At 61.9% G+C, this 55,253-nt stretch carries 58 protein-coding genes and 3 tRNA genes (2 of these 61 cut by a window edge); 34 read left to right on the top strand and 27 right to left on the bottom strand.

The window, feature by feature from the left end; all coding sequences use genetic code 11:
* The 6 genes from gorA to C4Q26_RS21095 all read right to left on the bottom strand — a co-directional run.
* On the bottom strand, positions 1–225 hold the beginning of the coding sequence (gene gorA / locus C4Q26_RS21120) for a glutathione-disulfide reductase (RefSeq protein ID WP_027908178.1). It extends 1,131 nt beyond the left edge of the window; only the first 225 of its 1,356 coding nucleotides appear in the window; it begins with the start codon at positions 223–225; its stop codon lies beyond the left edge, outside the window.
* Between the two features lie 97 nt (positions 226–322).
* Positions 323–1,162 carry a UTP--glucose-1-phosphate uridylyltransferase GalU gene (gene galU / locus C4Q26_RS21115; RefSeq protein WP_023381269.1) on the bottom strand — a complete coding sequence of 280 codons (840 nt, stop codon included), beginning with the start codon at positions 1,160–1,162 and terminating at the stop codon, positions 323–325.
* 49 nt (positions 1,163–1,211) lie between these two features.
* Positions 1,212–2,573: a UDP-glucose/GDP-mannose dehydrogenase family protein gene (locus C4Q26_RS21110; RefSeq protein ID WP_104883478.1), complete on the bottom strand. Its 1,362-nt coding sequence runs from the start codon at positions 2,571–2,573 to the stop codon at positions 1,212–1,214.
* Positions 2,574–2,662: 89 nt separating this feature from the next.
* Complete coding sequence (locus tag C4Q26_RS21105) at positions 2,663–3,577, bottom strand: c-type cytochrome (protein WP_104881480.1); 915 nt, start codon at positions 3,575–3,577, stop codon at positions 2,663–2,665.
* Positions 3,574–4,224, bottom strand: coding sequence for a cytochrome c (locus C4Q26_RS21100; protein ID WP_104883477.1), 651 nt, complete (start codon positions 4,222–4,224; stop codon positions 3,574–3,576). Before C4Q26_RS21100 ends, C4Q26_RS21105 begins: the two co-directional genes overlap by 4 nt.
* A gap of 145 nt (positions 4,225–4,369) precedes the next feature.
* Positions 4,370–4,729 carry a hypothetical protein gene (locus tag C4Q26_RS21095; protein ID WP_104881478.1) on the bottom strand — a complete coding sequence of 120 codons (360 nt, stop codon included), beginning with the start codon at positions 4,727–4,729 and terminating at the stop codon, positions 4,370–4,372.
* Positions 4,730–4,890: 161 nt separating this feature from the next.
* Between C4Q26_RS21095 and C4Q26_RS21090 the strand changes: the two genes are divergently transcribed.
* The 8 genes from C4Q26_RS21090 (at position 4,891) to csrA (ending at position 10,637) form a co-directional block, all read left to right on the top strand.
* Complete coding sequence (locus C4Q26_RS21090; protein ID WP_023381274.1) at positions 4,891–5,193, top strand: DUF1883 domain-containing protein; 303 nt, start codon at positions 4,891–4,893, stop codon at positions 5,191–5,193.
* 7 nt (positions 5,194–5,200) lie between these two features.
* Positions 5,201–5,371, top strand: a complete 171-nt coding sequence (locus tag C4Q26_RS28140; RefSeq protein WP_023381275.1) for a hypothetical protein — start codon at positions 5,201–5,203, stop codon at positions 5,369–5,371.
* Between the two features lie 43 nt (positions 5,372–5,414).
* Positions 5,415–6,488 carry a nitronate monooxygenase family protein gene (locus C4Q26_RS21085; protein WP_023381276.1) on the top strand — a complete coding sequence of 358 codons (1,074 nt, stop codon included), beginning with the start codon at positions 5,415–5,417 and terminating at the stop codon, positions 6,486–6,488.
* 86 nt (positions 6,489–6,574) lie between these two features.
* Positions 6,575–7,333: a molybdate ABC transporter substrate-binding protein gene (modA, locus tag C4Q26_RS21080; protein ID WP_023381277.1), complete on the top strand. Its 759-nt coding sequence runs from the start codon at positions 6,575–6,577 to the stop codon at positions 7,331–7,333.
* Positions 7,333–8,013, top strand: a complete 681-nt coding sequence (modB, locus tag C4Q26_RS21075) for a molybdate ABC transporter permease subunit (RefSeq protein WP_023381278.1) — start codon at positions 7,333–7,335, stop codon at positions 8,011–8,013. Before modA ends, modB begins: the two co-directional genes overlap by 1 nt.
* Before the next feature lies 1 nt (position 8,014).
* On the top strand, positions 8,015–9,106 hold the full coding sequence (gene modC, locus C4Q26_RS21070; protein WP_104881477.1) for a molybdenum ABC transporter ATP-binding protein: 1,092 nt from the start codon (positions 8,015–8,017) through the stop codon (positions 9,104–9,106).
* Between the two features lie 57 nt (positions 9,107–9,163).
* The gene (locus C4Q26_RS21065) at positions 9,164–10,186 is read left to right on the top strand and encodes a DNA topoisomerase IB (protein ID WP_104883476.1); all 1,023 of its coding nucleotides are present in this window, start codon (positions 9,164–9,166) and stop codon (positions 10,184–10,186) included.
* Positions 10,187–10,439: 253 nt separating this feature from the next.
* The gene (csrA, locus tag C4Q26_RS21060; protein ID WP_023381281.1) at positions 10,440–10,637 is read left to right on the top strand and encodes a carbon storage regulator CsrA; all 198 of its coding nucleotides are present in this window, start codon (positions 10,440–10,442) and stop codon (positions 10,635–10,637) included.
* A gap of 54 nt (positions 10,638–10,691) precedes the next feature.
* Here the strand turns inward: csrA and C4Q26_RS21055 are convergent, their stop codons facing one another.
* From C4Q26_RS21055 to C4Q26_RS21040, 4 genes are all read right to left on the bottom strand, one after another.
* Positions 10,692–11,045, bottom strand: coding sequence for a response regulator (locus tag C4Q26_RS21055; protein WP_023381282.1), 354 nt, complete (start codon positions 11,043–11,045; stop codon positions 10,692–10,694).
* Positions 11,046–11,048: 3 nt separating this feature from the next.
* On the bottom strand, positions 11,049–12,494 hold the full coding sequence (locus tag C4Q26_RS21050; RefSeq protein ID WP_023381283.1) for an ATPase domain-containing protein: 1,446 nt from the start codon (positions 12,492–12,494) through the stop codon (positions 11,049–11,051).
* Between the two features lie 5 nt (positions 12,495–12,499).
* Positions 12,500–13,660, bottom strand: a complete 1,161-nt coding sequence (locus C4Q26_RS21045; protein WP_104881475.1) for a nitrogen regulation protein NR(II) — start codon at positions 13,658–13,660, stop codon at positions 12,500–12,502.
* Between the two features lie 80 nt (positions 13,661–13,740).
* Positions 13,741–14,031 carry a hypothetical protein gene (locus C4Q26_RS21040; RefSeq protein ID WP_023381285.1) on the bottom strand — a complete coding sequence of 97 codons (291 nt, stop codon included), beginning with the start codon at positions 14,029–14,031 and terminating at the stop codon, positions 13,741–13,743.
* A 201-nt stretch (positions 14,032–14,232) separates the two neighbouring features.
* Between C4Q26_RS21040 and C4Q26_RS21035 the strand changes: the two genes are divergently transcribed.
* Both C4Q26_RS21035 and C4Q26_RS21030 read left to right on the top strand, forming a co-directional pair.
* A tRNA-Leu gene (locus tag C4Q26_RS21035) sits at positions 14,233–14,317 on the top strand.
* Positions 14,318–14,419: 102 nt separating this feature from the next.
* A complete protein-coding gene (locus C4Q26_RS21030) occupies positions 14,420–14,833 on the top strand; it encodes a DoxX family protein (protein WP_023381286.1) in 414 nt (137 codons plus the stop codon).
* Position 14,834: 1 nt separating this feature from the next.
* Here C4Q26_RS21030 and C4Q26_RS21025 read toward each other — a convergent pair whose 3' ends face one another.
* The 3 genes from C4Q26_RS21025 to sohB form a co-directional block, all read right to left on the bottom strand.
* Complete coding sequence (locus tag C4Q26_RS21025) at positions 14,835–15,029, bottom strand: hypothetical protein (protein WP_023381287.1); 195 nt, start codon at positions 15,027–15,029, stop codon at positions 14,835–14,837.
* A gap of 279 nt (positions 15,030–15,308) precedes the next feature.
* Positions 15,309–15,382: transfer RNA gene (locus C4Q26_RS21020), tRNA-Cys, on the bottom strand.
* A 154-nt stretch (positions 15,383–15,536) separates the two neighbouring features.
* Positions 15,537–16,556 (bottom strand): protease SohB, encoded by a 1,020-nt coding sequence (gene sohB / locus C4Q26_RS21015; RefSeq protein WP_023381288.1) that lies wholly within the window; start codon positions 16,554–16,556, stop codon positions 15,537–15,539.
* Positions 16,557–16,754: 198 nt separating this feature from the next.
* Between sohB and C4Q26_RS21010 the strand changes: the two genes are divergently transcribed.
* The 4 genes from C4Q26_RS21010 (at position 16,755) to C4Q26_RS20995 (ending at position 19,904) form a co-directional block, all read left to right on the top strand.
* Positions 16,755–17,465 (top strand): histidine phosphatase family protein, encoded by a 711-nt coding sequence (locus C4Q26_RS21010; RefSeq protein WP_023381289.1) that lies wholly within the window; start codon positions 16,755–16,757, stop codon positions 17,463–17,465.
* A 52-nt stretch (positions 17,466–17,517) separates the two neighbouring features.
* Positions 17,518–17,835, top strand: a complete 318-nt coding sequence (locus tag C4Q26_RS21005) for an SCP2 sterol-binding domain-containing protein (protein ID WP_023381290.1) — start codon at positions 17,518–17,520, stop codon at positions 17,833–17,835.
* 210 nt (positions 17,836–18,045) lie between these two features.
* Positions 18,046–19,113, top strand: coding sequence for a phosphotransferase family protein (locus C4Q26_RS21000; protein WP_104881474.1), 1,068 nt, complete (start codon positions 18,046–18,048; stop codon positions 19,111–19,113).
* A gap of 23 nt (positions 19,114–19,136) precedes the next feature.
* Positions 19,137–19,904 carry an SDR family oxidoreductase gene (locus C4Q26_RS20995; protein ID WP_023381292.1) on the top strand — a complete coding sequence of 256 codons (768 nt, stop codon included), beginning with the start codon at positions 19,137–19,139 and terminating at the stop codon, positions 19,902–19,904.
* Here C4Q26_RS20995 and C4Q26_RS20990 read toward each other — a convergent pair whose 3' ends face one another.
* The 3 genes from C4Q26_RS20990 to C4Q26_RS20980 all read right to left on the bottom strand — a co-directional run bounded on the left by C4Q26_RS20990 (position 19,905) and on the right by C4Q26_RS20980 (position 22,341).
* The gene (locus tag C4Q26_RS20990) at positions 19,905–20,726 is read right to left on the bottom strand and encodes a bifunctional 2-polyprenyl-6-hydroxyphenol methylase/3-demethylubiquinol 3-O-methyltransferase UbiG (RefSeq protein ID WP_023381293.1); all 822 of its coding nucleotides are present in this window, start codon (positions 20,724–20,726) and stop codon (positions 19,905–19,907) included.
* Positions 20,727–20,761: 35 nt separating this feature from the next.
* Positions 20,762–21,112: a hypothetical protein gene (locus C4Q26_RS20985; RefSeq protein WP_027908182.1), complete on the bottom strand. Its 351-nt coding sequence runs from the start codon at positions 21,110–21,112 to the stop codon at positions 20,762–20,764.
* A 68-nt stretch (positions 21,113–21,180) separates the two neighbouring features.
* The gene (locus C4Q26_RS20980; RefSeq protein ID WP_027908183.1) at positions 21,181–22,341 is read right to left on the bottom strand and encodes a GGDEF domain-containing protein; all 1,161 of its coding nucleotides are present in this window, start codon (positions 22,339–22,341) and stop codon (positions 21,181–21,183) included.
* Positions 22,342–22,567: 226 nt separating this feature from the next.
* Here C4Q26_RS20980 and C4Q26_RS20975 point away from each other — a divergent pair, with 226 nt between their 5' ends.
* From C4Q26_RS20975 to C4Q26_RS20960, 4 genes are all read left to right on the top strand, one after another.
* The gene (locus C4Q26_RS20975; RefSeq protein ID WP_023381296.1) at positions 22,568–22,747 is read left to right on the top strand and encodes a hypothetical protein; all 180 of its coding nucleotides are present in this window, start codon (positions 22,568–22,570) and stop codon (positions 22,745–22,747) included.
* A 72-nt stretch (positions 22,748–22,819) separates the two neighbouring features.
* Positions 22,820–23,203, top strand: a complete 384-nt coding sequence (locus C4Q26_RS20970) for a glycine zipper domain-containing protein (protein ID WP_023381297.1) — start codon at positions 22,820–22,822, stop codon at positions 23,201–23,203.
* Between the two features lie 138 nt (positions 23,204–23,341).
* A complete protein-coding gene (locus C4Q26_RS20965; RefSeq protein WP_104883475.1) occupies positions 23,342–25,171 on the top strand; it encodes an SLC13 family permease in 1,830 nt (609 codons plus the stop codon).
* A 139-nt stretch (positions 25,172–25,310) separates the two neighbouring features.
* Complete coding sequence (locus C4Q26_RS20960; protein ID WP_027908185.1) at positions 25,311–26,735, top strand: GGDEF domain-containing protein; 1,425 nt, start codon at positions 25,311–25,313, stop codon at positions 26,733–26,735.
* A 1-nt stretch (position 26,736) separates the two neighbouring features.
* Here C4Q26_RS20960 and C4Q26_RS20955 read toward each other — a convergent pair whose 3' ends face one another.
* Complete coding sequence (locus C4Q26_RS20955) at positions 26,737–27,498, bottom strand: TSUP family transporter (protein ID WP_023381300.1); 762 nt, start codon at positions 27,496–27,498, stop codon at positions 26,737–26,739.
* Positions 27,499–27,597: 99 nt separating this feature from the next.
* Here C4Q26_RS20955 and C4Q26_RS20950 point away from each other — a divergent pair, with 99 nt between their 5' ends.
* Together C4Q26_RS20950 and C4Q26_RS20940 are read left to right on the top strand one after the other, a co-directional pair.
* Positions 27,598–28,518, top strand: a complete 921-nt coding sequence (locus tag C4Q26_RS20950) for a LysR family transcriptional regulator (protein ID WP_104883474.1) — start codon at positions 27,598–27,600, stop codon at positions 28,516–28,518.
* Positions 28,519–29,241: 723 nt separating this feature from the next.
* Positions 29,242–29,427, top strand: a complete 186-nt coding sequence (locus C4Q26_RS20940; protein WP_023381302.1) for a hypothetical protein — start codon at positions 29,242–29,244, stop codon at positions 29,425–29,427.
* A 90-nt stretch (positions 29,428–29,517) separates the two neighbouring features.
* Here the strand turns inward: C4Q26_RS20940 and C4Q26_RS28890 are convergent, their stop codons facing one another.
* Complete coding sequence (locus C4Q26_RS28890) at positions 29,518–30,165, bottom strand: methyl-accepting chemotaxis protein (RefSeq protein ID WP_371919606.1); 648 nt, start codon at positions 30,163–30,165, stop codon at positions 29,518–29,520.
* Positions 30,166–31,657: 1,492 nt separating this feature from the next.
* Between C4Q26_RS28890 and C4Q26_RS27920 the strand changes: the two genes are divergently transcribed.
* Both C4Q26_RS27920 and chrA read left to right on the top strand, forming a co-directional pair.
* Positions 31,658–31,852, top strand: a complete 195-nt coding sequence (locus C4Q26_RS27920; RefSeq protein WP_148299920.1) for a hypothetical protein — start codon at positions 31,658–31,660, stop codon at positions 31,850–31,852.
* Between the two features lie 106 nt (positions 31,853–31,958).
* Positions 31,959–33,314: a chromate efflux transporter gene (gene chrA, locus C4Q26_RS20930; protein ID WP_371919552.1), complete on the top strand. Its 1,356-nt coding sequence runs from the start codon at positions 31,959–31,961 to the stop codon at positions 33,312–33,314.
* A 419-nt stretch (positions 33,315–33,733) separates the two neighbouring features.
* Here the strand turns inward: chrA and C4Q26_RS20925 are convergent, their stop codons facing one another.
* Both C4Q26_RS20925 and C4Q26_RS20920 read right to left on the bottom strand, forming a co-directional pair.
* On the bottom strand, positions 33,734–35,188 hold the full coding sequence (locus C4Q26_RS20925; RefSeq protein ID WP_104883471.1) for a TrkH family potassium uptake protein: 1,455 nt from the start codon (positions 35,186–35,188) through the stop codon (positions 33,734–33,736).
* A gap of 183 nt (positions 35,189–35,371) precedes the next feature.
* Positions 35,372–35,788 carry a RidA family protein gene (locus tag C4Q26_RS20920; RefSeq protein WP_023381307.1) on the bottom strand — a complete coding sequence of 139 codons (417 nt, stop codon included), beginning with the start codon at positions 35,786–35,788 and terminating at the stop codon, positions 35,372–35,374.
* A gap of 150 nt (positions 35,789–35,938) precedes the next feature.
* Here C4Q26_RS20920 and C4Q26_RS20915 point away from each other — a divergent pair, with 150 nt between their 5' ends.
* The gene (locus C4Q26_RS20915; protein WP_023381308.1) at positions 35,939–36,484 is read left to right on the top strand and encodes a hypothetical protein; all 546 of its coding nucleotides are present in this window, start codon (positions 35,939–35,941) and stop codon (positions 36,482–36,484) included.
* Between the two features lie 42 nt (positions 36,485–36,526).
* On the opposite strand, the gene C4Q26_RS20910 is transcribed toward C4Q26_RS20915, so the two are convergent.
* Positions 36,527–37,162, bottom strand: a complete 636-nt coding sequence (locus C4Q26_RS20910) for a hypothetical protein (protein WP_023381309.1) — start codon at positions 37,160–37,162, stop codon at positions 36,527–36,529.
* 297 nt (positions 37,163–37,459) lie between these two features.
* Between C4Q26_RS20910 and C4Q26_RS20905 the strand changes: the two genes are divergently transcribed.
* Positions 37,460–37,999 (top strand): TetR/AcrR family transcriptional regulator, encoded by a 540-nt coding sequence (locus C4Q26_RS20905; RefSeq protein ID WP_023381310.1) that lies wholly within the window; start codon positions 37,460–37,462, stop codon positions 37,997–37,999.
* 47 nt (positions 38,000–38,046) lie between these two features.
* Complete coding sequence (locus C4Q26_RS20900; RefSeq protein ID WP_104883470.1) at positions 38,047–39,030, top strand: MDR family oxidoreductase; 984 nt, start codon at positions 38,047–38,049, stop codon at positions 39,028–39,030.
* A gap of 286 nt (positions 39,031–39,316) precedes the next feature.
* Here the strand turns inward: C4Q26_RS20900 and C4Q26_RS20895 are convergent.
* Positions 39,317–39,404, bottom strand: a tRNA-Ser gene (locus tag C4Q26_RS20895).
* Between the two features lie 134 nt (positions 39,405–39,538).
* Between C4Q26_RS20895 and C4Q26_RS20890 the strand changes: the two genes are divergently transcribed.
* The 4 genes from C4Q26_RS20890 to C4Q26_RS20875 all read left to right on the top strand — a co-directional run bounded on the left by C4Q26_RS20890 (position 39,539) and on the right by C4Q26_RS20875 (position 43,958).
* Complete coding sequence (locus C4Q26_RS20890; protein WP_023381312.1) at positions 39,539–40,210, top strand: Bax inhibitor-1/YccA family protein; 672 nt, start codon at positions 39,539–39,541, stop codon at positions 40,208–40,210.
* Positions 40,211–40,325: 115 nt separating this feature from the next.
* A complete protein-coding gene (locus C4Q26_RS20885; protein ID WP_023381313.1) occupies positions 40,326–41,705 on the top strand; it encodes a nucleobase:cation symporter-2 family protein in 1,380 nt (459 codons plus the stop codon).
* A gap of 205 nt (positions 41,706–41,910) precedes the next feature.
* Positions 41,911–43,146 carry an MFS transporter gene (locus C4Q26_RS20880; RefSeq protein ID WP_104883469.1) on the top strand — a complete coding sequence of 412 codons (1,236 nt, stop codon included), beginning with the start codon at positions 41,911–41,913 and terminating at the stop codon, positions 43,144–43,146.
* Between the two features lie 32 nt (positions 43,147–43,178).
* Positions 43,179–43,958, top strand: coding sequence for a helix-turn-helix transcriptional regulator (locus C4Q26_RS20875; RefSeq protein ID WP_023381315.1), 780 nt, complete (start codon positions 43,179–43,181; stop codon positions 43,956–43,958).
* Here the strand turns inward: C4Q26_RS20875 and C4Q26_RS20870 are convergent.
* The 3 genes from C4Q26_RS20870 to C4Q26_RS20860 form a co-directional block, all read right to left on the bottom strand.
* Positions 43,943–44,914 carry an aliphatic sulfonate ABC transporter substrate-binding protein gene (locus C4Q26_RS20870; RefSeq protein ID WP_104883468.1) on the bottom strand — a complete coding sequence of 324 codons (972 nt, stop codon included), beginning with the start codon at positions 44,912–44,914 and terminating at the stop codon, positions 43,943–43,945. The genes C4Q26_RS20875 and C4Q26_RS20870 overlap by 16 nt on opposite strands.
* Before the next feature lie 15 nt (positions 44,915–44,929).
* Positions 44,930–45,895, bottom strand: coding sequence for an ABC transporter substrate-binding protein (locus tag C4Q26_RS20865; protein WP_104883467.1), 966 nt, complete (start codon positions 45,893–45,895; stop codon positions 44,930–44,932).
* Between the two features lie 127 nt (positions 45,896–46,022).
* Positions 46,023–46,673: a TetR/AcrR family transcriptional regulator gene (locus C4Q26_RS20860; RefSeq protein WP_104883466.1), complete on the bottom strand. Its 651-nt coding sequence runs from the start codon at positions 46,671–46,673 to the stop codon at positions 46,023–46,025.
* A 94-nt stretch (positions 46,674–46,767) separates the two neighbouring features.
* Between C4Q26_RS20860 and C4Q26_RS20855 the strand changes: the two genes are divergently transcribed.
* The 5 genes from C4Q26_RS20855 to C4Q26_RS20835 are packed head-to-tail and all read left to right on the top strand — an operon-like array spanning position 46,768 to position 53,306.
* Positions 46,768–47,790 (top strand): efflux RND transporter periplasmic adaptor subunit, encoded by a 1,023-nt coding sequence (locus C4Q26_RS20855; RefSeq protein ID WP_104883465.1) that lies wholly within the window; start codon positions 46,768–46,770, stop codon positions 47,788–47,790.
* Positions 47,790–49,550, top strand: a complete 1,761-nt coding sequence (locus tag C4Q26_RS20850; RefSeq protein WP_104883464.1) for an ATP-binding cassette domain-containing protein — start codon at positions 47,790–47,792, stop codon at positions 49,548–49,550. The genes C4Q26_RS20855 and C4Q26_RS20850 overlap by 1 nt, the downstream gene beginning before the upstream one ends.
* On the top strand, positions 49,547–50,680 hold the full coding sequence (locus C4Q26_RS20845) for an ABC transporter permease (RefSeq protein ID WP_104883463.1): 1,134 nt from the start codon (positions 49,547–49,549) through the stop codon (positions 50,678–50,680). Before C4Q26_RS20850 ends, C4Q26_RS20845 begins: the two co-directional genes overlap by 4 nt.
* Position 50,681: 1 nt before the next feature.
* Entirely contained in the window at positions 50,682–51,797 is a 1,116-nt protein-coding gene (locus tag C4Q26_RS20840) for an ABC transporter permease (protein WP_023381322.1), read from the top strand.
* Between the two features lie 12 nt (positions 51,798–51,809).
* The gene (locus C4Q26_RS20835) at positions 51,810–53,306 is read left to right on the top strand and encodes an efflux transporter outer membrane subunit (RefSeq protein WP_104883462.1); all 1,497 of its coding nucleotides are present in this window, start codon (positions 51,810–51,812) and stop codon (positions 53,304–53,306) included.
* Positions 53,307–53,439: 133 nt separating this feature from the next.
* On the opposite strand, the gene C4Q26_RS20830 is transcribed toward C4Q26_RS20835, so the two are convergent.
* Positions 53,440–54,135, bottom strand: a complete 696-nt coding sequence (locus tag C4Q26_RS20830; RefSeq protein ID WP_023381324.1) for a response regulator — start codon at positions 54,133–54,135, stop codon at positions 53,440–53,442.
* On the bottom strand, positions 54,132–55,253 hold the end of the coding sequence (locus C4Q26_RS20825; RefSeq protein WP_104883461.1) for a sensor histidine kinase KdpD. Its footprint extends 1,533 nt past the window's final position; the window shows 1,122 of its 2,655 coding nt (coding positions 1,534–2,655); its start codon lies off the right edge, out of view — the gene reads right to left on this strand; its stop codon occupies positions 54,132–54,134. Before C4Q26_RS20825 ends, C4Q26_RS20830 begins: the two co-directional genes overlap by 4 nt.

Raw genomic sequence — 55,253 nt, 5'->3', positions numbered from 1 at the left:
TTCTTCCAGCGTCCAGCCGAAGCCGGCAGCCTGTTCCAACTCATCGGCCACGTGGGCGCCATACACCAGCAGTTTTTTCGGCACACAGCCGACGTTGACACACGTACCGCCCAGATAGCGGCTCTCGGCCACCGCCACTTTCGCGCCGAAGCCTGCAGCGAAACGCGCGGCACGCACACCGCCGGAACCGGCGCCAATCACGAACAGATCAAAATCGTAGGCCATGTATTCAGTCTCCTTGGCTGGCGTCCAGCATACCCCCGTTGGCCGCCGCAAACAAAAAAGCCACCCCGGAGGGTGGCTTCTGGACCTGCCAGGCTTATCAGTAAGCCTTGCCAGTCTTGTAGTAGTTCTCGAAGCAGAAGTTGGTCGCGTCGATGTAGCCTTCGGCGCCACCGCAGTCGAAACGCTTGCCCTTGAACTTGTACGCAATCACGCAGCCATTCTGCGCCTGCTGCATCAGGGCGTCGGTGATCTGAATCTCGCCACCTTTGCCAGGCTCGGTGTTGGCGATGATGTCGAAGATGTCCGGCGTCAGGATGTAGCGACCGATGATCGCCAGGTTCGACGGCGCGTCTTCGGGCTTGGGCTTCTCGACCATGTTGGTGACACGGAAGATGTCGTCGCGAATCATGTCACCAGCGATGACACCGTACTTGTTGGTTTCCTGCGGATCGACTTCCTGGATGGCGACGATCGAGCAACGGAACTGGTTGTACAGCTTGACCATCTGGGTCAGAACGCCGTCACCTTCCGGGTTGACGCACAGGTCGTCGGCCAGCACCACGGCGAACGGCTCGTCGCCGATCAGCGGACGGCCGGTGAGAATCGCATGGCCCAGGCCCTTCATCTCGGTCTGACGGGTGTAGGAGAACGAGCACTCATCCAGCAGGCGACGGATACCGACCAGGTACTTTTCCTTGTCGGTGCCCTTGATCTGGTTTTCCAGCTCGTAGCTGATGTCGAAGTGGTCTTCCAGGGCGCGCTTGCCACGGCCAGTGACGATGGAGATCTCGGTCAGGCCGGCGTCCAGGGCCTCCTCGACGCCATACTGGATCAGTGGCTTGTTGACCACCGGCAGCATTTCCTTGGGCATGGCTTTTGTAGCAGGCAGGAAGCGGGTGCCGTAGCCGGCGGCCGGGAACAAGCATTTTTTGATCATATACGTCCTTAAACAAAGGCAAGGCCTGTTGGAATTCGGCGCAGTCTAATCAGGCGGCAGTCACCTTACAATGCCCCGCCTGTGGCCGACCGATGCCATGATAGAGATAACCCAGTGTAGATAGTTCCAGCGGATCGTAAATATTACGCCCATCGAACACTACCGGCATGCGCATCAAGCCCCGTACGCGGGGGAAGTCCGGCTGTCGGAACTGCTTCCATTCGGTCACCAGAACCAGCGCATCCGCCCCTTCGACACAGGCGTACGGGTCATCGTGCAGACGTAACTGGCCGCAGGCTACGGCCCACGGGTAGCGCTCGGCAACCGCCGACAGCGCTACCGGATCGCAGGCCTGGATCCGCGTGCCCGAGGCCAGCAGGGCATCCAGCAACACCAGGCTTGGGGCTTCGCGCAAATCGTCGGTGCCTGGTTTGAATGCCATCCCCCAAAGCGCTACCACCCGCCCTCGCAGGAAGCCACCGAAGTGCTGGTGCAACGCACTGTACAGCAGGGTTTTCTGCTGTTCGTTGCGGGCCTGCACCGCCTGAAGGATTGCGCACGGGTAACCTTGCTGCTCGGCGGTATGAATCAGCGCACGCACATCCTTGGGGAAGCATGAGCCGCCGTAGCCGCAACCCGCGTAGATGAAATGGCTGCCGATGCGCCGGTCGCTGCCGATGCCACGGCGTACCTGTTCGATGTCCACGCCCAGGCAGGCGCACAGGCCGGCCAGTTCGTTAACGAACGAGATCTTGGTCGCCAGGAACGCATTGGCTGCGTACTTGGTGAGCTCGGCGGCGCGCGGCGTCATTATCAATATGCGCTCATGGTTGCGCACGAACGGCGCGTACAGGCGCTGCAACAACTGGCGGGCGGACTCACTGTCACTGCCGATGACGATACGGTCCGGGCGCATGAAGTCGTCCAGGGCGCTGCCCTCCTTGAGAAACTCCGGATTGCTGGCCACCTCGACGGCAAAGCCCGCACGACGCTCACGCAAACCCAGCGCAATCTGCGCGGCCACACGCTCGGCAGTGCCCACCGGCACCGTCGACTTGTTCACCACCAGGCAAGGGCGTCGCAGGTGCCGACCCAGGCTGTCCGCCACTGCCAGGACATGCTGCAGGTCAGCCGAGCCGTCCTCCTGGCTAGGCGTGCCGACCGCGATGAACACCACGTCGGCCCGGGCCAAGGCCTGCTGCCAGTCGTCGCTGAATCTCAACTGGCCGCGGCTCAGGCCGCTCTTGAGCAGCACCTCCAGACCGGGCTCGTGAATGGGGCAATGTCCCTGGCGCAACTGCGCCAAGCGCTGCTGGTCGCGTTCCAGGCACACCACCCGGTTACCCATCTCGGCAAAACAGGCCGCCGTCACCAGGCCCACATACCCCGCTCCGATCACACAAAGCTCCATGGCCGCGCTCCTTCGACATGAACGCAGCCATTGCTACCTGTCGGTGGTTACAGTGCCGTGATACAGGTGTGACAGGACGGGGATGCGCCTCAGCTACCGGTGCCTTGCCCAATCAGCACACCGTCCACCTTCTGCCCATACAGGTTGACCCCATCATTGGCGTGGAACTTGACCCGCGTCTTCTCCACCGAGCCCTCGATCAAACGTGGATCCTGTGGCCGTTCGTGCCGGTTGACCCAGGCCGCTACGTCCCAGGCCTGCTGATCGCTCAGGCTGCCGGGTTTGCCCAAGGGCATGTTGTATTTGATGAAGGAGGCCGCCGTGTTGATCCGATGCATGCCGGCACCCCAGTTGTAGGAATCCTTGCCCCAGAGCGGCGGCATGACATACTCGCCCGCCACTTTCTGGCCCTCTCCGTTATTGCCGTGGCAGATCGCGCACTGTTCGCGGTAGACCTGCTGGCCTCGGGTGAAGTCATAGCCGCCCTTGGGTTGCGGCACCTCGGGGTAACCACGCCCGGCGATCTCGACGCCGGTTGGCGCCTTGCTCGACAGCCAGTAGGAATACACCGAAAGCGCCGTCATCTGTGGGCTGTCGGCCGCTGGCGGTGTACCGTTCATGCTGAACTGGAAACACCCCTGGATGCGTTCGGCATAGGTGTTGACCTTGTCGTTTTTCTTGCGATAAGCCGGATACATCGGGTAGGCGCCCCACATTGGCGCAGAGTGGGCCAGACGGCCCTGATCGAGGTGGCAGTTGCTGCAGTTCATGCCATTGCCCACGGCTTCGGGCATCAGCCTGCGGGTATCGACGAACAGTGCATGTCCCTCGCGTACCATCTTGCCGAAGGCGTTGTCCGGCAGTGTGCTTTCCGAAGGCGGGACGAACTGTGGCGAGGACTGGGCGTCGGGCACCTTCAGTTGCGACTGGTCTTCCATGGCAACAGGGGCGGCGTGGGCGTTGCACATGACCAGCAGCAACGCGATTGGCATCAATGGTCTCATGGCTTGACCTCCTGGCGAGCTGGACGGGCGAAGAACTCAGCGATAGCCGTGACCTCGTCATCGGTCATGGCCTTGGCCACACCGACCATCAGCTGGTTGGGGTCATTGCTGCGACTGCCGTCGCGCCAGGCGTTGAGTTGCGCGGCCAGATAACCGGCCGGTTGCCCAGCCAAGGGCGGGAAATGTTCGCCAACCCCACTGCCCCCTGGGCCATGGCACTGCACGCAACCGGGGATCTGCCGACGCCAGTCACCGTAAAGCGCCAGGCGGGTAACGCTGTCGTTGGCGATCTGCTGGCGACGCAGTTCTGGGGAAGGGTCGCCGGGCAGGCCAGCCAGGTAGGTGCTGACCGCCTCGATCTCGGCCTCGGTCAACGCTTTGGCCAGGGGTTCCATGACTGGCTGCTTGCGGCTGCCGGCGCGCCAGTCATGCAGTTGCTTGCTCAGATAACCGGCGGGCAGCCCGGCCAGACGCGGGAACCCAGCAGCGGCAATGCCCTTGCCGTCTGCACCATGGCAGCCCAGGCAGGCCATGGCGGCGGGATTGGCCCCACCCTGGGTGAAGACTTTCTGGCCATCGGCGGCATGCGCCGCGGGCCAGGCCAGGATCAGCAGGCTGCCGATCACGACGCGACTCAACGGGGTCATCACGAATCTCCATTTCTTTTGTTATAAGCTTAGGCTTAAAAAACATAAGCAAATGGATACTAGCCCTGCAGGGAAAGTCGCAACAACGCCCAGGCCGACCAGAGGATGGCAATTAGCCTGCTAACCGCGTTTTACTTGAGCCAGGTCAACTGCCGGAGATGCATTGCGTCGCTGCCGTGCGCACGTCACCCAGGCGCAACGGGAAGTTGTTGAGGCGCTCGCGCAACTTGATGCTGCTGCCGCTGCCACGCTTGTCGATATCGACCAACGCCGCCGGGCCGACACCGGCCGAGAGCTTCTGCGGCACGATCAGGCGCAGGCCGTCGCCATGCGCTTCCTCGGCCAGGGGGTCTCGGCTGTCTGCCAGCTTGTGCTTGACGCAATCAGCATACTCACGGGGTGTCTTGCCAGAAATGACATCCAACGTCTCGTGCGATTGCTCCAGTTCCGTCACACTGACACAACCACCGAGTGCCAAGGTCAACGCCGCCACCAACCACTTCATCTACTGCACCTCTGCCATCAGGAACCGCGTTGGACAACGGCCAGGCGGTTTTGCTCCCTGCTTTGGCAGATTTATCTGCAGCCCGACCATCGAGCACGGCAGCGCCGCCCGCCATCGTGGTATTGTTCGCGTTTGCAGAATTACACCTTGCGGGGCCCCCCATGAAATTCATTCACCAGCGCGAGCACCTCAACGAAGACGACATCGTGGTCATCGAGTGTTCCCAGCGCTGCAATATTCGCCTGATGAACGACGCCAATTTCCGCAGTTTCAAGAACGGCGGCCGCCACACCTACCATGGTGGCCACTTCGAGCGTTTCCCGGCCAAGATCACCGTACCCAGCACCGGTTTCTGGAATATCACCCTCGATACCGTGACCTCACGCCCGATCTCGGTGACGCGCAAGCCGACCTTCACTCACAAGATCAAGATCATTCGCCGCTCGTCGTCGAAACTCGGATAAGGCTGCCATGACCCAGACCATCAAATACGTCATCAAGTACAAGCTCGACGGCCAGCGCCGCTGGGACTTCGCCCTGATGCCCGACAACTCCCAGGAGCAAGCCCTGGAAGCCCTGCGCAAGATCCATGGTGACGACGCAGACAAGATCAGCGACATTCAAGTCAGCAAGGCACTCTGAGGCCTGAACCCAGCCCCCATCGCACACTCGCAAGGAGAGCCCCATGAGCCACTGGCCCGACCGTCGTATCCTCGATCTGCTGGGCATCCGGTTGCCCATTCTCCAGGCACCGATGGCCGGGGCTTCAGGCTCGGCCATGGCGATCGCGGTGGGCAAGGCCGGTGGTTTGGGTGCCCTGCCCTGTGCCATGCTCACCGAGGAGCAGCTACGGCGTGAGATCGAGACGTTTCGCGCAGCCTGCCAGGGCCCGTTGAACCTCAATTTCTTCTGCCACCAACCACCGGTGCCAGATGCGCAGCAGGCCGCTCGCTGGAAGCAGGCGCTCAAGCCCTATTACGACGAACTGGGCGTCGACTTCGAGGCACCGACCCCCGTGTCAAACCGTGCCCCGTTCGATGAACAGAGCTGCAAGCTGATCGAGCAGTTGCACCCCGAGGTGGTCAGCTTCCACTTCGGCTTGCCAGCGCCCGAGCTGCTGCAACGGGTCAAGGCCAGCGGTGCCAAGGTACTGTCCAGCGCCACCACTGTCGAAGAAGCGGTATGGCTGCAGGCCCATGGTTGCGATGCGATCATTGCCATGGGCTATGAAGCAGGCGGCCATCGCGGCATGTTCCTGACCGACGACATCAACAGTCAGATCGGCACCTTCGCCCTGGTACCGCAGATCGCCGATGCGGTGCAGGTACCCGTGATCGCCGCCGGCGGCATCGGTGATCACCGTGGCCTGGTCGCTGCACTGGCCCTGGGTGCGTCCGCCGTACAGATCGGCACCGCCTACCTGTTCAGCCCTGAAGCCAAGGTGTCCCCGGCCCATCGCCATGCCCTGGACAACGCGCCGGCCAGCGACACCGCGCTGACCAACCTGTTCACCGGGCGCCCTGCCCGAGGCATCAACAACCGCATCATGCGCGAGCTGGGCGCCATGAGCGAACTGGCCCCACGCTTCCCCCTGGCAGGCGGTGCGCTGATGCCGTTGCGGGCAGTCAGCGACCCACGAGGCGCCAGCGACTTCAGCAACCTGTGGTCAGGGCAGGCCTTGCGGCTGGGCAGGCCGATGCCGGCCGAGCAGTTGACCCGCGAGATCGCCGAGAAGGCACTGGCGCTGATTACCCGCTGAATCCCCCAACACGCCGGCCTCTTCCACGCGAACAGTTTATCGCTATATAGTTCAGGCTATAACGATAACCCTCTGGAGCCGTCTTCATGCGTATCCGCCTGTCCCACCTGGCTGTCACCGCCCTGGCCAGCCTGGTCTCACTCAACAGTGCCTGGGCCGATGAGGTCCAGGTGGCGGTGGCAGCCAACTTCACCGCGCCTATCCAGGCCATCGCCAAAGACTTCGAGAAGGACACCGGGCACAAGCTGGTCGCCGCCTACGGGGCGACTGGCCAGTTCTACGCCCAGATCAAGAACGGCGCACCTTTCGACGTGTTTCTGTCGGCCGACGACAGCACACCGGCCAAACTCGAACACGAACAGGAAATCGTCCCAGGCTCGCGTTTCACCTACGCCGTGGGCACCCTGGCACTGTGGTCGGCCAAGGAAGGCTACGTGGACGCCGAGGGTGAAGTGCTGAAGAAGAACGACTTCAAGCACCTGTCCATCGCCAACCCCAAGACCGCGCCTTATGGCCTGGCCGCCACACAGGTGCTGGACAGGCTGGGGCTCAAAGAAGCCACCCAGAGCAAGATCGTCGAGGGCCAGAACATCACCCAGGCCTTCCAGTTCGTCTCCACCGGCAACGCCGAACTGGGTTTCGTCGCGCTGTCGCAAATCTACAAGGACGGCAAGGTGAGCAACGGTTCGGCGTGGATCGTACCGTCCAACCTGCACGCTCCGATCCGTCAGGACGCGGTGATTCTCAAAAAAGGCAAGGACAACGCAGCCGCCAAGGCGCTGGTCGCGTACCTGAAGGGCCCGAAGGCAGCAGCGGTGATCAAGTCCTACGGATATGAAATCTGATGCCACTGGACGCCAGTGACCTGGGTGCCCTCTGGCTGACCGTCAAACTGGCCAGCCTGACCACCTTGATTCTGCTGATCCTAGGCACCCCCATCGCCTGGTGGCTGGCGCGCACGAGCTCGTGGCTGCGCGGGCCGGTAGGCGCCGTGGTGGCACTGCCCCTGGTATTGCCACCCACGGTCATTGGCTTCTACCTGCTGATTGCCCTCGGTCCGCACGGCTGGGTCGGCCAGGCTACTCAGGCGCTTGGCCTGGGCAGCGTGGTGTTCAGCTTCAGCGGGCTGGTCATCGGCTCGGTGGTGTACTCCATGCCGTTCGTGGTGCAGCCGTTGCAGAACGCCTTCAGCGCCATAGGCCAGCGCCCGCTGGAAGTGGCCGCCACTCTGCGTGCCAGCCCTTGGGACACCTTCGTGCACGTTGTGCTGCCGCTGGCACGCCCTGGCTTCGTCACCGCCACTATCCTCGGCTTCGCCCATACCGTCGGCGAGTTTGGCGTGGTGCTGATGATCGGCGGCAATATTCCGGACAAGACCCGCGTGGTCTCCGTTCAGATCTTCGATCACGTCGAAGCCATGGCCTATTCGCAAGCGCACTGGCTGGCCGGGACCATGCTGGTATTCTCTTTCCTCGTGCTGCTCTTGCTGTACGCCGGGCGCCGCAGCAAAGCGGGCTGGAGCTGACATGAGCACGACGATCGTGGCGCGCCTCGAGCTGGCCCGCGGGGACTTCACCCTGGATGTCGACCTGCACCTGCCGGGGCGCGGGATCAGTGCACTGTTTGGCCACTCCGGGTCTGGCAAGACGTCGTGTCTACGCTGCCTGGCGGGCCTGGAGCGCGCCGCCAGCGCCTACATCGAGGTCAATGGCGAGATCTGGGAAGACAGCGCTCGCGGCTTTTTCCAGCCTCCCCACCTGCGCCCGGTGGGCTACGTGTTCCAAGAAGCGAGCCTGTTCCCGCACTTGTCGGTGCGCGGCAACCTGGAATTCGGCTGGCGCCGGGTGCCCGCGGGCGAACGCAAGGTCGGCCTGGAGCAAGCGTGCCAGTTGCTGGGCATCGGCCCTTTGCTTGCGCGCAAGCCAGCCACCTTGTCGGGTGGCGAGGCGCAACGAGTCGGCATTGCACGCGCCTTGCTCAGCAGCCCGCGCCTGTTACTGATGGACGAGCCGCTGGCGGCCTTGGACGGGCCTCGCAAGCGTGAGATCCTGCCGTATCTTGAGCGCCTGCACGATGAACTGGACATTCCCCTTGTGTATGTCAGCCATGCTCAGGACGAAGTGGCACGGCTGGCGGACCACCTGGTACTCCTGGAGCAAGGCAAGGCAGTCGCCAGTGGCCCGATTGGCGAAACCCTCGCCCGCTTGGACTTACCGTTGGCGCAGGGCGAAGAGGCCGGGGTGGTCTTCGAAGGCCGGGTGGTCGGTCACGACGCGCATTACGATCTGCTCGACCTGCGCCTGCCCGGCAGCGATGGCCCTGTGCTGCGCATCGCGCATCCGCCCCACGCACTGGGCAGCACGCTGCGGGTCAAAGTTCAGGCCCGTGATGTGAGCCTCGCGCTTGGCGCAGACAGCACGTCCAGCATCCTTAACCGGCTGGCGGTGCGCGTGCGCGAATGTCGCCCTGCAGACAACCCTGCGCACGTGCTGGTGAGCCTCGATGCTGGCGACAACGCCTTGCTGGCGCGCATCACCCGGTTTTCTGCCGACCAACTCGACCTGCATCCAGGTCAGGCGTTGATTGCCCAGATCAAATCGGTAGCACTGTTGGGCTGAGCATCCGTCGCACGCCTGCTGTCCATTGGTCATAGCACTGATCGAGGCCTGCCAGCGATGCTCGACCACCCCCTGCCCGCGACCTTGCACTACGTCGACGACACCCAACCAGGACTGACCAGGCGCAAATGGCGTGGTCGGTTCATCTACCTGGACCCAGAGGGCCAGCGGGTGCGCGATGGCGAGACGCTCGCGCGGATCGCCGCCCTGGCCATCCCCCCCGCCTATACCGATGTGTGGATATGCCTGGACCCACAGGGCCATCTGCAGGCCACTGGCCGCGACGCCCGTGGCCGCAAGCAGTACCGCTACCACACTCAATGGCGCGAGCTGCGCGACCAGCACAAGTTCGGGCGCATGCTGGCCTTCGCCAGGGCCCTGCCCAAGCTGCGCAAGCATATCGACAGCCACTTGGCGCGCCCGGGGCTGGATCGAGAGAAAATCATCGCCTTGGTGGTGAGCCTGCTCGACAGCACCCTGATTCGCATCGGCAACCCACAGTACCTGCGCGATAACAAGTCGTATGGCCTGACCACCCTGCGCAATCGCCACGTCACCGTCGAAGGGAGCACCATACGCTTCCAGTTCCGCGGCAAGCGCGGCGTCGAGCATGATGTGACCCTGCGCGACCGACGCCTGGCGAACCTGCTCAAGCGCTGTATCGAGCTGCCTGGGCAGACACTGTTCCAGTACCTGGATGAGCAAGGCCAGCGCCGCAGCATCGGCTCAAGCGATATCAACCAGTTCCTCCAGCAATTGACCGGCGCCGACTTCACCGCCAAGGACTATCGCACCTGGGCCGGTAGCAGCCTTGCCCTGAGCCTGCTCAGGCCTCTGGCCTGGGAGCCGGAAAGCGAAGCCAAACGCCAGGTGGCAGCCATCGTCAGGCAGGTTGCCAGCCGGCTGGGTAACACTCCCGCGGTGTGCCGGCGCTGCTACATCCACCCGGCGGTACTGGAGCATTTCCATCTCGGGCAACTGGCTGCATTGCCCCGCAGCCGCAACCGGCAGGGACTGGAGCCTGAGGAGGTAGCCTTGCTGCTGTTCCTGCAGGCGCTGGAAAATTCGCAGGCCCATTGAGCCTTGCTATCTGGCCCATCATGCAAGGAAATTTCCCATCTGCCTCGAAGCCCCCTATTCTTGCCAGCGAGCACCTTCGCCGACGCTGCCAAAGCAGATTTCGTCGGCACCTGCGACTAAAGACACGCTACAGAATTTGTATTCCGGGGAATTACTATCCGCCGAAAGCGTCTTTAATGAGAAGGAAGAGGGACCAGCTCCCACCGCCTCGCCAAATGGCCACGCGGATATCGACACCACCAAGGAGAACTACATGCTGATACTCACCCGTAAGGTTGGCGAAAGCATCGTCATCAACGATGACATCAAAGTCACCATTCTGGGCGTTAAAGGGATGCAGGTGAGGATTGGCATCGATGCACCGAAGGATGTACAGGTTCATCGTGAAGAAATCTTCAAACGCATCCAGGCTGGCAACCCAGCACCGGAAAAACACGACGACTCGCACTGAGTCGCGTTGCCTCAAGTCGCACGGACGCGCTTGATCTGACGGCACGCGCTCGCCTCAGGTGCCCAGGAGTTCGCGCACCTTGGCGATCATTTTGTCCATGTCGAACGGTTTGTCGAACACCGCGGCGAACAGTTCCGGGCGTCCTTGGCTGGCCTGAGCGCCGCTCATGAGGATCACTGGCAGGTCGTGCAGCTGCAGTTCGTCGCGAATCGCCCGCACCAACTCCTCGCCATTGAGCACCGGCATCATGTAGTCGGTGATCACCAATTCCACGCGTTTGTCCTGAAGCGCCTCCAGGGCCTTACGGCCATTGCTTGCCTTTTCCACCAGGAAACCCTCGTCCTCCAGGGCGAAACCGAGGATATCGGCAATCAGGTACTCGTCATCGACGATCAGGATGGTGTTCATGGCCTACCCACTCGCCGGCGGCACCGGCGTGCCCGAGAGCACCCCGCACGCGCCCTCGAAGGCCTTGCGCAGAGAGACCCCCTGCGGCCCCATGCGCATCTCGTGCAGCGCGGGGTCATGATGGCTGTCGCGCACCTTGAGAATCGACAGCATACGCCGCAATTGCGAATCCAGTTCGACGAAGCGCATGAGCATGAGGTTGTCGACGATGCTCGATAGGTCCGGAGCCGGGGCGGTGATTTCCGAGCCGAATATATCGCGCATTTCCCAGGTCAGCAGGACGCTGATGTCGCGAGCACGCAGCTCTCCGGTCAAGGCCCGGAAAAAGGCGTTGAGCCGGGCCGGGTCGATGGCCAGGCGACTGAATGCCCCCAGGCTGTCGATCAGCACCCGCTTGGCCCCCAGCGCCTCCACCTGCGCGAGCAGGCGTGCGCCCACCTGGTCCAGCAACCCTTCGGTGGTGGGCTGCCAGCACAACTGCAGGGCACCGTCGCGCTCCAGCGCTGCAAAATCGTAGCCCAGCGATGCCGCCTTCAGGCGCAGCCGCTCTGGCGTCTCGTAGAAGCCGAAGTGCAGGCCCGGCGCCTGCGCACTGCTGGCGGCGAGAAACGCCAGGCCCAACGATGTCTTGCCGATCCCCGAGGGCCCCATCACCAGGCTGACCGAGCCTGAGGCCAGGCCACCATCGAGCATTTCATCCAGCGTTGGCACCCCGCTGGTCACGCGACTGAGGCTGGCAGCGCCGGTATGGCTGGGACGACTGAACAGTGACTCCAGGCGCGGATAGACATGCATCCCGGCCTCGTCGATCAGGCACTCGTGGCGCCCCGACAAGGCGCCGCTCCCTCGGGTCTTGCGCAGTTGTATATGCCGCACCGCACGGCTGCCTACCAGTTGCTCACCCAACTCGATGACACCATCGACCATGGTGTGCTCGGGGCTACCCTCATCGAGTCGGGCACTGGTCAGCAGCAGCACCGTGCAACCAGCGAACGCTGCATGCCCCTGCAATTCAGACACGAACTTCTTGGTTTCAAGCGCCGAGTCCGCCCGCGCCCGGGCATTGAGCACGCCATCGACGATCAACAAACTGGCCTGATGCCGGCCGATCTCCTGGCGCAGCAGCCTGACCACGGCTTCGAGCCCTTCCTGCTCCAGGGTATCGAAGGCACTGACGAACTGGATCTGATCACCCACCAGAACCGGGTCGAAGAACTCGAGGGTTCCCATGTACTGGAACAGCCGTTCGTGGGACTCGCTGAGCAATGTCACTACCAGCACACGACCGCCGTTGAGTACATGCCCGCAAGCCAGCTGATTTGCCAGGATGGTCTTGCCGGCACCAGGCGGCCCCTGAATGATGTAGGAGGCCCCGGTGACCAGGCCGCCCTTGAGCAGGGCATCGAGCCCCGCGATACCCGTCACCAACCTGCTCAGAGACTGGACCATGGCGCTTACCTGTCAGTTGTAGGTTCCGCTTCGTGTTGATACACCGGCAAGTAAAGGCTCATGCATGTGCCCTGACCGGTCGCGCTTTCCACGCAGATTGCGCCGTTGCTTTGCTTGGCAAAGCCATACACCTGGCTAAGGCCAAGCCCGGTGCCCTTGCCAAACGCCTTGGTGGTGAAAAAAGGCTCGAAGATGCGCGGCAACGTCTGTGGGTCAATGCCCGCGCCAGTATCCCGGACTTCGAATCGCACGTAGCGCCCGCGCAGCCCCTCCACTTCACCGGCAAGCTCCACGGCATCCACCTCGATACTGATCTGACCCGGTCCTTCGATGGCATCGCGCGCGTTGAACAGCAAGTTGAGCAGCACCATCTGCAATTGCCCGGCGTCGACCTCGATCAACGGCAAGTCAGGTTGCAGGCGCTCGTTGAGCTCGATGTCGCTGGGCAAGGCATGCTCCAGAAGACCTCGGGTGGAGGCGATCAGTTCAGCAGGGGCAATGCGCGTGACATCCAGCTGACGGTGACGAGCGAAACTGAGCAGTTGCTGAGTCAGCTCCGTGCCGCGCTTGCCCGCGTCGAGAATATGCTCCAGCATCCGCTGGACCCGTTTCGGGTCCTGACTGACCAGCGCCATCCGGGCCGAGTTGAGAATGATGGTCAGCAGGTTGTTGAAATCATGGGCCAGGCCACCCGTCAACTGGCCCAGGGCTTCGAGCTTCTGCGCCTGGAACAGCTGGGCGCGCATGGCATCGAGCTGCAAGGCCGAGTCGCGCCGGTCGGTGATGTCCCGCGTGACCTTGGCCAGGCCGACCACTTGCCCTTGGGAGTCGCGGATCACGTCCAGCGCGGCCAGCGCCCAGAACTGGGTACCGTCCTTGCGCACACGCCAGCCTTCATCCTGCGCAACGCCCTGCTCCAGCGCCTGGCGAAGCAACACATCGGGACGCCCTTGCGCACAATCCTGCTCAGTGAAGAACAACGAGAAATGCTGGCCGATCACCTCTTCGGCACGGTAACCCTTGATCCGCTCGGCACCGGCATTCCAGGACACCACGTGCCCGGTGGGGTCAAGCATATAGATGGCATAGTCGACCACCGACTGCACCAACTGCTCGTAGCGGTTGGCCGGCATGACGGGATGGTTGAAGGGGGCAGCTGAAACCATGCGGACTCCCAGGCAGCCACAGCGGGATGTTTATAGTGAATCTAGCCAAGCATGCCTGTTTCCCCTGCTGCTGTAACTACCTATTGACGATCACGCTCGACCAGTACGGGAACCAGCCGCCGAGGCATTGCGACTTTCAGCAGCCACAGGCTTACCAGCAGAATCAGGCCACCACCTGCCAGCGCCATCAGACGCTGCGCTTGGGAGTGCTGGTCGTCAAATCCCACCATCAACAGGAAACCGCCAAGGCACAACAGGCTCACATACAAAAAGCCTCCCATGAGCAGCACCTGGATGAACACTAGACGCCAGACCAGCCGAGGGCGGACGAGGCGAGCCTCATCAACAGCGGTGGGTGCGGCCCGAACCATGGCATTTCCCTCTTTGGATCCAATAATCAGGCGACAGTGGCCTAATGACATCCCTGTGTCAACGACCTGTGCGACCGACCTGTATCTTTTTGAGAGTAGGCTCTGCAGTTGACTCAACTATAACAATGGGTTATAAAGCGCGCTTGATTGTCAGGCCCTTCTGCCTAGAAGCGCGCCGGTCGCCACGACCCTTTCAAGCGTGCGAGTGTGGTGGAATTGGTATACACAGCAGACTTAAAATCTGTCGGCGTGAGCCTTGCGGGTTCGAGTCCCGCCACTCGCACCAAATTCCAGAAAAGGCGCCCTTGCGGCGCCTTTTTGCTGCCCGCCGGAAAACCCCAGCGCAACTGCTAGAGTGGAGTGTGTCACCGTCCACTGGAATGCCACCATGCGCTACACCCTGTTCGATGGTCAACGCGACCTCATCATCCTGATTGCCCGCGTGTTGCTGATGATCCTGTTCGTGCTCTCTGGCTGGAGCAAACTGACCGGCTTCGAGGGTACCGTCGGTTACATGACATCACTGGGCGCCCCTGCCCCGATGCTGGCAGCGGCCATAGCAGTCATCATGGAGTTCTTTGTCGGGATCGTGCTGATCCTGGGATTCTACACCCGCCCGCTGGCCTTCCTGTTCGCCCTGTTCGTACTGGGCACGGCGCTTCTGGGGCACCCGTTCTGGAACATGGTCGACCCCGAGCGTAGTGCCAACATGACTCAGTTTCTGAAAAACCTCAGCATTGTCGGTGGAATGTTGCTGCTGGCCGTGAGCGGCCCGGGGCGCTTCTCTTTGGACGGTCGCTGATTCAATCGTCTTCGCAGTCGTCGTGCCAGGCTGGATGATCGCGCTCTTCATCGTCGAGATCATCCAGCATGTCTTGCTCGGTCTCGTCCTCGGCGCCTTGGGCATCGGCCTCAAACGCGTCGCCTTCGTCATAGAGGAATTCGTGGTCGAGCAAATGGTCGTGCTCGGGTTCGTGCAGATCGTCTTCGTCGCGCATGGGAGTTCTCGGTGCAATGGAGAGAGGACTTAACGCTGGGTTAACCGGCAGGCACCATCCTACAGGCTCTCCCTTCAATACGTTGATTGCCCGCCGCCTGGCGGGCTTTTTTTTTGATCGATGACCTTGCAACCTGCGCTTCACGAAATTCTGACAACGCGCGGGACAGACTGCAGGCTCTCCGTACGTTCTTTCAGCCCGCCTATTCGGCGGGTTTTCTTTTTTGGACGCACACAAGAAAAAACCCCGCAGATTTTCATCTGCGGGGCTTTCGAATAGTGGAGGCCGAGGTCGGAATCGAACCGGCGTAGACGGATTTGCAATCCGGAGCATAACCACTTTGCTACTCGGCCTCAAAGTTCGGATCTAGCTGCTTTCGCTTTGCTATCTCCTTGAAACACTGAACCTTTTTCAAAGTTCGCTGCGTTTCGATGGGCGCCATTATGTCTGCATTCTTTGCGCCTTGCAACCCCCTGAACAGAAAAAATATTCAAGGGGTTCAACGTGTTAGCGCAGACGGCCAAGTTTGCTCCACAACCCGACCACGGCATTCTCAACCGTGCCGCTGGCCGCCATGCCGATGCGCTCCTGCAAGCTCTTGCGCTCGGCGTAATGCACATGGAACAGGTTGGCCTCGCGAGCACACTCACTGAGGTATTCGTCGCTGGTCTGCAGCGTATCCACCAACTTGCGGTTCAACGCCGCTACGCCCAGCCACACTTCGCCGGTCGCCACTTCATCGATGTGCAACTGCGGGCGATAACGAGAGACGAAGTCCTTGAACAGCTGGTGGGTGATATCCAGGTCTTCCTGGAATTTCTCCCGGCCCTTTTCGGTGTTCTCGCCGAAGACGGTCAGGGTGCGCTTGTACTCGCCGGCGGTCAGCACCTCGAAGTCGATGTCGTGCTTCTTCAGCAGGCGATTGACGTTAGGCAGTTGCGCCACCACGCCGATCGATCCAAGTACGGCGAACGGTGCACTGACGATCTTCTCGCCAATGCAGGCCATCATGTAACCACCACTGGCCGCCACCTTGTCGATACACACGGTCAGCGGTATGCCGGCCTGACGGATACGCGCCAGTTGCGATGCCGCCAGCCCATAGCTGTGCACCAGGCCGCCGCCGCTTTCCAGACGCAGCACCACTTCATCTCTTGGCGTGGCGAGGGTCAGCAGCGCGGTGATCTCATTGCGCAAACTTTCGGTGGCCGAAGCTTTGATATCGCCATCGAAGTCGAGCACGAATACCCGACGCTTCTCTTCGGCCTTGCCCTTCTTCTGCTGTTTTTCCGCCTTGGCCTGCTGCTTGCGCAACGCCTTGAGCTGGGCCTTGTCGAGCAGACCAGCCTCCAGGCGCTCGCGCAACTCTTTGTAGAACTCGTTGAGGCGAGTGACCTGCAACTGCCCACCCGACTTGCGCCGCCCTTTGCCGCGCATGCCGGCAATGGCGGACAACACCACCAGGATGGCAATCACCAGGGTGGCGGTTTTAGCGAGAAAGCTTGCGTATTCGGCAAGAAACTCCACGTTGACTCCTTGATAGAACAGCGCCTGAACGACGCGACACTGATGCAAGCATACCGACGAGCCTAAGGCGCTGCCAGCCGGGGTAAAGGCTGGCAACATCTTTCAAACAACCTTTTCAAACGCTTGTATGTTTTTTCGTTGACAGCCTGTGTGCCGCATCCTAACCTCCCAGCAACCTCCAACCGGCCGGATACCTCTGTGGGCAACCTCTATCTGATCCGACATGGCCAAGCCTCCTTCGGTGCCGACGACTACGACGTCCTCTCGCCCGTCGGTGTGCGCCAGAGCCAGGCATTGGGCGAGCATCTGGCTCAGCTCGGTGTGCGGCTGGACCGCTGCATAGCCGGTAGCCTGCGGCGCCAGCAAGATACCGCGCGCCTGGCGCTCGAAGCCTTGCAGGGTCATGGCAGCCAGGTCCCGGCGGTAGAAACCGATGATGCGTTCAATGAATTCAACGCCGATGGCGTCATCCGCGCCCTGCTCCCTAGCCTGATGGCGGTGGAACCAGAAGCGCTGCATGTGCTGCGCAACCCTACGCAGAATCGCAGCGAGTTCCAGCGTTTGTTCGCGCTCATGGTGCAGCGCTGGCACGATGGCGACCATGAATACGACGGCCTGGAAACCTGGCAAGCCTTCACCGCTCGCGTCAACGGTGGGCTGCAGCGCGTACTGGAGGGCGCTGGCAGCGGCGACAACATTGCCGTGTTCACTTCCGGCGGTACCATTGCCGCCCTGCTCCACCTGGTCACCCGGATAACCCCCAGCCAAGCCTTCGCGCTGAACTGGCAGATCATCAACACATCGCTCAGCCTGCTGAAGTTTCGCGGCAACGATGTGTCACTGGCTTCCTTCAACAGCCAAGCCCATGTGCAGCTGTTGAGGGCGCCGGAGCTTGTCACCTATCGATGAGCCCGGTTTGTTGTCCCTTGGGACGCGAATATTACTTAACAAGGAATACACCATGAGCGATGTAGCTAAAGCCGTCGAAGCGATGAAAGCAAAGTTCAATCCGGCAGCCGCCGCCGGTCTTGACCTGGTGTTCGGCTTCAACATCACCGACGAAGACAAGCACTACGCACTGCTCGTCAAGGACGGCACCTGCGAAATCCAGGAAGGCGAGAACGCAGACGCCAACTGCACCCTGGTGCTGGACAGCGAAACCCTCAAGGGTATCGTCAGCGGTGACACCGATGGCATGCAGGCCTTCATGAGCGGCAAGCTGCGCGTCGAAGGCGACATGATGCTGTCGATGAAGCTCAGCGAGCTGTTCCCGGCCTGAGTGGCGGGTACATCAATCGCGACGAAAACCGAAGCCTGCCCGGCTTCGGTTTTTTTTTGCCTGTGTCTCACAGGGAAGCATCAGATGCCTATCAGGGGGATTGATCGGCCGGCAACACCCGTACCTATATGACACTTGGCACGCTTGTTCCACGGCCGACAGGCCATTAGATTAGCCAATAGTCCTCGCGACCGAAAATAAGGAAAACGCATGACGCTCACTGACCAGTCCACTCAGGTACGCCCCGGCGAAGAACTCGACGCGGCCGTCATCGACCCTTACCTCAAGGCCAACATCGGTGGGCTGGATGGCGTACCGACGATCAGCCAGTTCCCCGGAGGCGCCTCCAACCTCACCTACCTGGTCACCTACCCTGGCCGCGAATTCGTGTTGCGCCGTCCACCGTTCGGCCAGAAGGCCAAGTCGGCCCACGACATGGGTCGTGAATTCCGCATTCTCAACCAGCTCAACAGTGGCTTCCCCTACTGCCCGAAAGCGTACGCGCATTGCACCGATACCTCGCTGATCGGCGGTGAGTTCTATGTGATGGAGCGGGTGAACGGCATCATCCTGCGCTCGGACATTCCCGCCGAATTGAACCTCGATGCGGCGCGTACCGAAGCCCTGTGCAAGAGTTTCATCGATCGCCTGGTGGAACTGCACCAAGTCGATTATCACGCCTGTGGCCTGACCGACCTGGGCAAACCGGAAGGTTACGTGCAACGCCAGATCGAAGGCTGGACCAGCCGTTACGAAAAGGCCCTGACCCCCGATGCACCGCGCTGGGAACAGGTCATCGCCTGGCTTCGGGAAAAGATGCCGGCCGATCACCCACGCCCTGGCATCGTGCATAACGACTACCGCTTCGACAACGTCATTCTCGATGCCGAAAACCCCATGCGCATCATCGGCGTGCTGGATTGGGAAATGGCCACCATCGGCGACCCGTTGATGGACCTGGGCAACAGCCTGGCCTACTGGATCGAGGCCAGCGATCCGGCGCCGGTTCAACTGATGCGGCGCCAGCCAAGCAACGCCCCCGGCATGCTCACCCGTCGCCAGTTCGTCGATTACTACGCCGAGCGCGCTGGCATCAGCCTGGACAACTTCGACTTCTACTATTGCTACGGCCTGTTCCGCCTGGCCGGCATCGTCCAGCAGATCTACTACCGCTTCTTCCATGGCCAGACCCAGGACAAGCGCTTCGCCCAGTTCATTCACATGAACCGGCTGCTGGAGCAGATGAGCCTGCAGGTCATCGCCAAGTCCACGCTCTGACGACAGACAACAAGGAAAACAGCATGTCCAAGACCCACCTGTTCGACCTCGACGGCAAGATCGCCTTCGTTTCCGGCGCCAGCCGCGGCATCGGCGAGGCCATCGCGCATCTGCTGGCCCAGCAAGGTGCCCATGTGATCGTCTCCAGCCGAAAGCTGGACGGCTGCCAGCACGTGGCCGATGCCATCATCGCGCAGGGCGGCAAGGCCACTGCGGTGGCCTGCCACATTGGCGAGATGGAGCAGATCCAGCAGGTATTCGCCGGCATCCGCGAGCAGTTCGGTCGCCTGGACATCCTGGTCAACAACGCCGCCACCAACCCGCAGTTCTGCAACGTGCTGGACACCGACCTCAGCGCATTCCAGAAGACCGTGGACGTGAACATTCGTGGCTACTTCTTCATGTCGGTGGAGGCCGGCAAGCTGATGCGCGAGCATGGCGGTGGCAGCATCATCAATGTGGCATCGATCAATGGCGTATCACCCGGCCACTTCCAAGGCATCTACTCGGTGACCAAGGCTGCCGTGATCAACATGACCAAGGTCTTCGCCAAGGAGTGTGCGCAGTTCGGTATCCGCTGCAATGCCCTGCTGCCCGGCCTGACCGACACCAAGTTCGCTTCGGCACTGGTCAAGAACGACACTATCCTCAATGCCGCCCTGCAGCAGATCCCGCTCAAGCGCGTAGCCGACCCCAAGGAGATGGCTGGCGCCGTCCTGTACCTGGCCAGCGATGCGTCCAGCTATACCACCGGCACCGCGCTCAATGTGGACGGTGGCTACCTGTCCTGATCAGGCCTTGATCGCCTGCAAGGTGTAGCTCAGGGGTAGCCGTTCGGGAGACTGACGCAAGCGCCACTCTCCATCGGCCCCCTTGTCCATCTGCCCTGGCAGGGCCTCCCAGGGAATGCTCTGGTGCTCTACCAGCGAGGAAAGTTGCAACCCATTGGCCAGCAAAGCGCTGATCACCTCGCCGAGGCCATGGTTCCATTCATGGGTCTCGGTTTGAAGCAGACGCTGGTCGCTCTCGACATAGGTCTGGTCGGTATGCCATACCGTCGGAGACTCCTGCTCAAAGTAGGTGTACTCCAACTGCAGGCGGTCCCGATGGTCTTCATTCACCGCCATCAGCATTGGATGCCCATCACGCAGAAACAGCCGCCCGCCGGGTTTGAGCAAGGCCGCTACGGTGCGCGCCCAAGGCTCGATACGAGGAAGCCAGCACAATGCGCCGATGCCCGTATAGACCAGGTCGAAGGTGCTGACAGGCAGTACCCGCTCCGCCTGATAGACATCGGCCTCGAAATACTCGATGGCCGCGCCGCAACGCTCGGCCAGGCGCCGCGCCTCAAGCAGGGAAGCCGCCGAGTAATCCAGCCCACAAACCTGCGCGCCAAGCCGTGCCAAAGACACGGTGTCGGTGCCGATATGGCATTGCAGGTGCACCGTGCGCAGGCCACGCACATCACCCAGCCGTGGCACGTCGAAGCGCACGGTTTCGCTCAGGTGCTCGGGCTGACTGACCAGCACCTCGACTTCATAGTCCCTGGATGCGGCATGCAACGGTGCACGCTCATCCCAGCTCGCGCGATTGAGCAGTAGCGATCGATCCATAACGTGCTTCCTTGCCACGACGTGAGCGATACAGCTTAGAGGCAGGTCGCCGCGGCTGCACGGCGTTGCAGGGCCAGGCTGTCATTCTTTTGCGCATAGTAATCGACGCGCGTGCCTCCGGCCTGTGGGTAGACGTCCACGAACGACTCGGCCTCACGGGTGTAGACGGTGAAGCCGCCTTGCTTGCGCGGCTCAAGATATCCGCTGGCATCGACCCCGAACACCGACTCTTCCTGCCAACTGAACTGGATGCACTGGGACACCAACTCAGGTGCCTTGTGCGAGTCAAGTTGCGCGGTGGGCTTGGCGCTGCGCGCCGCATCCATGGTTGCTGACGCACAGCCGGCCAGCATCAGCACAACGGCCATCGGCACAATTGCTCGCATGTTCCATCCTCAGGGCAAAAAAGAACGCGACTCTAGCACTGGCGAGCGGCAGGCGTGAATGGCCTGCTTCAACCCGTATCCACCAGCACCGCCATATGCACGGCATTGCGTCCACCGGCCTTGGCCTGGTACAGCGCCGCGTCGGCCTGGGCCAGCAGACTGGCGGTATTGTCATGCGGTCCGGGAATGCCGCACCACAAGCCCACGCTGAAGCGCAGCGCAATTTCGTCACCGGCAAAACACGCCGGGCTGCGGGCGATGGTTTCACGCAGGCTTTGCAAGGTGGCCATCGCGCCTTCGCGGTCGGTACACGGCAACAGCAACAGAAACTCCTCACCGCCATAACGCCCAAGGCTGTCACTCAGCCGCAAGCGCATTTGCAGCTCACGCACGCAATGGCACAACACTTCATCGCCGGCCAGGTGCCCATGCAGGTCATTGATGCGCTTGAAGTGGTCGATGTCGATCATGGCGACCGCCAGGCTGCTGCGCTCGTTTCGGGCACGGTCCAGCTCAACGGCGAAGCGTTCGAGGATCGCCCTGCGGTTGAAGGTGCCCGTCAACACATCACGCAGGGCCAAGTGCTGCAAGCGCGACTCACTGCGCTCCTTGGCCATCAGCACCAGGCCGATGGAATACATCATCACCGTGACCGTGCCGATGGCCACGGAAATGCTCTGCTTGAGGTTGCTGACGTCATAGCGCATTTCGACAGCATGACCGTTGACGACCGCCAGCGCCCGCATGCCCAGGCCGATCAGGCTGATCATGGCGCCGATCTCCAGCAGCAAATGCGCCCTGCCGGGCCGCTCGACGTAGCGTCTGGACCAATAAAGGATCATCGAACACTGCACCACCAACACCAGGGTCGCCAGCAACATGCGTGGCTCAAGGGTGTCGAGCAGCAGCATCAACCCGGTCAGCATGATGACTGGAATGATGAACAAAAGCCGCCAGGGTACGACCTGCTCGCGAATGCGGAACAGGCTGGCCGAATAGAACGCCAGCGCCAGGGACAACAAGCTGTTGCCCAGCCCGTAGGAAAGCCACAGCGGCGCATGGCCGTAAACGGTGTAGCAAACGTACGCCAAGGCGTGGGCGAGCAGCCCACAGCCGGTCAGCAACAAGTTGTCGCGCCGATTGGACTGGCCAACCAACAGCAAACAGAACGCCAGGATGATCGCGACCAGGGCAACGGCGGCGAACAGCGTGGGAGTGTGGGCGATCATCGTGATTCACCATGTTGGCAACTGGCCGTCTTCGCTGCGGCCTGTGTTGAAGTCTAAGGGTCGGCCGGCCGACAAGCCATGACCGAGCGGGACATAACAGCAACCGCAAAGCACGCCGCTCATCGACTGCACCACAAAAATATTGCGCGGCAAGGAAACCAAATGAACCGACTCCAGTCTCAGGGAGTGCACCGTAAACCTTTGCGGATCAAGGACCTATACCGTGATGACTCGCCTTGCAAGCCTCTCGCTGATCGCCGCCGTCCTGCTCGTCGCCGGCTGCCATAGCCACCATTACCGTGACGACGATGGCTGGCGCGACGACGACCGTGGCCACCGTCACCACCATCGCCATGATCGGGACGACGACGATGATCGTCGCTACCGTGACCGCTACTACCGCTGAAACGTCTTCCAACCCTGACCCGCCACCCGTTGCGTGGCACCTAACCCCGATGATTCCTTTGAGGTTCAAATCATGCGTCTAACTCTGCCTTCCCTTGCCCTTGGCCTGCTGCTGTGCCAGGGCGCTTTCGCCGGTGACGGTACTGCCGCCATTGGCGGTGGTCTGGGTGGTGCCTTGGGCAACGTTGTCGGCCAGTCGATCGGCGGCAGGACCGGCGCAGCCATTGGTGCTGGCCTGGGTGGCGCAGCGGGTAGCGCCGTAGGCGCACGCAAAGGCAACCGTACCGAAGCCGCTATCGGTGGTGGCCTGGGCTCGGCGGGCGGTTCGCTGCTGGGCGGTGCGGTCGGCGGCAGGACCGGTTCGACCGTCGGTGCCGGCCTGGGCGGCGCGGCCGGTGGTGCCATCGGCAACCACCTGGGTGACAACAACCGCAAGCACCACCGTCACCGTCACTGATCCGGTTCGTCTGGGGGCCTACCCGGCCCCCTGTCCGCGCAAAACCCTGCAGCACATCAACACCCCTTCCTCTGCGGCTGGCACACTGACTGCTACTGTCTTACGTGCCCCCTTTGTGTGAAGGAACGCCCTCTCCCCATGAACCAAGAGCTGCTCTGGGTCCTCGGCCTGCTGGCCCTCGTCATCATTCTTTTCGTCGTCAACCGCCCACGCATGGACGTGGTGGCCCTGATGGTGATTCTTGCCTTGCCGCTTTCGGGCATCCTCACGGTGGAACAGGCCTTGGCCGGTTTCAGTGACCCCAACGTGGTGCTGATCGCCGCCCTGTTCGTCATTGGCGAGGGCTTGGTACGCACTGGCATCGCCCTGCGCATCGGTGAATGGATGAGCGAACGGGCCGGAAACAGCGAAACCCGCCTGCTGGTGCTACTGATGGTGGCAGTGGCCGGTTTGGGTTCGGTGATGAGCTCGACCGGGGTGGTGGCGATCTTCATCCCGGTGGTGCTGAGCATCGCCGCGCGCCAGAAGCTGTCGCCCAGCCGCCTGATGATGCCTCTGAGCTTCGCGGGCCTGATCAGCGGCATGCTCAGCCTGGTCGCCACACCGCCCAACGTGGTGGTACACAGCGAACTGGTGCGCGCTGGCGAGCAGGGGTTCAGCTTCTTCAGTTTCACCCCATTCGGCTTGGTCGTGCTGGTGCTCGGCATCGGCTACATGCTGCTTACACGTCACTGGCTCAACGGCGAAGTTCGCAAGGATGGCCGGGTGGAAAGCCGTCGTACCCTGCTTGACCTCGTGCTGGACTACAAACTCAACGGTCGCGAACGGCGCCTGCGCATCCGCCCCCACTCCCCGCTGATTGGCCACACCCTGGGCGAGCTGGAACTGCGGACCCGGCACGGCGCCAACGTGATCGGCATCGAACGCCAGCACAAGTTCACCACCCGGGTGTTCTCTGCCGATTCCGGCACCGTCCTGCACCAAGGCGATGTGCTGCTGCTCGATCTGTTCGCCAACCGCGACGACTTGCGCAGCCTGTGCCAGACCATGCAACTGGAACCCTTGCATTTCAAGGCGGCCTATTTCATCGACCAGTCCCAGGAAATCGGCATGGCCGAAGTTTCCTTGCCACCGGGTTCGCAACTGATCGGCCAGAGCATCCTGGAACTGGCCTTCCGTTCGCGCTATGACCTGAACGTGGTGGGTCTGCGGCGTGAGCAAGCGGCCATCGAAGAACAGTTGGTGGAGGAAAAACTGCGCCTTGGCGACACCTTGCTGGTGGTTGGGCCCTGGAAGGCCGTGCGCCAGTTGCAAAGCCAGCCACGCGACTTCCTGGTGCTCAGCCTGCCCGCGGAAATCGACCAAGTGGCCCCAGCCCGCTCCCGTGCGCCTTATGCCCTGATCAGCTTGGCCGTGATGGTCGGGTTGATGGTCAGCGGCGTCGTGCCCAACGTCATTGCCGCCCTGATCGGTTGCCTTTTGATGGGCGCGGGCCGCTGCATCGACATGAACAGCGCCTACCGGGCCATCCATTGGCAAAGCCTGGTGCTGATCGTCGGCATGCTGCCATTCGCCCAGGCTCTGCAGAAAACCGGTGGCATAGACCTGGCCGTTGGGGGGTTGGTCAACGTGCTGGGAGGCGCCGGCCCCATGGCCATTCTCGCCTGCCTGTTCGCCGTCACCGCGCTGATCGGCCTATTCATTTCCAACACCGCTACGGCAGTCCTGATGGCGCCAGTGGCCATCAGCACCGCCAGCCAACTGGGCATGTCACCCTACCCGTTCGCCATGACCGTGGCCTTGGCCGCATCGGCGGCGTTCATGACGCCAGTGTCGTCCCCGGTCAATACCCTGGTACTGGGCCCGGGTCAGTACCGGTTCAGCGACTTCGTGAAAGTAGGTGTGCCATTCACCGTGCTGGTGATGCTGGTAACCGTGGTGATGGTGCCGTGGTTCTTCGGACTGTGACGCGATCAGGAGGAGAATGAAGTCAATCTGGCATCATTCCCCAGGATCGCGGCAGATTGACATCAACGACCCTCCCGAAACACACTGATACGTTATTGCCCCAGGTGCTTGCAGCCGTTGTCCTGGATTCCGTTCCTGCTTGCCGGTCGAGCTCATGGTTTATCCAGCCCATTCGCGCTTGTTGCCCTATGCCGCTCTGTTCTGCCTGACCTTTGCCCTTACGTTGGGTGGAATCCTGGCCCGGCCCATCGAATCGCTGTCGCTGTTCTGGCCGGTCAATGCGGTTCTGGCGGGCGTGCTGCTGCGTAACCCACGCCAGGCCAACCTGGTCGGCTTTGCCCTGATCTGGGTGGCCATGGTCACGGCAGACATTGCCAGTGGCAGTGCCTGGACGCCGGCGCTATGGTTCAACTTGTGCAACCTTGGCGTGGTGGTGACAGTCTGGCGATTGCTTTCCCGCCTGCCTCGCGTGCACTGGCGCATGCGCACACCGCACGGCGTGCTGTGCCTGTTCGGCGCCTGCGCGGCCGGTGCCGTGGTGGCAGCCAGCATGGCATCGGCCATGGCCACGCCGTGGTTCGAGCAATCGTTGCGCTCGACGTGGCTGGCCTGGTTTAGCGAGCAGTTCTCTACCAGCATCCTGGTGCTGCCGGTGCTGCTTACCGCGCCTTCCGCGCGGGCGTTGCCCCGAAGCCGCACCCACGCCATTCGCCTGGCACCCTTGCTGGTGCTGCTCGCCTCCCTGGCCCTGAGCATTGGCTTCGGTGGGCCGGGGGCCATCGCGTTTCCAATCGCGGCGCTGCTGTGGTGTGCCTGGACCTACTCGCCCTTTTTGGTGTCCCTGCTAGCGCTCACCGCTGGCAGCACACTGATCGTCGCCGTGGCACAAAACCTCATGCATTTCAGCCTGCCGCAGAGCGAACTGGGGGTGACCACCCTGATGTCGGCGCGCCTGGGTATCGCCATGCTGGTACTCGGACCGCTAGTGGTGGCCTGCGTCAGCCAGGCCAATCGCAGCCTGCTCGCTCGCCTTGCGCATCAGGCTACCATCGACCACCTCACCGGCGTACTCACCCGCAGCGCCTTCACCCGCCGCGCCAACGCCTTGCTCGAAGGACGCCAACAACATGCCCAGGCGTTGCCACTGACGCTGATGATGCTCGACATCGACCATTTCAAGTCGATCAACGACAGGCATGGTCACGGGGTGGGAGACGAAGTGCTACGCCAGTTCGCTCGCACCCTGCAGGACCAACTGCACGAAGGCGAACTGCTGGCGCGCATGGGCGGTGAAGAGTTCGTGGTCATTGTCCCAGGTCTAGCCCCGGATCGCGCACGCTTCACCGCCGAGCGTCTGCGTCGCGCCGTGCAGGACCTGCATGTGGTGAAGGCCGATGTACGCTTGCAGATCACTGTCAGCATCGGCCTGGACGGCTGCGCCGCAGACGCACCCGCCCCTAGCCTCGACGAACTGCTGGCCCGCGCCGATCTGGCGCTGTACCGGGCCAAGGCCCATGGTCGCAACCGCGTCGAACAGGCCGAGCCGCTGCGCGATCAGGGCTGAATCAGGCCGCCAACAAGTCCCAGGACAACTTAGCGATCAGCACGCACAGCAAGATCAGGAATAGCCCGCGCACGAAGGACACCCCTTTGCGCACCGCCAGCCAGGTGCCGGTCAGCGCCCCCAGGATATTGCACGCCGCCATGGGCAGGGCAATGGCGTATAGCACATTGCCCGAGGGCACGAAGAACACCAGCGCAGCGAGGTTGGTGGCGATGTTAACCACCTTGGCCGACGCCGAGGCATGCAAAAAATCCAATGCGAAGAAACGGATGAACAGGAAGATCAGGAAGCTGCCTGTACCCGGCCCGAACAGCCCATCGTAGAAACCGATCGCTCCCCCGATCAGCACCGCCAGGCATTGCTCCTTGCGACCGATGCGTGCGGGCTTGTGCAGGGTGCCGAAGTCCTTCTTGAGGAACGTGTAGATCGCCATCAGCACGATCAGCACCAGCACCGCCGGACGCATGACGCTGGGCGGTACCAGCGACACCGTGGCGGCACCGGCGAACGACATGACGAAAGCACTCAACGCCGCCGGCACGATGAGCCCCCAGTCCAGGGTCACCTTGCGAATGAACGAGCGCGCGGCGAAGGCTGTGCCGCACACCGACGCCAGTTTGTTGCTGCCCAACAGCGCAGCCGGTTGTGCCGTGGGCAGCACATTGAACAAGGCCGGAATCTGGATCAGCCCACCCCCCCCCACTGCGGCATCGATCAGTCCGGCGGCAAAAGCGAACACAGAAAGCACAGCAATATCCATCATCACGCGGTTCCAGGCAGTGGGGGCACGCTGCAAGGCTAATCAAAGCGCGGCAATTGTGGTGAAATGCCATATTGCGAAAACTGCAATGAGGTCACTGCCATGGCACTGAACATGCTCAGGGAAATCCAGGCATTCGTCAGCGTTGCGCACAAGCGCAGCTTCGTCGCCGCCGCACGCGCCCTGGGCCGCTCGCCCAGCGCGGTAACGCGGGCGGTACAGACGCTGGAGGACAACGCAGGGAGCAAACTGCTGAACCGCAATGCCAATGTCGTGACCCTCACCGAGGCCGGTGAGCGACTGTTGCCCCATGCCGAGCGCTTGCTGGATGTGCAACGTGATGCCGCCGACGAGTTGGCGGCGCTTAGCGGTACCGCCCAGGGATGGATACGCCTCGCCGTGCCAAAACTACTGGCCGAACACGTGCTGCCAGACGTACTGGCGACGTTCTCGGCCAAGCACCCACAAGTCACCCTGGATGTGCAATACAGCGATGAAGCGCTAGACCCGGTGGTGGGCAAGTTCGATTTCGTGGTGCGCGGTGCGTTTCCCCAATCCAGCGAACTGATCGGTTATCCCTTATGGTCCTACCGCCGCCACCTCTACGCCAGCCCGGCGTATTTGGCGCGCGCCGGCACGCCACAGAGCCTCGAAGACCTGTCCAGCCACTCGCTCGTCCTGCACACCGCCCCGCGCATCCTCAAAGCCTGGCACTTCTGTCGCGACGGCCAGATCACCAGCCTACGGACGCATCCACGCCTGCGCCTGGACTCAGGTGATGCAGTGCTTCACAGCACCCTGGCGGGTGCCGGCATAGCCCGGCTGGCGGACTGGGTCGGGGAACCTCAGGTCAAGACCGGGCGGCTGGTGCGGGTGTGCCCGCATTATCGGCTGACTTCCAGCACCGGGCAGGACCCGCAAATGCACGCCCTGTACGCTGCAGGCGAATTACCCGCTCGGGTTCGTGACCTGCTGAAGGCCTTGCGCCATGCAGGTAAATCGGTTGCAGGGGCGCCCCGGTAAGGGCTGTTCAAAATCTGCTCAATTTAACAGAGGCCGCCGCCAGCTTGGCTTACAGCACTTTATCCACAGACCTACCCACGTTTTTTGTGGACAGATTTCCCCGTGCTGGGAAGGTGGCGATACCACCGCAAGCCAGGGTGGCCCATCTGCGCAAGGCGATGGGCCGTGGGTGAAAGCAGGTCAGCTTGGCGGAATGGTCCCCAAGATGCCTACCAGAATGGTCAGAAGCAGAAAACCACCCAGAAACAGCGCAAGCTTACCCATCGGAACCTCTACAGTGTGTTGTCGGGACGAAGAGCATTGTCGGACTTTGACTGATACGGTTACAGATTCAGGTTCGTCGAAAAAAACCAGATCAGATGGCGCGCCGCCGTTGATTTGACCGCGCCGTACACCTGCTCCCAGCCACTGCACCCGCTTCACCTCGGGACGAATTGCTACATAACATTTCGTCTTTCGCGGGCAAGGCTCCTTCTCCCCGCCAAAAGCGCCGCCCGGCCCAAACGCCCGAAAATCCAGCAGAGACCGGCGCCGGTCGGCCTTCTTGCGCACATAAATAGAAAAAGACTCGCGCCAGGTTTGTAGGATGCATTACCGGTGAGCAGTAGGAATTTTCTAGCTCTCGTCGCAAGCCTGTATGAAACCTCAGTTTCATCCGAAAGATTGAGCTGTTACGGTCCAGTTTTCCTACAACGGCACGGATGCCTTCAGCACGAGAGAAACATGGAACCGTTCAACTCATCTGCCCTGGCACTGCAAAAGAACCTACTGAATCTGCGCCGGGAGCGTGATCGCCTGCGGGCGCAGGGCGACGACCAGAAAGCAGCGGAGTTGGCGGAGCAAATAGCCAGGATCGAAGCAGTGATCGGCAATCTACCCAAGGCCATGAAGCCGCCGACCTTGCAGTGAGGGCTGGTCCATCCCTGAAAGCGAGTCGGCGGGGACGCTACTTCTCCCGCCAGCTCGACAGCCTAACTTGAACAAGCACCTGGCTGCGCTTCAAGCAGCCGCCCGCCCGTGCTTACCGGTCACCTCGAACTGCCCCACCAGCTTCTGCAGCTTGTTGGCATTGACCTTCACGGTTTCCGCACTGCTCTGCAGCACCACCACCGTCTGACGCATTTCTGCCGAGCACTGGTCGACTTTCTCGATGGTCTTGCCACACGCCAGGCTGCGTGCATTGAGCTGCTGGATAATGGTGAACATGCCTTCCACCGCCTGGTGCAACTGGACGTTCTCCGACGAGGCATCTTCAGCCAGACGCAAGCTGTCATCCACGTCCTTGACGCCCTCCTCCATCAAACTGACCGCCTTTTGAGTCTCAGACTGCAAGCCTTCGATCTGCTGGCGAATATCCTCCGCTGCTCGCGAGGTGCGCGCCGCCAGGCCACGCACTTCATCGGCCACCACGGCGAAACCGCGCCCATGCTCACCGGCACGCGCCGCCTCAATGGCTGCATTGAGCGCCAGCAGGTTGGTCTGGCTGGTGATTTCGCTGATCAACCCGGTGATGTTGCCGATCTGAGTCATGCGATTGTCGAGCAACTGCACGCTCGACGACGAGCGCTGCACCACGTCGCGAATCGACTGGGTGCCCTGCTGTACGGAGGCGAACTGCTCACGGGCGCGGCTGACCACTTCATCCATGGCCTGTTTCATCTGCTCGGCACTGGCAGAGGCTTGCTGGATTTCGCCTAATTGGTCTTTGACGATGAGCATCATCTGGTGCACGGCTTCGGCCACCTCGCCGGAAGTCAGCCCGGCTTGCTGGCTACGCCCAAGCATCATCTGGTTGGTCGAACCGACATTGCGACTGGCCTTCACCACCTGGCCCACCACCGAGTCGAGCCGGTCGATGAAACTGTTGATCCAGCGCCCCATGTCACCGGTTTCATCATTGGCCATGGCGGTAATATCCAGCCGCTGGCGCAAGTTGCCTTCACCCTCGGCGATGGCTCTCAACACCTCGGTCATGCCGCTCAACCGTGCGGCCAGACGCTTTGGCCCCAGGGTGCGGAAAAGCGCAGCGGCGCACAAAAGGCTGGCCAGCATGACCACGTCCTGCATGCCCTGCGACAGCCCGGCGTAGTGCTGGACCAACACATTGCAGCCAAACAACCCGGCCATGGTGGCGATGTAGGGTTTCATCAACCCATGGGTGAGAGAGCGTCGGCGGTAGACCTCCTCCAGGTCGGCTTCGCACATCATGCCCCAACGATCCGGTGAGCCTGGCAACTGGAAGGTGATGCCTTTGCCCACCACCGGAATATGGCGGTAATCCGAGTACCCTGGGTACGTCACGAAGAGGTTGGAGCCGCAGCGGATGGTTTCGCGCACACCGGGGTGCAGTTGCTGGGTCGCAGGGTCGGTAAAGCGCAGTTCCAGCTCGGTGTGGCGCTCGATGCGCACCGTGGACCAGGGCGTGTGCACGCCGCTCTTGAGGTTCTCGCCATGGGTGAAGGTGCCGTCCTCGAAACGCGAACGGGACAGCGCCGTACCTGGCTCTATGCTCGGGTCGAAACACGACTGCGCCATGAACAGGTAGTTGTCGCCCGACTCGGTGAAAATGTGCCCGGCTTCACGCTGGATAAGATCACCCAGCACATCGTTGGGCACACGACCGCAGAGGCAGCCAAGGGTTTTGCCGGCCACTATCAGCGGCTGGTAGAACATCAATGTCACGGCATCATGGAAGCGGGACGACGAGGGGCCGATCTGCAACGTCAGCGGATCGCTGTAGGGCCCATGCAGGAAAGCGCCCTTCAAACCCTGCGCCAGGGCGTCCGTGCGCTCCAGCTGCGAGCTACCGCGCTGCGCCCAGGTCGATGCGATGACGGAACCGTGGCGATCGACAACGAACAGTTCGGAAAAGTCTTCGGCCTGACCGAGCTTGTCGACCAACGCTGCCCGGTCGAGCTGGGCAAGATCGCCGTCCACCCGCTCGGCCAGTTCCGCCAGGTGATCCCACTGCTCGCGCGCCCAACTCTGCAACAAACGCACGCGGGTTTGGGCGATGGCTTCGAAGGTCTGCTCGATCACTGGGTAGCTCGTCCTGTTGAGCCGGCAGGCCCAACCCATGGAGAGCTTTCCGGTCTTGCCGAACCAGGGTAACCAGCGTTTTTCGCTAGCGGACAACGCCATGGAATTGCTTGCAAGCGACATTTATATCCCCATCCGCGACATGATAGTGGCGAAGCGACAGCAATTAGCGCGCCAACTCGTGAGCTTGCTAACTGATTTGCTCCAACGAACCACCGAGGGGCCATTGCAGCGACAACGCCACGGGCTGAAGGGTTTGCTGCGCACACCGGCGCGCATCGAATCGGTGCAGTGACGTTCGCGCGCACCAAGGCGGAGCGCATGGCGTGGCCTGATGAGATCATCGTCCTTCAGGTAAGATCGCGGGCGGCCGTCCAAACTCGACAAGGGGAATCCTCGACGTGACGCAATCCGATGCGCATAACGCTCAACACCCCGCCCCGCAAGTGAGCCTCTGGCAAGCCCTGGCCTTCTGGCTGAAGTTGGGCTTAATCAGTTTTGGTGGCCCAGCGGGACAGATTTCGATCATGCACCAGGAACTGGTGGAGCGCCGTCGCTGGATTTCCGAACGCCGTTTCCTGCACGCCCTGAACTACTGCATGCTGCTGCCCGGCCCGGAGGCGCAACAATTGGCCACCTACCTGGGTTGGCTGATGCACCGTAGTTGGGGCGGCGTAATTGCCGGGGTGCTGTTCGTCCTTCCCTCGCTGTTCATCCTGATTGGACTGTCCTGGGTCTATATCGCCTTCGGTGAAGTGCCCATCGTGGCCGGGGTGTTCTACGGGATAAAACCCGCCGTCACCGCCATCGTCGTCCAGGCCGCTCACCGCATTGGCTCGCGCACGTTGAAAAACAGCTGGCTTTGGGCGATCGCGGCGGCCTCGTTCGTCGCCATTTTCGCCTTCAACCTCCCCTTCCCGCTGATCGTGCTCGGTGCGGCAATCGTCGGTTACTTCGGCGGGCGACTGGCACCACAGCGATTCAGCCACGCTGGCGGCCACGGCAAAGCCAGCGCATCAGCCGGCCCCGCGCTGATCGACGACGACACCCCGCCCCCTGAGCATGCTCGGTTTCGCTGGTCACGCCTGGCCATGCTGATCGCCCTCGGCGCAGCCCTGTGGGGGCTACCCATGGCTGTGCTCAGCGCGCTGTTCGGGTGGCAAGGTTCCCTGACGCAGATGGGCTGGTTCTTCACCAAGGCTGCCCTGCTGACTTTTGGTGGGGCCTATGCGGTTTTACCCTATGTGTACCAAGGTGCGGTGAGCCACTACGGTTGGCTGACCCCAACGCAGATGATCGATGGCCTTGCCCTGGGTGAGACCACGCCAGGACCACTGATCATGGTGGTCGCCTTCGTCGGCTTCGTGGGAGGCTACGTGCAGCCGATGTTTGGCGCCGATCAGGCCTTTCTGGCCGGTGCGGTGGCGGCTTGCCTGGTGACCTGGTTCACTTTCCTGCCGTCGTTCCTGTTCATACTTGCCGGCGGCCCGCTGGTGGAATCGACCCATAACGAACTGAAATTCACGGCACCGCTGACGGCAATCACCGCGGCCGTCGTCGGCGTGATCCTCAATCTGGCGCTGTTCTTCGGCTACCACGTGCTCTGGCCGCAAGGGTTGGCAGGGGCCTTGGACTGGCCATCGGCTTTGATTGCCGTGGCCGCGGCGGTGGCCCTGTTCCGCTTCAAGCGGGGCGTGATTCAGGTGCTGATGGCCTGTGCGCTTGCCGGGTTGGCGGTGCACTTGGTGCGAGGTTGAAAGGACTGTGCAGATTCTGCGCGCCACTTGCCCTGTTGCATCCTGACAGGGCAAATGGCAATTGCGGTACTGACTGGCCTTAGCGAGGACCGCCGCCAGGCCCGCCACCCATGCCGAATCCGCCAGGGCCACCATGCCCACCGCCATGCCCACCGCCGCCGCCCGGGGGCATGAACATCCAGCAGCCCGAAAGCGTGGAAACGAGGGCGGCTACGAGAGCTGCGCGGACAACTTGATTGAACTTCATCAAAACGCTCCAAAAGGCAAAGACGCTGCCACCAGGGGTACAGGGGGCAGCCCCGCGATTCTAGAGGGCGCAAAGATGGGCCGGTAGCTGGCCACTACGACCTTTTCAATACCTTTACAGTGCCGTCACGCCAGACGTGGCGTGAGCCGCCATGCCACGCTCGGCACGCAGCTCAATATCTCCAGAAAACTGGAGCTACAAGTACCAATACAGTCAGGATTTCCAACCTGCCCAGAAGCATTCCAACGGTCAGTAACCATTTGGCGGCATCCGGTAGCGACGAGAAGTTGCCTGCCGGTCCAATGATGGTGCCCAGTCCTGGCCCGACGTTACATACCGCCGTAGCGGCACCGCTCAACGCCGTTGTCCAATCAAGGCCAATGAGCGACAAGCCCAGCGCGATGACGGCAATCGTGATGGTGAAGAAAAACGAAAAGGTCAAAAGTGAGCGCACGATCTCTTCGTCGATAGGATGGCCATTGTACTTTTTCTGAATCACGGCTCGAGGATGAATCAACTGCTTCAAGTTGCTGAGCAGCAGAGCCGCTGCAACCTGAAACCGGAAGATCTTGAGACCGCCTGCCGTTGAACCGGAGCAGCCACCGACGAACGTCAAATAAAAAAACAGCAAGACTGCGAAGCTTCCCCATAAGGTGTAGTCGCCAACCGCAACGCCGGTGGTCGTCACGACCGAGGTCACATTCACTGCCACGATACGAAATGCATCCCACCATCTGTAGTCGCTGTGAAAATACAGCCAGGTACCCACAGCCAGCGACGTAACCAACAAGAAACCAAGGAATCCGCGCACCTGGTGATCCTTGAGCAGCGCGCGCCGATTGCCCCGCAATGTCGTGACGTACAAAGTGAATGGCAGGCTGCCCAGAATCATGATGACGACCGCCACCCAATGGATCGCTGGTTGCACCCAGTGGCCAAGGGAGGCGTCCGAAGTTGAAAATCCTCCAGTGGAGATTAGCGACATCGCATGGTTGACCGCCTCAAATGGCGTCATTCCAGCGAGCCAGAGCGCCAACGCGCCGATGCTCGTCAGCCCGAGATAGAGCAACAGAATATATTTGGCGGCCACATGGGAGCGTGGCGTCACTTTCTCCGACCAGTCCGAGGACTCTGTCTGGAACAGACGCATGCCACCCACTCGCAACATGGGAAGGACCGCCACCGCCATGCCGATGAATCCGATGCCACCCAACCAATGCAGCATGGAGCGCCAGATCAGCAAGCCGGGCGACGAACTATCCAGGCCCGTGAGGACCGTCGAACCAGTGGTCGTGATGCCGGACATCGTCTCAAAGAATGCGTCGGTGTAGCTAATATCGCTGATGAACACCATTGGTAGCGCTGCGAAAGTACATACCACTACCCAGCTTCCGGTAGTCAGCAGGTACATGTCCCTGGGGCGAAGATGAGCAGTGTCTGGGCGCCCCCGTATGATCAAAAGAAGACCACAAATGAGGGTAACCAAACTCGACCTGAGGAAAGCCGAGAGATCGTCGCTACGCTCATAGACCACCAGTGTGATCATCGGAATGGCCATGCTTACGGCCAGTGTGACCAGAAAAATACCCAAGATGAAGCCGATAAGCCGAATTGCTGCCAGGGACATCACAGGAGAGCTCCGAATTAGCACTGCGCAGTATCGGATGCGCCCATTCAAATTCGAGTAAATTCTGCGTAAAACTTTTATGGGCAATTCGTCAGGCGGCGTAACGGGTTAAGATCATACGGGCCAAGCGACTCGCCGCTCATAAAGCGAACAGTCATCGCCTTCGCTGACTGGATGGGCCCTTTAGCTACACGCAGCCACCGCATCGATCTCCACAAGCATTCCATCCAATGCCAGCCGAGGCACCGGAATCAGAGTGCAGACCGGATGCCCTTCCCGCCAGACCCGGTTCGCTTCCGTCACCCAATCGTGTAGGCGATGCTCATCATGATCGACAATCAACAAGGTCAACTTGAACACCTGTTTCAAGCTCGATCCTTGTGATCGAAGCGCAGTGTCCAGGTTAGCCAGCGCCTGCCTGGCCTGGTCGGAAAACGCCGCAGGCAGACGCCCTTCGACGTCCTCACCACCTTGCCCGGCGATGAACAACAGCCTGGCGCCAGGGGCCACTGATGCGACGTGGGAATAGCCATTGTTGCTCGGATCATACAGGCCAGGCGGATTGGACAGCTCGAACGCGGGGCGCGATTTTACGGACATGAGACGACTCCAGGTGAGAGAGAACGGGAGTCTGCAACCTCAAGTGAACTCGAGGTCAAGGGTGCTCTGGCGATTTATAAGCCGGCCACTTGATGGCATATGGCCACCTGTCGATAATCCTGCTTTCCACATCTCACGCAAGGACCCGCCGTGAAGAAGTTTTACCTGACCCTCCCGCTGTGCGCTGTGTTTTTGCAGGGCTGCGGTGTGACCATGGCCCGTTATGAGCCAAATTATCAAAACGTCCAACAGCTCAAGCAAAATGCCCCACTGCAGCCTGTGCAACAGGCCCAGGTGAAAGCCGACGCCGGACAAGGGTCGTTGATGGTACGCCTGAACCCGATATCCTCCCCCGAAGGGAGCGTCCCCCTGCATGTCCAAGCCGCGATCAATGACGAACTCCGCCATGCCGGACTGCTTGATCCTCGCGCGGATCGGCAACTGCAGATTCAATTGATCAAGAGTCAACTCAACTCCGGTGTAGCCAACGGCCATGGTGAGCTCGCTGCTCGATTCACCGTGCGCAAAGGTAATGACGTACTGTACGAAACCACCAAACAGGTGGAGCATGACTGGAATAGCAGCTTCTTCGGACCGATCGCCATCCCCGCCGCGGCGAACAATTACAATCCTATGCTCAAAGACTTGCTCAAGCACCTGTATAGCGACCCGCAGTTCATCCAGGCATTGAAGTGATCAACGAAAGAGAGCCGCCATCGCGGCTCTTTTTCCATGGGCTCAGCTGCGCGGGGTATATGCCTGGACAGCGGAGTATTTAGTGCGGTTGCTGTCGAGCCAATTCTTCAGCAGTCCATTGACCTGCCGGTTGAAGGTGTCGGTGACCGCGGCTTTCGGCGTGTTACCCACCAGCGGAAGGAACCAGATTCCCATCCAGGTATTGACCGCATCATGGTTGGTACTCTTGCCCAGAGACTGGCCTCGGTCATCCAGGGTTTCCAGGCTCATGGTGTACTGATCCGTTGCCAGTGCCGGGATGAGGGTGAACGTGAAACCACTGATGAAAGCGAGCACCATCTGCCCACCGCCGGGCGCGTGGTTATAGACCTTCAATCGAAGGTTGTAGTCGCCAGGCTGCTTCTCGAATTCATCGAAGGTCACCCGGCCAAAGAGGCCTGACTCGTTGAAAACACGCTTGAGCTCGGGTTTGAGCATATCGCGAGCTTGTGGCACCTCATTGGCGTTGGCGGTGTCCGGGTCTCCCTGGAAAAAGTCGAAGTCCACGTAGACGTTCGGCTTGTTCGAGTAGCTCGCCATCGAAGGCAAATCCACCGGAGCCACTTCGTCCTTGGTGAAGCTGGCGCATCCCCCCAGGGCTACTGCCAAGGCGAGGCCAAGGGATTTCACAAATCGCATATCAACTTCCTTGCGTGATCATTACGTGTGCTTCACATGAAGGCGATGCGGATTCTAGAGAAATCCGGGCGATTTCAAAAGGCCATCACTTATTTGCTCTCCTCCATGCTCCAGCACAAGCGGCTGAACATCCCAACGTGATGGTCCCGGGGATCGGGTTGCTCGGTGGTTGACATTAGAGACAATCAGTCTAAATTAAAACGCATGAACAGCGCCCAACCTATCCCTCGAAGGGGCCGCCCCCCCAAAGTCGCACGTGAGCATGGCGAAACGCTGGAGCTTCTGCTGCGTTGTGGCATGGAAATCCTCACCGAACAGGGTTTTGCGGCTACCGGCATCGACACCGTGCTCAAACGCGTGCAGGTGCCCAAAGGCTCGTTCTATCACTACTTCGACAGCAAAGAAGCATTCGGCCAGGCGGTGCTGCAGCGCTATGCCGACTACTTCGCTCGAAAACTCGATCGCTGTTTCAGCGACCTGAGCGTGTCACCGCTGCGAAGACTTTCCAACTTCGTCGAAGAAGCGAAGGTCGGGATGGCCAAGTACCAGTTCAGAAGGGGCTGCCTGGTAGGCAACCTTGGCCAGGAGGTATTGGTGCTGCCCGACAGCTTCCGTGAACAACTGGAACGGACCCTGCAGGACTGGGAGCAACGCTTGTCTGCCTGCCTGGAGGAAGCGGTCAAGCTGGGCGAAGTGTCTTGCGAGCATGACTGCAAAGCCCTCGCGGCCTATTTCTGGGTTGGCTGGGAGGGTGCCGTGCTTCGGGCACGACTGACGCAGCATGTCCGCCCCCTGGAGATTTTTTTCCAAGGTTTTCTGACGGGAATCACTCGGTGATTTCGATCGAACCATTTAAAGACAACCGGTCTAAACGAGGATAAGCAATGTTCAAAGCCATTGTCATCGAGAAGCGGGAAGACACGTATTCGGCCCGACTCGCCGAGCTGCAGGATGATCAGCTACCCACCGGGAACGTGACGGTGAACGTGGCCTACAGCACCTTGAACTACAAGGACGCACTCGCAATCACCGGCAAGGGGCCAGTCGTTCGGCAGTTTCCGATGGTGCCGGGCATCGACCTCGCGGGCACTGTCGAAGCGAGTGACGATCCGCGGTACCAGCCGGGCGATCGCGTATTGCTCAATGGTTGGGGGGTGGGTGAAAGCCATTGGGGCGGACTTGCACAAAAGGCGAGAATGAACGGTGACTGGCTGATTCCTCTCCCTGATCGCCTGAACGAACGCCAAGCGATGGCCGTCGGTACCGCTGGATACACCGCCATGCTGTGCCTGATGGCCCTTGAGCGCCATGGGTTGACACCCGCACATGGGCCGGTGCTGGTCACAGGCGCCACAGGCGGCGTCGGTAGCTTCGCCATCAGCCTTCTGGCGGGTGCCGGGTATAACGTCACTGCCGCAACCGGCAAAGCTAGCGAGGACGCCTATCTGAAAAGCCTGGGGGCAACCACCATCATTGACCGGACCGAGCTTTCAGCTCCGGGGCGTCCATTGGCAAAAGAAAAATGGGCAGCCGTGATCGATTCGGTCGGCAGCCATACGCTGGCCAATGCGTGCGCAAGCACGATGTCTGAAGGATTGGTGGCTGCATGCGGATTGGCTCAGGGGATGGATTTCCCGGCAACCGTCGCACCGTTCATTCTCCGAGGGGTAAGCCTGCTTGGTATCAACAGCGTCACTCAGCCATTTGAGCGACGCGTGGAGGCTTGGGAAAAGCTCTCCGATCAGTTGAACCTCGACGCACTGTCATTGATGATCAAAGAAATCAGCCTGGAGAGCGCGATTGCCGCCGCCTCGGACCTGATGGACGGGAAGATTCGTGGCCGGTTGGTTGTGGACGTGAACGCCTAGGAGGGTCGCCTGATGCTTGGGCGAACGCCGCAACAATCGACCAAGGGCAACGAGTGAGACTGAGGCCTTGGCGAACGCTAGCAAGCTACACGGCCACACAGAGAAGCGGATCACGCCGGCTGTTTACTGGCGCGCCTGAGAGATCGTGATAACCACCCGATGAAATCCTTTTCACTGCAGTGGTGCGGTACACCATCGAAACGCTGCGGGGAAATTGGCCGTTCCAGCGTCAGGTTTTCCGCCCTCCATAAACGCAAAAAGCCCTGAATAATCAGGGCTTTGAATATGGCGGAAGCGTAGAGATTCGAACTCTAGGATAGTTGCCCATCGACGGTTTTCAAGACCGTTGCCTTAAACCACTCGGCCACGCTTCCAGCTCGTTTTGCGGCGGCCATAATACCGTAATGAAACACGCTGTCAAACTCTCTGTGTCGCGGGTTGCAGGAGCTCTGTTAGACTCGTTGCATCTGAATGTCTCATCACCACAGGTTCACCAAGGAGTGTCGCCATGCGCGAACAGGATTACGCCGTACACCACGGCCAGCAGGTCGAGCAGCAGGAGATCAGCAAGGTCCTGCGCAACACGTACAGCCTGCTGGCACTCACCCTCGCCTTCAGTGGCATCATGGCCTTCGTTGCCCAGCAGATGCGTGTCGGCTACCCGAACGTGTTCGTCGTGCTGATCGGCTTCTACGGCCTGTTCTTCCTCACCGCCAAGCTGCGTGACTCCGTCTGGGGCCTGGTTTCCACGTTCGCCCTCACCGGCTTCATGGGCTTCATCCTCGGCCCTATCCTCAACCGCTACCTGGGCATGAGCGGCGGCGCCGAAGTGGTCAGCTCGGCCTTCGCGATGACCGCACTGGTATTCGGCGGCCTGTCGGCCTACGTGCTGATCACCCGCAAGGACATGAGCTTCCTCAGCGGCTTCATCACCGCTGGTTTCTTCGTCCTGCTGGGTGCCGTTGTGGCCAGCTTCTTCTTCCAGATCAGCGGCCTGCAACTGGCGATCAGCGCCGGCTTCGTCCTGTTCTCGTCGGTCTGCATCCTGTTCCAGACCAGCGCCATCATCCATGGCGGCGAGCGCAACTACATCATGGCGACCATCAGCCTGTACGTGTCGATCTACAACCTGTTCGTCAGCCTGCTTCAGCTGTTCGGCATCATGGGCCGCGACGACTGATCAGTCACGCCCGCACTTGAAAAGCCCGCTTCGGCGGGCTTTTTCATGCCTGTTCGCCCCAGACGGGCGATCACTGTAGAATGCGCTCCTTTTTTCTTCCGGGACAGCTTTAGCAATGAGCTCACACGAACACAGCCCAGGCGCACCGGCGCCTGCCAATGAACTGGTGCTTGGTCTTGAGGACAAGCCACGGCTGTTGATCGGCCTGCTGGCAGCACTGCAGCACTTGCTGGCGATCATCGTTCCCATCGTCACCCCCGGCCTGCTGATCTGTCAGGCCCTGGGCGTCTCACCACGGGACACAAACTTGATCGTGTCCATGTCGCTGGTGATTTCCGGCATCGCCACCTTCGTCCAGTGCAAGCGCTTCGGGCCGTTCGGCGCGGGCTTGCTGATCGTGCAGGGCACCAGCTTCAACTTCGTCGGCCCGCTGATTGCCGGGGGTGCACTGATGGTCAAGCAAGGCACGCCGGTCGAAAGCGTGATGGCGGCAATCTTCGGCGTGGTGATCGCGGGCTCATTCGTCGAGATGGGCGTGTCGCGTATCCTGCCGTTCATCAAGCGCCTGATCACCCCGCTGGTGACCGGTATCGTGGTGCTGATGATCGGCCTCACCTTGATCAAGGTCGGCCTGATCAGCATGGGGGGTGGCTTCACCGCCATGGCCAACGGCACCTTTGCCAACGGCGAGAACCTGCTGCTGTCGGGCGTGGTGCTGGCGATCATTGTGATCCTCAACCGTATTCCACTGGTGTGGATGCGCAGCTGCGCCATCGTTATCGCCTTGGCCGTGGGCTATGCATTGGCCGGCTACCTTGGTCGCCTGGACTTCACCGGCATGCATGAAGCCGCGCTGTTCCAGGTGCCGACGCCACTGCACTTCGGCCTGAGCTTCTCCTGGGCGCTGTTCATCCCGATGCTGGTGATCTACCTGGTGACTTCACTGGAAGCCATCGGTGACGTCACCGCCACCAGCAAGGTCTCACGCCAGCCGGTCGAGGGCCCGCTGTGGATGCAACGGATCAAGGGCGGGGTGCTGGTCAACGGTGCCAACTCGCTGCTGGCGGGGCTGTTCAACACCTTCCCGAGCTCGATCTTCGCCCAGAACAACGGCGTGATTCAGCTGACCGGCATCGCCAGCCGCCACATCGGCATCTGGATCGCCCTGATGCTGGTCGTGCTGGGGTTGTTCCCAAGTGTCGCCGGGGTGATTCAAGCGGTACCGGAGCCAGTACTGGGCGGCGCCGCGATGGTCATGTTCGGTGCCGTGGCAGCCTCGGGTATCAATATCCTGGCCAGCACCCGACTGGATCGTCGCGCCCTGCTGATCATTGCCGTGTCGCTGGCGCTGGGCCTGGGCGTCGCCCAGGTGCCGGAATTCCTCGCGCACATGCCGGCAGCCTTGCGCAACGTGCTGGAGTCGGGCGTGGCCACTGGCGGCATCTGCGCACTGGTGCTGAACTGGTTCCTGCCCGAGAGCAAGGAACACGCCTGATCGCAACAAACACCGGCAGGCGCGTCGCGGCGACGATGCACCTGCTGGCGGGCGAGCTCGCTGCAAGCATGCCCGAATCGCGACAGTGAGTGTCTGTACGACGTGAGACAGGCAAAGGCCGCCCTGGATACCCTCCTTTGGCACTGCCTTGTTGCGGTCTGCCCCCAGGCCGCAGTGTCCTCACTCGACAAAAGAAACTTCGCCCATGACGACTTCTGCCGCCACCTTGGCCCGCCCCACGGCCCACGTCGATCAACCTCAGGGTTTCCTGGTTCGTATCGTCGGCGCCGCCGCCTTCGCCCACTTGCTCAACGACCTTATCCAGGCCGTCCTGCCCTCGATCTACCCGATGCTCAAACAAGACTTTTCCCTGAGCTTCGCCCAGATCGGCTGGATCGCGCTGGTGTTCCAGGTCACCGCCTCGCTGCTGCAACCCTGGGTTGGCCTGTACACCGACAAGCACCCGCAACCTTACCTGTTGCCAGGCGGCATGTTGATTACTCTGATCGGCATCGCCGTGTTGGCAACGGCAGGCAGCTATGAAATGTTGCTGGTGGCATCTGCCGTGGTCGGCGTAGGCTCCGCCACTTTCCACCCCGAGGCCTCGCGAGTGGCGAGGATGGCCTCTGGCGGGCGCTTCGGCACGGCACAGTCCACCTTCCAGGTGGGCGGCAACACCGGTTCGGCCATCGGCCCGTTGCTCACCGCGCTGATCGTGATCCCTAACGGCCAATCGGCCATTGCCTGGTTCATGGTGGCTGCTGCACTTGCTGTATGGGTGCTGTGGCGGGTCACCGGCTGGACGATTCGCCACGGCCAGCATCGGCTCAAGAGCATTGCCGGGCAACAGGCACCCGCACTCTCCAACGGTGCGATTTGTCGCGCAGTGGGGGTGATCGCGCTGTTGATGTTCGCCAAGTTCGTCTATATCGCTTCGTTCACCAACTACTTCACCTTCTATCTCATCCAACATTTCGGTTTGAGCGTGCAGCAAAGCCAGCTGTACCTGTTCGCTTTCCTCGCGGCCGTGGCATTAGGCACCTTCGCAGGGGGGCCGGTGGGCGATCGCATTGGCCGCAAGGCGGTGATCTGGGTTTCCTTCCTTGGTGTGGCGCCGTTCGCCATGGCCCTGCCCTACGCCAACCTGGCCTGGACCGCAGTCCTGGCTGTGGCCATCGGGCTGGTGATGTCTTCGGCGTTCGCCGCCCTGGTGGTTTACGCCCAGGAAGCGGTACCGGGCCGAGTCGGCATGGTGTCCGGGGTGATGTTCGGCCTGATGTTCGGCATCAGCGGCATCGGTGCGGCTGGCTTGGGCGAATTGGCTGACCGACATGGCATCGAGTGGGTGTATCAGGTGATCTCGTTCCTGCCCCTGTTGGGCCTGGCAACGGCCCTGCTGCCGGCGACCCGCGCCAAAGCCCACCCGGCCACCTGCTGCTAAGATGGCCACGCGGAACACCTAGGAGGCGCACGATGGCACTGATCAAGCCGATGGAGCAAATGCTGGTGGAGGTCGACGAATGGACCTGGGAGGTGGGCAGCCGTGCCACGGACTACCCACCGGACTGGTTCATCGCCCCCCACTCCCATGCCAAGCATCAGCTGATCTATGCCATCAAGGGCCTGATGATCGTGCAGTCGCGGTCCGAGCGCTGGACCGTGCCGCCGAGTCGCGGCGTATGGATGCCCTGTGGCCAGGAACACGCGATCCGCTGCGTGGGCGATGTGAAGATGCGCAGCGTGTTCGTGCGCCCGGACGCAGCAGCGAACCTGCCATCACAGAGCAAGGCCATCAGTATCTCGCCGCTGCTGAGCGAACTGATCAAGGCCTCGGTGGACTTCACCGGCCCCTACGCCGAGGACTCACGCGAATCACGGATCGTGCACCTGATCCTCGACGAGATCAGCGTGCTGCCAACCCTGCCGTTGAAGCTGCAGCAGCCCGGCGACAAGCGTCTTCAGGTCATCTGCTCGGCACTGCACGAGCGCCCCGAGGACAACTCGACGGTGGCAGACTGGGGTCTTCACCTTGGGGTGGATGAAAAAACCATCCAGCGTCTGTTCCGCAAGGAAACCGGCATGACCTTCGGCCAATGGCGCCAACAAGCGCGGCTGATGCAAGCCCTGGAGCGGATCGCTCTCGGTGAGCGGATCATCGACGTCGCGGGGACGCTCGGCTATGACAGCCCAAGCGCCTTCGCCAGCATGTTCAAGCGCCAGTTCGGCACGACGCCGAGTCAATTCTTCAGATGAGCGGCCCCTGGCTCGAACACGGTTACCGCTCGCGCATCCACGGCCTTCGGCAGCAGGCCTTCGCGGTAGAATGCATCGGCTATTCGCTGTTGCTCGGCCAGGTTGTCCAGTTTCACCGGCTGCACGTCATAGCTGCGCCGAGCATTGGCCTGCTGCACCGTGACGCTGTCCAGATTACCCCACAGTGGCCCCAGCACCCGGGCTGCGGCGGCCGGGTTGGCCTTGGTCCAACCGCCAATTTCACGCAGCGCCTGGTATACCTGTTCCAGCACCTGCGGGTGCGCCTTGGCGTATTCACTGCCAGCCAGGTAGTAACGCTGGTAACTAGCCAGTTCGGTGCCATCGGCGAGAATTCGCGCGTGCTGCTGACGCTGGGCACTGGCCACGTAGGGATCCCAGGTTACCCAAGCGTCGACCTTGCCGTTTTCGAAAGCTGCGCGTCCGTCGGCGGGAATCAGGTAGGCCGGGCTGATGTCCTTGAAGCTCAGTCCCGCCTTGGCCAGCGCCTGGATCAGCAGGTAGTGGCTGCCAGCGGCCTTGGTCACCGCCACGCGCTTGCCCTTGAGGTCGGCAAGGGTCTTGAGCGGCGAGTTGGCCGGCACCAGGATGGCCTGGGCCGCCGGCGACGGCGCCTCCCGGGCAAAGTACGTCAGTTGCGCACCAGCGGCCTGGGTGAACACGGGAACGGTGTCGGCCACATCTGCAGAAAGGTCGACGTTACCCAGGTTCAACGCTTCGAGCAGCGGCAAGCCGCTGGGGAACTCGTGCCAGCTGACTCGTATACCCTCAGCCTGCAGGCGTTGTTCGAGGGTGCCGCGTGCCTTGAGCAGGGTCAGCAGGGTCGAGGACTTCTGGTAACCGATACGCAGGGTCTGCTCGGCGCTGGCCAGGGACGGTAGCACGCCGCCGATCAACAGGCCCAGCGCAAGATGGCGCAGGCGTTTGGGATATGCCATGAAGATTCTCCGGAATCAGTGTTGGGCAGTCAGAGGGTCGGTGGCGGGTACGCTGAAACCCGAAGCGAAGGTCGGCGCTACCTCCAGGCGCTCGCTCATCAGGCCATGGGCTTGGTAGAAGTCCGCGGTTTCCTGTTGCTCAGCGATGGTCTCGCCGTCGATCGCCTGCCAGCGAAGTTGGCGACGTTCGAACTGCAGTCGCGCCGCTTCCACGGGGAAGCCGATGATGGCGGAAAGCGTCCTGGAATAGGTGTCCAGATGCTGGTTGGCCCAGACCTGGGCACCAGCCAGACGGGCAAGATAGTCCTGCAACGCCGTGCGGCGTGCAGGGTCTTCGAGAGCCTTGTCGGTGGCCGCGAGGAAACTGTTGCCGGTGGACAGCCCTCTGCCGTTGACCAGCACCCTGCCTTGCCCGTTAAGTTCGGACAGGGCCGTATAGGGCTCCCACGTCGACCAGGCGTCCACCGAACCATTGGCAAGGGCAATCTTGGCATCGACCGGTCCCAGGAAACGGAACTCCACGTCCTTCTCCGTCAGCCCGACCTGGTCCAGCGCCTTGAGTGCCAGGTGATGGCCGATGGAGCCACGGCCGGTGGCGATGCGCTTGCCCTTGAGGTCCTCCGCGCTGTGCAGCGGCGCGTCAGGGCGCACCAGCAGCGCCGTGCCGTAAGGGTCGGACTTGTCCACGGCGATCGCTTTGACTGGCGCACCTGATGCCAGCACGAACAACAACGGCGCATCGCCGATGATGCCGGCATCGATAGCGCCAGCATTCAGTGCTTCAGCGAGCGGCGCAGCTGCGGGAAACTCGGCCCACTGAATGTCGTAAGGCACATCGCGCAAGGCGTCTGCCGCTTCCAACTGGGCACGCATGTTGCCTTTCTGGTCGCCGACACGCAGGGTCAGGCGCTCGGCGGCGATGGCCTGGGTGGCCAGCAATGAGGCTACAAGCAACAACGATAGACGGCGACGGCTGGACATCCTGTGCTCCTTCAAAGCATTCCTGGAAAGGCCAGGTGGCATGCCACCTGATGCCGGGACACTTTATCGAGCACCTATAAATTAATGAAATTGATTTTAGTGCTAACCTAATATGCAAAAAGCAGGACTATATCACCGCATCGAGTCCTGCCAGGGCGAACCGCACCAAGTGTTCTGCCAACGCCTCTTCCGACTGTTCGAACAATCCCGATAGCGGTGTCGTGATGTCGCGGCTGATCACCTGCAACATCATCACCGGTGCGATGACGCTGAACAGACAGCGCAGCAATGCCGGGTCGTCCACGGGCTTACCCGTGAGCTCACCCAGCAGGCTCAATACCAGTCGCGACTTGGGCATCGCCTCTTCTGCGATCAACTCGCTCACATACGGCGACGGGGTCAGCAACTCGCGGCTCCACAACCGCGCTTGCCACCGTTTGCCGTTGATGACGTTGAGGGTCAGTGCCCTGATCAGGTCGACCAAGCGTTCACGGGCTGGGCGGTCGCTGCAGGCCAGTTGCTGCAACTGCTCCAAGCTGATCAGGTGTTGGTGCATCTCCTTGAGTACTGCGCGGTAGAGGCCCTCGCGACTGCCGAAGTGGTAGTTCACCGCGGCCAGGTTGCACTGCGCCAGGGCGCAAATGGCCTTGCTGGTCGCCTCGGCATAGCCACGTTCGGCAATCAGCTGGCCGGCGGCATCGAGGATGCGCTGCCGGGTGATGTCGCCATCCGGGCGGCGCCCACGCGGCTTACTGGAAGGGGCTGGTTCGCGGCTCATGCCAGGCACTCGTGGTGTTGTCTCAAATCAAATTCTAATTTGAATTCTGTGACTATGCTTGCTCCATGTCAGTGATCGATCACAGGTCGTCATCATGCAGAAAAAGCTCGTCATCGCCCTGTTGGCGGCAACGCTGGTGGGCTTTGGGGCGTGGTACTACGTGCACACCCGGGGCGACCAGGGGGGCGACCTGGTGCTCTATGGCAACGTCGATATCCGCCAGGTCTCGCTGGCATTCACCGGCAGCGAGCGCATCGGCGAAATGCGCGTGGAGGAAGGCGACACCGTCAAGGCCGGGCAGGTGCTGGCTACCCTCGATAGCCGTGCGTTGAAGCTGCAGATCGACCAGGCCAACGCCCAGGTCGCCGTCCAGCAGGCCAACGTCCTGCGCCTGCGCAATGGCAGCCGACCCGAGGACATCGACCGCGCCAGTGCCCAGGCAGCAGCCAGCAAGGCCCAGGTCGACCTCGCCGCCACCCAGTTGCGCCGCTTGCAAACCATCCGCGCCAACAGCAGCGGCGGACGGGCCGTGAGCCAACAGGACCTGGACAATGCCGCCGCGCAACTGAGGGTGCGCCAGGCCCAGTGGGAGGACAGCCAGAAGGCCCTGCGTCTGGCCAGGATTGGCCCCCGGGCCGAAGACATCGCCCAGGCCGAGGCCCAGCTGCAAAGCGCCCGCGCGCAACTGGCACTGCTGCAGCACAACCTCGACGAAACCGAACTGCGTGCACCGCAGGATGCCACCGTCCGCTCGCGCATGCTCGAACCAGGCGACATGGCCTCGCCGCAACGGGCGGTGTATGCCCTGGCCATTACCACGCCAAAGTGGGTACGGGCCTATATCAATGAGTCGCAACTGGGCCACATCCGACCGGGCCTGCCCGCCAGGGTCACGACCGACAGCCACCCGGACGCTCCCGTGCAGGGGCAGGTCGGGTTCATTTCCGACGTTGCCGAATTCACGCCCAAGGCCGTGCAAACCGCCGAGCTACGCACCGCGCTGGTGTACGAGGTGCGCATCATCGTCGACGATAAGGACAACCGCCTGCGCCTGGGAATGCCGGCAACCGTTCGATTTGCCCAGGCGGACCTGGTGAACGACGGGAAGGCCCGGTAATGGAGTTGGTCATCGAGGCCAAGGCTGTTGCCAGGCGGTTCCTGGTCAAGGCATCGGGGCAGGCCGTCCAGGCATTGCACGGCTTGGACCTGACACTGCGCAAAGGCACCCTCACCGCCCTGGTCGGGCCCGATGGCGCCGGTAAAACCACATTCCTGCGCCTGGTCGCGGGGCTGTTGCAAGCCGATAGCGGGGAGTTGAACGTGCTCGGCGTCGACGTCAAGGCGCACCCGCAGAAGGTCCAGGACCTGATCAGCTATATGCCGCAGCGCTTTGGCTTGTATGAAGACCTGAGCGTACAGGAGAACCTCGACCTCTACGCCGACCTCCATGGCGTAGGCGCCAACCTGCGTCGGCAGCGCTTCGAGCGGCTACTGGCGATGACCGACCTGACGCACTTCACTCGCCGGCCAGCAGGCAAGCTGTCTGGTGGCATGAAGCAGAAGCTCGGCCTGGCCTGCACCCTGGTGCGGTCGCCGCAACTGCTGTTGCTGGATGAGCCGACCGTGGGGGTCGACCCGCTGTCACGTCGTGAACTGTGGGAGATCGTCCAGCAACTGGTGCGGGAAGAGAACCTCAGCGTACTGCTCAGCACCTCCTACCTGGACGAAGCCGAGCGCTGCTCGGAAGTGTACATGCTGCACCAGGGTGAACTGCTGGCCCAAGGCATGCCACAGGACATCCGCCGCCACGCCGATGGCCTTTGCTACCTCGCCACAGCGCCCGCCGGGCAGCCGGCGCGCACCCTGCAGGCCCGTCTGCTGGGCAACACGCACACCATCATCGATGCGGTGCCGCAATCGGGTGAGGTGCGTTTCATGCGCCAGCCTGATGCCGACCAGCAGACACTCGACACGCTGCTGGGCGGCGCTCCGGTACGCCCGGTGGAGGCCAGGCTGGAAGATGGCTTCATGTTCCTGCTGCGTGCACGCAGCGATGCCGAGCACGTCGACATGGAAACACTCAAGACCAGTGCCCCGAGCGACCCACACAGCAGCGAACCGGCCATCGAAGTGAAGGACCTGGTGCGCACGTTCGGCGACTTCACCGCCGTGGCCAGCACCAGTTTCAGTGTGCGCCGGGGTGAGATCTTCGGCCTGCTGGGGCCCAATGGCGCTGGCAAGACCACCACCTTCCGCATGCTCTGCGGCCTGCTGCCCGCCTCGTCGGGCAGCCTGCAGGTGGCCGGCGTCAATCTGCGCCATGCACGGGCGAAGGCTCGCCGCCGGGTGGGCTATGTGTCGCAGAAATTCTCCCTGTACGGCAACCTCTCGGTCCGCGAGAACCTTGAGTTCTTCGGCGGCGCCTATGGGTTGCCCGGCAAGCAGTTGCAGCGGCGCATGGACGAAGTCGCCCAGCAATTCGACTTGTCCGGACACGAGAGCGACCCCAGCGGCCAACTGCCCGGCGGCTTCAAGCAACGCCTGGCCATGGCCGTGGGCCTGCTCCACGAGCCGGAAATCCTCTTTCTCGACGAGCCCACCAGCGGCGCCGACCCCCTCGCCCGCCGAGGTTTCTGGCAACGCATCACAGCACTGGCGGCTGCCGGCACCACGATCATCATCACCACCCACTTCATGGAAGAGGCGGAGTACTGCGACCGCATCGTCATCCAGGACGCTGGCAAGCTGATCGCCATGGGCACGCCGCAGGAAGTCCGCGAGCAGGCCGCAGGTAAGGGCAGCACGCTGAACATGGAACAGGCCTTCATCGCCATCGTCGAGCAGGAGCGCCAGCAACAGCAGGTGACGCCGGCATGAGCACCGCGACGCTCGGTGCCTTCTGCCGCCGACTGGTGTCACTGACCCGCAAGGAAGTGCGGCAGATGCTGCGTGACAAAAGCAATCTGTTGATCGGCATTGGCTTGCCCATCGTGCTGATTCTCATCTTCGGCTACGGACTGTCGCTGGACGTGCGTCACAGCGTGGTCGCGGTGGTGCAGGATGACCCTGCGCCGCAAGCCCACGACCTGCTGGCCAGCATCAGCCATTCGGCCTACCTGGAACCGCGGCCTGTGAAGTCCTTCGAGCAAGGCAGGCAATGGCTGGCTTCGCGTGAAGTCGATGCCCTGGTGTACCTGCCGGGCGATTTCAGCCGTCGCCTGCAGGCGGGCGACGCCCAGGTACTGGTGCTGGTACAAGGCTCAGACGCGACGCGTGCTTCGGGGGTCAGCAACTACCTGAACCAGGCCCTGGCCTTGTGGGGCCAGAAGCAGAGTTCGCGCAACGGCGGCTTGCAGGCTGGTGGAGTGCAGATCGAGCAACGCATGTGGTTCAATGCCGCCAACACCAGTACCTGGTACCTCGTGCCGGGGTTGATCGTATTGATCATGACGCTGGTGGGGGCTTTTCTCACCGCGCTGGTGATGGCCCGCGAATGGGAGCGCGGCACCCTGGAAGCGTTGTTCGTGACGCCCGTGCGGGCTGCGGAGATTCTCCTGGCCAAGGTCATTCCCTGCTTCGTCGTCGGCCTGATCGGCCTGGGGTTGTGCCTGCTGGCAGCGCGTTTTCTATTCGATGTGCCGATGTATGGTTCGCTGTGGGCGCTGGTGATCTGCTCGATGCTGTACCTGCTCGTGGCACTGGGGATCGGCCTGCTGATTTCGGCGGTCACCAAGAACCAGTTCCTGGCCAGCCAGATTTCCCTGCTCGTCAGCTTCCTGCCGGCGATGATGCTATCAGGCTTCATCTTCGACCTGCGCAACGTACCCACCGCCGTGCAGGTAGTCGGAAACCTGCTGCCCGCCACCTACTTCATGCAAGTGGTGAAGTCGCTGTTCCTGGCCGGCGACTTCTGGCCATTGATCCTGCGCAACAGCTTGATTCTCACCGGTTACGCCGTGGCCTTGCTGGGGCTGGCGCGCCTGGCCACGCGCAAGAGGCTCGATTGACATGGCCACGTTCCTGGAACTGCTGCGTCGCCTGGTCAACCTGTGGCGCAAGGAACTGCTGGTGATTTTCAAAGACCCGGCAAACCGCATCGTACTGATCGCACCGGTGCTCATGCAGAGCCTGCTGTTCGGCTATGCCGTGACCTTCGATCTCAACGACGTGCCCTACGCACTGCTCGACCATAGCCACAGCGAGTCGTCCCAGCGCCTGGCCAGCCGCCTGGACGGCAGCGGCATCTTCCACCGCGTGCAGACCCTCAACTCCAGCCGCGACATCGCCGAGGTGATCGATGCGCAAGAGGCATTGCTGGTGGTGCACATCCCACCTGATTTCGAGGCCCGCCTTACCCGAGGAGAAACCGCACCGCTGCAGGTGATACTCGACGGCCGTAACTCGACCACCGCAGGCTCCGCCGCAGCGGGCCTTGCCAGCATCGTGAACGACTTCAACCGAGAACGCGGTCTGGCGCAAGCACCGATCAACGTGGTTACCCGCGCCTGGTACAACCCCAACCTGGAAACCCGTTGGCCGCTCATTCCGGCGTTGATTGCTTCGCTGAGCATGCTGCAGACACTGGTGCTCACCGCCTTGTCGGTGGCGCGCGAACGTGAGCAGGGCACGTTCGACCAATTGCTGGTCACCCCCTACTCGCCGATGGAGATCATGATCGGCAAAGCCATACCGCCCATTCTCATCGGCCTGGTGCAAGCCTCGTTGGTGCTATTGATGGCGCTGTTCTGGTTCCGCATTCCCATGGCCGGCTCCCTGCTCGACCTGTACGGAGGCCTGCTGGTGTTCATGATCTCCAGCGTCGGCCTGGGCATGTCGATTTCGGCCATATCGCTGAACATGCAGCAGGCCATGCTCTATACCTTCGTGCTGATCATGCCGATCATGCTGCTGTCGGGCCTGGCCACGCCGGTGCGCAACATGCCCGACGCCATGCAACTGGCCACCTGGATCAATCCCCTGCGCTTTGCCATCGACCTGATTCAACGCATTTATCTCGAAGGCGTCAGCCTGTTCGACGTGGCACACGACCTGGTCCCCATGCTCGCCGTAGCCGCCGTCACTCTGCCGCTGTCTGCCTGGCTGTTCCGCAATCGACTCGCTTAACCGGAGGCTGCAATGTCGTCGCCGCTCAACGCCTTTTGCCTCACGCCGTTGCTACTGGCCCTGATGGCCTGCAGCGCGGTCGGGCCTGACTACCAAGCGCCGCAGCCGGTTACCCCAAGCGACTGGCACGCGGCCCATAGCGGTGACCCCACGCTCCTGAACACGGGCTCGGCCAACCAGGCCATTGCGACGCAATGGTGGACCCAGTTTGCCGACCCGACGCTGAACTACCTGCAGCGGCGCGCCATTGCCGCCAGTCCGGACCTGACCAACGCCGCCCTGCGCTTTGCACAAGCGCGCATGCAACGGCAGATGGTCGCGGCGCAGCGTGGCGTGAACGTCGACGGCAGGGCCGACATCCAGCGCCAGCGTCAGAGTGAGCGCGGTGCCAGCGCGAAGATGATCGACAGCTTCGCACCGGGCAACAGCGACGAGTTGACCAAGGCCCTGGCGCAACCATTCACTCTTTATGAAGCAGGCTTCGACGCATCCTGGGAGGTCGATTTCTGGGGCCGGGTACGCCGCTCCGTCGAGGCCGCGGACGCCCGTGTCGAGCAGCAGCGCGCTTTGCTTGAGCAGGCACGGCTGGTGGTGGCCAGCGAAGTGGCGCGCGGGTATTTCGAATTGCGTAGGGTGCAGCAGTTGATCGGCGTCACCGAGCAAGACCTGCGAGCCACCGAGGAGTCGCTCGAACTGGTGAAAGCCCGCGCCGACGGCGGCCTGGTCGACGATTTCGACCTGGTCCGTCAACGCGCTCAACTCGAACAACTGAGTGCCACCCTGCCCTCACTGCAGGCGGCGCAGACCCAGGCCATCAACCAACTGGGCGTGCTGGTCGGCGCGCAACCGGGCGAACTGCAGGCTCAGTTGCTGCTACCTACAGCCACGCCTCCCACCCTACCCGACCTGAGCCCTGGGCTGCCCTCGGACGTGGCGCGCAAACGCCCGGATATCCGCGCCGCCGAAGCCCAGCTTCACGCGGCAACGGCCAACATAGGGGTGGCGGTCGCCGAGTTGTATCCAAGCATCCGCCTGGGTGCCAGCTTTGGGTATTCCTCGTTCGAAAGCGGCAAGTTTTCTGACTGGGGCAGCCGCCAGTGGGCGGTAGGGCCGAGCTTGAGCGTGCCGATTTTCGACAATGGTCGGCGCCGCGCTCAAGTCACTTTGCGCACGCTCGAACAACAGGAGGCAGCGGTCAACTACCAGCAGACGGTACTCAAGGCCTGGCAGGAGGTGGATGATGCGCTGAGCAGTTATGGCGCCGAACGCCAGCGCAACGACCAGCTCAAGGCACGCCTGGGCAGCGCCGGGCAAGCCTATGACATGGCCAAGGCACGCTATGCCGGTGGACTGACTGACTTTCTGGTAGCGCTCGACGCCCAACGCAACTATCTGCAGGCGCGCCGAGATGTGGTGGACAGTGACAACCAGTTACGCCTGGGCCTTGTAGCGTTGTACAAGGCTCTGGGGGGCGGTGCTCCAGTGGGTGCGCGCGAGGTGCAGCAATGATGGACAAGCGCCGCCTGCGCGGCGCATCGAGAGCAAGGCTCGCTCCTACGTCTGATCTGGGTCCGTAAGGTGTGCAGCCGCCGCGAACCGCTGTAGGAGCGAGCTTTGCTCGCGATGCGCCAGTACCCTGGGCTTATCCAGCCGGCGCCACCAACCGATACCCCACCCCCGCCTCGGTAATGATGAACCTCGGCGCCGTCGGGTCATCGCCCAGTTTCTGCCGCAGGTGCCCCACCACGATCCGCAGGTAGTGGGTATCGTCCACATGGGTCGGCCCCCAGATATCCTTGAGCAACTGCTGCTGGGTGATCACCCGCCCAGGATGCCCGGCCAGTTGCGCCAGCAGCGCATATTCCTTGCGGGTCAGCGCCACCTCGACACCGTCCAGGGTCACCTTGCGAAAGGCAAAGTCGACCGTCAACGGCCCGAAGCTCGCCAATGCCTCCCCGCCACTGGCCTGTGGCGCCTGACGCAGCAGGGCGCGGATGCGTGCCAGGAACTCCTGGATACCGAAGGGCTTGGTCACATAGTCGTTGGCACCACCATCGAGCGCATCCACTTTCTGAACTTCACTGGCGCGCACCGACAACACCATTACCGGCACCGAGCTCCACTCGCGCAGCTCACGCAGCACGTGCTGGCCGTCCATGTCTGGCAAACCAAGGTCGAGCACCACCAAGTCCGGCTTGGCCAGGGCGGCCTGCGTCAGGCCCTCGGCACCTGTGGCGGCCTCGATCACCTTGTACCCCTGGGATGCCAGGCTGATGCGCAGAAACTTGCGGATCTGCGGTTCGTCGTCGATGACCAGGAGGGTCGCGTGCTGGCTCATGGGGCTTCGCTTTCGGCTTCAGGTTGATCGGGCAGCGGCAAGCATAATGTGATGCAGGTGCCCTGGCCATCGATGCCTTCGCTGACCAGGATTTGCCCGCCGTGGGCGCCGACCATGCCTTGGCAGATGGCCAACCCAAGCCCCGTGCCCTGCCCGCCCCGATCCCCCCGGGCAGCGGTGTAGAACATGTCGAAGATCTTGTCCCGCTCCGCCACCGGAATGCCAGGCCCCTGGTCGCTTACCGCGAAGTACAGTTGCTGGTCGTGCACGGACACCTCCAGTTCCAGCCGTCCCTGCGCCGGCGAAAAGCGGGCGGCGTTCTCCAGCACATTGACCAGGGCCTGTTCGATCAATGCCGCATGCACGAACAACAAGGGCAACGCGGCCGGCACCTCGGTGTGCACGCGCAACGGCGCCAGCACGGCGCGCAGGCGGTTCAGCGCACTGCCGACGATGTCCGCCGGTTCCACCCAGTCGCGAGCAAGCTTCAGCCCACCATGGCCCAGGCGGGTCATGTCGAGCAGGTTCTGGATGTAACGGTCCAGGCGTTCGGCCTCGTTGCGCGTGCCTTCGAGCAACTCACGCCGATCAGCGGGCGCAATGGCCTCGCCCAATGCCAGCAGGCTGTCGATGCTGCCGCGCATGGCGGTCAGCGGTGTACGCAGGTCATGGGATACCGATGCCAGCAAGGCACTGCGCAACTGCTCGGTTTCGCCATGCAGGCGCGCCGCTTCCAGTTGCTCGGCCAGCCGCGCCCGGGCCAGGGCCTGGGCCAAAGGTTGCCCCAAGGCCATCAGCAGGCGACGGCGCTGGGCGCTGAGCGGCTCGCCGGAGTGCGGCCGCACGCCAAGCAGCGCCAGCGGCTGCTCATCAACCGCCAACGGCCACCACCACCAGCGCCCATGGGGCAAGGTATCGCTGCCATGGCCGGCAGCCTGGCCGTGTTGCCAGGCCCACTCGGCAGCGGCCCGTTCGTTGTCGGTGAGGGCTTGCGCCTCGCCACTGACCCGATGCAACAGGCCCTCTGCATTGCGCTCGAGCAGGCATACCTGCATGTCCTGCAAACCGTTCAAATGCTGGCCCGCTGCATTGAATACCGCCTGACGGTCGGTAGCCAC

This window comes from Pseudomonas sp. SWI44, from assembly GCF_002947915.1.
GTDB classification, from domain to species: domain Bacteria; phylum Pseudomonadota; class Gammaproteobacteria; order Pseudomonadales; family Pseudomonadaceae; genus Aquipseudomonas; species Aquipseudomonas taiwanensis.
Note: the sequence above shows the minus strand (reverse complement) of the source record. Positions and strands in the feature narration are given on the sequence as shown.

Coding starts and splice junctions, on each gene's coding strand:
- galU (WP_023381269.1), bottom strand. CDS start 1,162: ATGATCAAAAAATGCTTGTTCCCGGCCGCCGGCTACGGCACCCGCTTC.
- C4Q26_RS21110 (WP_104883478.1), bottom strand. CDS start 2,573: ATGGAGCTTTGTGTGATCGGAGCGGGGTATGTGGGCCTGGTGACGGCG.
- C4Q26_RS21105 (WP_104881480.1), bottom strand. CDS start 3,577: ATGAGACCATTGATGCCAATCGCGTTGCTGCTGGTCATGTGCAACGCC.
- C4Q26_RS21100 (WP_104883477.1), bottom strand. CDS start 4,224: ATGACCCCGTTGAGTCGCGTCGTGATCGGCAGCCTGCTGATCCTGGCC.
- C4Q26_RS21095 (WP_104881478.1), bottom strand. CDS start 4,729: ATGAAGTGGTTGGTGGCGGCGTTGACCTTGGCACTCGGTGGTTGTGTC.
- C4Q26_RS21090 (WP_023381274.1), top strand. CDS start 4,891: ATGAAATTCATTCACCAGCGCGAGCACCTCAACGAAGACGACATCGTG.
- C4Q26_RS28140 (WP_023381275.1), top strand. CDS start 5,201: ATGACCCAGACCATCAAATACGTCATCAAGTACAAGCTCGACGGCCAG.
- C4Q26_RS21085 (WP_023381276.1), top strand. CDS start 5,415: ATGAGCCACTGGCCCGACCGTCGTATCCTCGATCTGCTGGGCATCCGG.
- modA (WP_023381277.1), top strand. CDS start 6,575: ATGCGTATCCGCCTGTCCCACCTGGCTGTCACCGCCCTGGCCAGCCTG.
- modB (WP_023381278.1), top strand. CDS start 7,333: ATGCCACTGGACGCCAGTGACCTGGGTGCCCTCTGGCTGACCGTCAAA.
- modC (WP_104881477.1), top strand. CDS start 8,015: ATGAGCACGACGATCGTGGCGCGCCTCGAGCTGGCCCGCGGGGACTTC.
- C4Q26_RS21065 (WP_104883476.1), top strand. CDS start 9,164: ATGCTCGACCACCCCCTGCCCGCGACCTTGCACTACGTCGACGACACC.
- csrA (WP_023381281.1), top strand. CDS start 10,440: ATGCTGATACTCACCCGTAAGGTTGGCGAAAGCATCGTCATCAACGAT.
- C4Q26_RS21055 (WP_023381282.1), bottom strand. CDS start 11,045: ATGAACACCATCCTGATCGTCGATGACGAGTACCTGATTGCCGATATC.
- C4Q26_RS21050 (WP_023381283.1), bottom strand. CDS start 12,494: ATGGTCCAGTCTCTGAGCAGGTTGGTGACGGGTATCGCGGGGCTCGAT.
- C4Q26_RS21045 (WP_104881475.1), bottom strand. CDS start 13,660: ATGGTTTCAGCTGCCCCCTTCAACCATCCCGTCATGCCGGCCAACCGC.
- C4Q26_RS21040 (WP_023381285.1), bottom strand. CDS start 14,031: ATGGTTCGGGCCGCACCCACCGCTGTTGATGAGGCTCGCCTCGTCCGC.
- C4Q26_RS21030 (WP_023381286.1), top strand. CDS start 14,420: ATGCGCTACACCCTGTTCGATGGTCAACGCGACCTCATCATCCTGATT.
- C4Q26_RS21025 (WP_023381287.1), bottom strand. CDS start 15,029: ATGCGCGACGAAGACGATCTGCACGAACCCGAGCACGACCATTTGCTC.
- C4Q26_RS21005 (WP_023381290.1), top strand. CDS start 17,518: ATGAGCGATGTAGCTAAAGCCGTCGAAGCGATGAAAGCAAAGTTCAAT.
- C4Q26_RS21000 (WP_104881474.1), top strand. CDS start 18,046: ATGACGCTCACTGACCAGTCCACTCAGGTACGCCCCGGCGAAGAACTC.
- C4Q26_RS20995 (WP_023381292.1), top strand. CDS start 19,137: ATGTCCAAGACCCACCTGTTCGACCTCGACGGCAAGATCGCCTTCGTT.
- C4Q26_RS20990 (WP_023381293.1), bottom strand. CDS start 20,726: ATGGATCGATCGCTACTGCTCAATCGCGCGAGCTGGGATGAGCGTGCA.
- C4Q26_RS20985 (WP_027908182.1), bottom strand. CDS start 21,112: ATGCGAGCAATTGTGCCGATGGCCGTTGTGCTGATGCTGGCCGGCTGT.
- C4Q26_RS20980 (WP_027908183.1), bottom strand. CDS start 22,341: ATGATCGCCCACACTCCCACGCTGTTCGCCGCCGTTGCCCTGGTCGCG.
- C4Q26_RS20975 (WP_023381296.1), top strand. CDS start 22,568: ATGACTCGCCTTGCAAGCCTCTCGCTGATCGCCGCCGTCCTGCTCGTC.
- C4Q26_RS20970 (WP_023381297.1), top strand. CDS start 22,820: ATGCGTCTAACTCTGCCTTCCCTTGCCCTTGGCCTGCTGCTGTGCCAG.
- C4Q26_RS20965 (WP_104883475.1), top strand. CDS start 23,342: ATGAACCAAGAGCTGCTCTGGGTCCTCGGCCTGCTGGCCCTCGTCATC.
- C4Q26_RS20955 (WP_023381300.1), bottom strand. CDS start 27,498: ATGATGGATATTGCTGTGCTTTCTGTGTTCGCTTTTGCCGCCGGACTG.
- C4Q26_RS20950 (WP_104883474.1), top strand. CDS start 27,598: ATGGCACTGAACATGCTCAGGGAAATCCAGGCATTCGTCAGCGTTGCG.
- C4Q26_RS20940 (WP_023381302.1), top strand. CDS start 29,242: ATGGAACCGTTCAACTCATCTGCCCTGGCACTGCAAAAGAACCTACTG.
- C4Q26_RS28890 (WP_371919606.1), bottom strand. CDS start 30,165: ATGGATGAAGTGGTCAGCCGCGCCCGTGAGCAGTTCGCCTCCGTACAG.
- C4Q26_RS27920 (WP_148299920.1), top strand. CDS start 31,658: ATGGAATTGCTTGCAAGCGACATTTATATCCCCATCCGCGACATGATA.
- C4Q26_RS20925 (WP_104883471.1), bottom strand. CDS start 35,188: ATGTCCCTGGCAGCAATTCGGCTTATCGGCTTCATCTTGGGTATTTTT.
- C4Q26_RS20920 (WP_023381307.1), bottom strand. CDS start 35,788: ATGTCCGTAAAATCGCGCCCCGCGTTCGAGCTGTCCAATCCGCCTGGC.
- C4Q26_RS20910 (WP_023381309.1), bottom strand. CDS start 37,162: ATGCGATTTGTGAAATCCCTTGGCCTCGCCTTGGCAGTAGCCCTGGGG.
- C4Q26_RS20905 (WP_023381310.1), top strand. CDS start 37,460: ATGGAAATCCTCACCGAACAGGGTTTTGCGGCTACCGGCATCGACACC.
- C4Q26_RS20900 (WP_104883470.1), top strand. CDS start 38,047: ATGTTCAAAGCCATTGTCATCGAGAAGCGGGAAGACACGTATTCGGCC.
- C4Q26_RS20890 (WP_023381312.1), top strand. CDS start 39,539: ATGCGCGAACAGGATTACGCCGTACACCACGGCCAGCAGGTCGAGCAG.
- C4Q26_RS20885 (WP_023381313.1), top strand. CDS start 40,326: ATGAGCTCACACGAACACAGCCCAGGCGCACCGGCGCCTGCCAATGAA.
- C4Q26_RS20880 (WP_104883469.1), top strand. CDS start 41,911: ATGACGACTTCTGCCGCCACCTTGGCCCGCCCCACGGCCCACGTCGAT.
- C4Q26_RS20875 (WP_023381315.1), top strand. CDS start 43,179: ATGGCACTGATCAAGCCGATGGAGCAAATGCTGGTGGAGGTCGACGAA.
- C4Q26_RS20870 (WP_104883468.1), bottom strand. CDS start 44,914: ATGGCATATCCCAAACGCCTGCGCCATCTTGCGCTGGGCCTGTTGATC.
- C4Q26_RS20865 (WP_104883467.1), bottom strand. CDS start 45,895: ATGTCCAGCCGTCGCCGTCTATCGTTGTTGCTTGTAGCCTCATTGCTG.
- C4Q26_RS20860 (WP_104883466.1), bottom strand. CDS start 46,673: ATGAGCCGCGAACCAGCCCCTTCCAGTAAGCCGCGTGGGCGCCGCCCG.
- C4Q26_RS20855 (WP_104883465.1), top strand. CDS start 46,768: ATGCAGAAAAAGCTCGTCATCGCCCTGTTGGCGGCAACGCTGGTGGGC.
- C4Q26_RS20850 (WP_104883464.1), top strand. CDS start 47,790: ATGGAGTTGGTCATCGAGGCCAAGGCTGTTGCCAGGCGGTTCCTGGTC.
- C4Q26_RS20845 (WP_104883463.1), top strand. CDS start 49,547: ATGAGCACCGCGACGCTCGGTGCCTTCTGCCGCCGACTGGTGTCACTG.
- C4Q26_RS20840 (WP_023381322.1), top strand. CDS start 50,682: ATGGCCACGTTCCTGGAACTGCTGCGTCGCCTGGTCAACCTGTGGCGC.
- C4Q26_RS20835 (WP_104883462.1), top strand. CDS start 51,810: ATGTCGTCGCCGCTCAACGCCTTTTGCCTCACGCCGTTGCTACTGGCC.
- C4Q26_RS20830 (WP_023381324.1), bottom strand. CDS start 54,135: ATGAGCCAGCACGCGACCCTCCTGGTCATCGACGACGAACCGCAGATC.